Annotated in this window: 63 protein-coding genes, 2 pseudogenes and 1 other annotated feature (1 of these 66 cut by a window edge); of the genes and pseudogenes, 50 read left to right on the forward strand and 15 right to left on the reverse strand. The window is 37.2% G+C overall.

The genetic code is table 11. The features are described 5' to 3' along the window. Positions 1-1,093 precede the first annotated feature (1,093 nt). Positions 1,094-1,564, forward strand: a complete 471-nt coding sequence (locus WQ54_RS06405; RefSeq protein WP_046513747.1) for a hypothetical protein — start codon at positions 1,094-1,096, stop codon at positions 1,562-1,564. Positions 1,565-1,758: 194 nt separating this feature from the next. Further along, positions 1,759-3,210 (forward strand): spore germination protein, encoded by a 1,452-nt coding sequence (locus WQ54_RS06410; RefSeq protein WP_046513750.1) that lies wholly within the window; start codon positions 1,759-1,761, stop codon positions 3,208-3,210. A 358-nt stretch (positions 3,211-3,568) separates the two neighbouring features. Here WQ54_RS06410 and aspS read toward each other — a convergent pair whose 3' ends face one another. Continuing rightward, positions 3,569-4,864, reverse strand: coding sequence for an aspartate--tRNA(Asn) ligase (gene aspS, locus WQ54_RS06415; protein WP_046513754.1), 1,296 nt, complete (start codon positions 4,862-4,864; stop codon positions 3,569-3,571). A 52-nt stretch (positions 4,865-4,916) separates the two neighbouring features. Beyond that, positions 4,917-5,124: a binding site (T-box leader), on the reverse strand. A gap of 224 nt (positions 5,125-5,348) precedes the next feature. On the opposite strand from aspS, the gene WQ54_RS06420 reads away from it, so the two are divergent. Continuing rightward, positions 5,349-6,128, forward strand: a complete 780-nt coding sequence (locus WQ54_RS06420) for an alpha/beta fold hydrolase (protein ID WP_046513757.1) — start codon at positions 5,349-5,351, stop codon at positions 6,126-6,128. Between the two features lie 175 nt (positions 6,129-6,303). Here WQ54_RS06420 and WQ54_RS06425 read toward each other — a convergent pair whose 3' ends face one another. The 3 genes from WQ54_RS06425 to WQ54_RS06435 all read right to left on the reverse strand — a co-directional run bounded on the left by WQ54_RS06425 (position 6,304) and on the right by WQ54_RS06435 (position 8,166). Next, positions 6,304-7,053 carry an HAD family hydrolase gene (locus WQ54_RS06425; RefSeq protein WP_046513760.1) on the reverse strand — a complete coding sequence of 250 codons (750 nt, stop codon included), beginning with the start codon at positions 7,051-7,053 and terminating at the stop codon, positions 6,304-6,306. Between the two features lie 243 nt (positions 7,054-7,296). Next, a complete protein-coding gene (locus WQ54_RS06430; protein WP_046513763.1) occupies positions 7,297-7,710 on the reverse strand; it encodes a DUF3021 domain-containing protein in 414 nt (137 codons plus the stop codon). A 12-nt stretch (positions 7,711-7,722) separates the two neighbouring features. Then, the gene (locus WQ54_RS06435; protein WP_331435077.1) at positions 7,723-8,166 is read right to left on the reverse strand and encodes a LytTR family DNA-binding domain-containing protein; all 444 of its coding nucleotides are present in this window, start codon (positions 8,164-8,166) and stop codon (positions 7,723-7,725) included. Between the two features lie 230 nt (positions 8,167-8,396). Between WQ54_RS06435 and WQ54_RS06440 the strand changes: the two genes are divergently transcribed. The 4 genes from WQ54_RS06440 (at position 8,397) to WQ54_RS35215 (ending at position 10,216) form a co-directional block, all read left to right on the forward strand. Further along, positions 8,397-8,846 (forward strand): HIT family protein, encoded by a 450-nt coding sequence (locus tag WQ54_RS06440; RefSeq protein WP_046513766.1) that lies wholly within the window; start codon positions 8,397-8,399, stop codon positions 8,844-8,846. Positions 8,847-9,012: 166 nt separating this feature from the next. After that, complete coding sequence (locus WQ54_RS06445) at positions 9,013-9,519, forward strand: hypothetical protein (RefSeq protein ID WP_197089557.1); 507 nt, start codon at positions 9,013-9,015, stop codon at positions 9,517-9,519. Positions 9,520-9,801: 282 nt separating this feature from the next. Next, positions 9,802-9,966, forward strand: a complete 165-nt coding sequence (locus WQ54_RS35590; protein ID WP_084821868.1) for an aminotransferase class I/II-fold pyridoxal phosphate-dependent enzyme — start codon at positions 9,802-9,804, stop codon at positions 9,964-9,966. 16 nt (positions 9,967-9,982) lie between these two features. After that, a complete protein-coding gene (locus WQ54_RS35215; protein ID WP_052737689.1) occupies positions 9,983-10,216 on the forward strand; it encodes an aminotransferase class I/II-fold pyridoxal phosphate-dependent enzyme in 234 nt (77 codons plus the stop codon). A gap of 68 nt (positions 10,217-10,284) precedes the next feature. Here the strand turns inward: WQ54_RS35215 and WQ54_RS06455 are convergent, their stop codons facing one another. Continuing rightward, on the reverse strand, positions 10,285-11,196 hold the full coding sequence (locus tag WQ54_RS06455) for a class I SAM-dependent methyltransferase (protein ID WP_046513769.1): 912 nt from the start codon (positions 11,194-11,196) through the stop codon (positions 10,285-10,287). Positions 11,197-11,477: 281 nt separating this feature from the next. On the opposite strand from WQ54_RS06455, the gene WQ54_RS06460 reads away from it, so the two are divergent. Beyond that, positions 11,478-11,804 (forward strand): antibiotic biosynthesis monooxygenase, encoded by a 327-nt coding sequence (locus tag WQ54_RS06460; RefSeq protein ID WP_046513772.1) that lies wholly within the window; start codon positions 11,478-11,480, stop codon positions 11,802-11,804. A gap of 164 nt (positions 11,805-11,968) precedes the next feature. On the opposite strand, the gene WQ54_RS06465 is transcribed toward WQ54_RS06460, so the two are convergent. Further along, positions 11,969-12,664, reverse strand: coding sequence for an N-acetylmuramoyl-L-alanine amidase (locus WQ54_RS06465; protein ID WP_046513775.1), 696 nt, complete (start codon positions 12,662-12,664; stop codon positions 11,969-11,971). A 352-nt stretch (positions 12,665-13,016) separates the two neighbouring features. Here WQ54_RS06465 and hprK point away from each other — a divergent pair, with 352 nt between their 5' ends. The 13 genes from hprK to hisIE all read left to right on the forward strand — a co-directional run bounded on the left by hprK (position 13,017) and on the right by hisIE (position 23,864). Next, positions 13,017-13,952 (forward strand): HPr(Ser) kinase/phosphatase, encoded by a 936-nt coding sequence (gene hprK, locus WQ54_RS06470; RefSeq protein WP_046513778.1) that lies wholly within the window; start codon positions 13,017-13,019, stop codon positions 13,950-13,952. 105 nt (positions 13,953-14,057) lie between these two features. Then, positions 14,058-14,876 carry a prolipoprotein diacylglyceryl transferase gene (gene lgt / locus WQ54_RS06475; RefSeq protein ID WP_046513781.1) on the forward strand — a complete coding sequence of 273 codons (819 nt, stop codon included), beginning with the start codon at positions 14,058-14,060 and terminating at the stop codon, positions 14,874-14,876. 36 nt (positions 14,877-14,912) lie between these two features. Beyond that, positions 14,913-15,860: a nucleoside recognition domain-containing protein gene (locus tag WQ54_RS06480; protein WP_046513784.1), complete on the forward strand. Its 948-nt coding sequence runs from the start codon at positions 14,913-14,915 to the stop codon at positions 15,858-15,860. Further along, positions 15,850-16,491, forward strand: coding sequence for a pyrophosphatase PpaX (ppaX, locus tag WQ54_RS06485; protein ID WP_046513787.1), 642 nt, complete (start codon positions 15,850-15,852; stop codon positions 16,489-16,491). Before WQ54_RS06480 ends, ppaX begins: the two co-directional genes overlap by 11 nt. Before the next feature lies 1 nt (position 16,492). Continuing rightward, positions 16,493-17,020: a DapH/DapD/GlmU-related protein gene (locus WQ54_RS06490; protein ID WP_046513789.1), complete on the forward strand. Its 528-nt coding sequence runs from the start codon at positions 16,493-16,495 to the stop codon at positions 17,018-17,020. A 421-nt stretch (positions 17,021-17,441) separates the two neighbouring features. Then, complete coding sequence (locus tag WQ54_RS06495; RefSeq protein ID WP_046513792.1) at positions 17,442-18,608, forward strand: ATP phosphoribosyltransferase regulatory subunit; 1,167 nt, start codon at positions 17,442-17,444, stop codon at positions 18,606-18,608. Beyond that, positions 18,609-19,238: an ATP phosphoribosyltransferase gene (gene hisG / locus WQ54_RS06500; protein ID WP_084821864.1), complete on the forward strand. Its 630-nt coding sequence runs from the start codon at positions 18,609-18,611 to the stop codon at positions 19,236-19,238. 4 nt (positions 19,239-19,242) lie between these two features. Next, a complete protein-coding gene (gene hisD, locus WQ54_RS06505) occupies positions 19,243-20,511 on the forward strand; it encodes a histidinol dehydrogenase (protein ID WP_046513797.1) in 1,269 nt (422 codons plus the stop codon). A 13-nt stretch (positions 20,512-20,524) separates the two neighbouring features. Next, a complete protein-coding gene (gene hisB / locus WQ54_RS06510) occupies positions 20,525-21,115 on the forward strand; it encodes an imidazoleglycerol-phosphate dehydratase HisB (protein WP_046513800.1) in 591 nt (196 codons plus the stop codon). 1 nt (position 21,116) lies between these two features. Next, complete coding sequence (gene hisH, locus WQ54_RS06515) at positions 21,117-21,740, forward strand: imidazole glycerol phosphate synthase subunit HisH (protein WP_046513803.1); 624 nt, start codon at positions 21,117-21,119, stop codon at positions 21,738-21,740. Positions 21,741-21,742: 2 nt separating this feature from the next. Further along, complete coding sequence (hisA, locus tag WQ54_RS06520) at positions 21,743-22,480, forward strand: 1-(5-phosphoribosyl)-5-[(5-phosphoribosylamino)methylideneamino]imidazole-4-carboxamide isomerase (protein WP_046513807.1); 738 nt, start codon at positions 21,743-21,745, stop codon at positions 22,478-22,480. Then, entirely contained in the window at positions 22,477-23,235 is a 759-nt protein-coding gene (gene hisF, locus WQ54_RS06525; RefSeq protein ID WP_046513810.1) for an imidazole glycerol phosphate synthase subunit HisF, read from the forward strand. The genes hisA and hisF overlap by 4 nt, the downstream gene beginning before the upstream one ends. Then, positions 23,232-23,864, forward strand: a complete 633-nt coding sequence (gene hisIE / locus WQ54_RS06530; RefSeq protein WP_046513814.1) for a bifunctional phosphoribosyl-AMP cyclohydrolase/phosphoribosyl-ATP diphosphatase HisIE — start codon at positions 23,232-23,234, stop codon at positions 23,862-23,864. The genes hisF and hisIE overlap by 4 nt, the downstream gene beginning before the upstream one ends. A 164-nt stretch (positions 23,865-24,028) precedes the next feature. Here the strand turns inward: hisIE and WQ54_RS06535 are convergent, their stop codons facing one another. Beyond that, positions 24,029-24,967, reverse strand: coding sequence for a helix-turn-helix transcriptional regulator (locus WQ54_RS06535; protein ID WP_046513817.1), 939 nt, complete (start codon positions 24,965-24,967; stop codon positions 24,029-24,031). A 160-nt stretch (positions 24,968-25,127) separates the two neighbouring features. Here WQ54_RS06535 and modA point away from each other — a divergent pair, with 160 nt between their 5' ends. From modA to WQ54_RS06555, 4 genes are all read left to right on the forward strand, one after another. Continuing rightward, on the forward strand, positions 25,128-25,931 hold the full coding sequence (gene modA / locus WQ54_RS06540; RefSeq protein ID WP_046513820.1) for a molybdate ABC transporter substrate-binding protein: 804 nt from the start codon (positions 25,128-25,130) through the stop codon (positions 25,929-25,931). Continuing rightward, positions 25,928-26,596, forward strand: coding sequence for a molybdate ABC transporter permease subunit (modB, locus tag WQ54_RS06545; protein ID WP_046513822.1), 669 nt, complete (start codon positions 25,928-25,930; stop codon positions 26,594-26,596). The genes modA and modB overlap by 4 nt, the downstream gene beginning before the upstream one ends. Before the next feature lie 255 nt (positions 26,597-26,851). Then, positions 26,852-27,679 (forward strand): helix-turn-helix domain-containing protein, encoded by an 828-nt coding sequence (locus WQ54_RS06550; RefSeq protein ID WP_046513825.1) that lies wholly within the window; start codon positions 26,852-26,854, stop codon positions 27,677-27,679. Positions 27,680-27,729: 50 nt separating this feature from the next. Further along, the gene (locus WQ54_RS06555; RefSeq protein WP_046513828.1) at positions 27,730-28,092 is read left to right on the forward strand and encodes a VOC family protein; all 363 of its coding nucleotides are present in this window, start codon (positions 27,730-27,732) and stop codon (positions 28,090-28,092) included. 154 nt (positions 28,093-28,246) lie between these two features. On the opposite strand, the gene WQ54_RS06560 is transcribed toward WQ54_RS06555, so the two are convergent. Further along, on the reverse strand, positions 28,247-28,870 hold the full coding sequence (locus WQ54_RS06560) for a GntR family transcriptional regulator (RefSeq protein WP_046514139.1): 624 nt from the start codon (positions 28,868-28,870) through the stop codon (positions 28,247-28,249). Between the two features lie 294 nt (positions 28,871-29,164). Between WQ54_RS06560 and garR the strand changes: the two genes are divergently transcribed. From garR to WQ54_RS06575, 3 genes are all read left to right on the forward strand, one after another. Next, complete coding sequence (gene garR / locus WQ54_RS06565) at positions 29,165-30,067, forward strand: 2-hydroxy-3-oxopropionate reductase (protein WP_046513831.1); 903 nt, start codon at positions 29,165-29,167, stop codon at positions 30,065-30,067. Then, on the forward strand, positions 30,064-31,494 hold the full coding sequence (locus WQ54_RS06570; RefSeq protein WP_046513833.1) for a four-carbon acid sugar kinase family protein: 1,431 nt from the start codon (positions 30,064-30,066) through the stop codon (positions 31,492-31,494). Before garR ends, WQ54_RS06570 begins: the two co-directional genes overlap by 4 nt. Positions 31,495-31,734: 240 nt before the next feature. Continuing rightward, complete coding sequence (locus WQ54_RS06575; RefSeq protein ID WP_046513836.1) at positions 31,735-33,054, forward strand: gluconate:H+ symporter; 1,320 nt, start codon at positions 31,735-31,737, stop codon at positions 33,052-33,054. A gap of 348 nt (positions 33,055-33,402) precedes the next feature. Here the strand turns inward: WQ54_RS06575 and WQ54_RS06580 are convergent, their stop codons facing one another. Further along, the gene (locus WQ54_RS06580) at positions 33,403-33,834 is read right to left on the reverse strand and encodes a MarR family winged helix-turn-helix transcriptional regulator (RefSeq protein WP_046513839.1); all 432 of its coding nucleotides are present in this window, start codon (positions 33,832-33,834) and stop codon (positions 33,403-33,405) included. A 431-nt stretch (positions 33,835-34,265) separates the two neighbouring features. Between WQ54_RS06580 and WQ54_RS06585 the strand changes: the two genes are divergently transcribed. The 4 genes from WQ54_RS06585 to WQ54_RS06600 all read left to right on the forward strand — a co-directional run bounded on the left by WQ54_RS06585 (position 34,266) and on the right by WQ54_RS06600 (position 37,723). Then, positions 34,266-35,510: an MFS transporter gene (locus WQ54_RS06585; protein WP_046513841.1), complete on the forward strand. Its 1,245-nt coding sequence runs from the start codon at positions 34,266-34,268 to the stop codon at positions 35,508-35,510. A gap of 289 nt (positions 35,511-35,799) precedes the next feature. Continuing rightward, positions 35,800-36,579, forward strand: coding sequence for an alpha/beta fold hydrolase (locus WQ54_RS06590; RefSeq protein WP_046514141.1), 780 nt, complete (start codon positions 35,800-35,802; stop codon positions 36,577-36,579). Beyond that, complete coding sequence (locus WQ54_RS06595) at positions 36,563-37,147, forward strand: TetR/AcrR family transcriptional regulator (protein WP_046513847.1); 585 nt, start codon at positions 36,563-36,565, stop codon at positions 37,145-37,147. Before WQ54_RS06590 ends, WQ54_RS06595 begins: the two co-directional genes overlap by 17 nt. Positions 37,148-37,219: 72 nt before the next feature. Next, positions 37,220-37,723 (forward strand): DinB family protein, encoded by a 504-nt coding sequence (locus tag WQ54_RS06600; protein ID WP_046513850.1) that lies wholly within the window; start codon positions 37,220-37,222, stop codon positions 37,721-37,723. Positions 37,724-37,846: 123 nt separating this feature from the next. Here WQ54_RS06600 and WQ54_RS06605 read toward each other — a convergent pair. Beyond that, positions 37,847-38,125, reverse strand: a pseudogene (locus WQ54_RS06605) (hypothetical protein). A 1,102-nt stretch (positions 38,126-39,227) separates the two neighbouring features. On the opposite strand from WQ54_RS06605, the gene WQ54_RS06610 reads away from it, so the two are divergent. Both WQ54_RS06610 and WQ54_RS06615 read left to right on the forward strand, forming a co-directional pair. Further along, the gene (locus tag WQ54_RS06610) at positions 39,228-39,491 is read left to right on the forward strand and encodes a hypothetical protein (RefSeq protein WP_052737690.1); all 264 of its coding nucleotides are present in this window, start codon (positions 39,228-39,230) and stop codon (positions 39,489-39,491) included. 90 nt (positions 39,492-39,581) lie between these two features. Then, entirely contained in the window at positions 39,582-40,187 is a 606-nt protein-coding gene (locus WQ54_RS06615) for a pyridoxamine 5'-phosphate oxidase family protein (protein ID WP_046513853.1), read from the forward strand. A 162-nt stretch (positions 40,188-40,349) separates the two neighbouring features. Here the strand turns inward: WQ54_RS06615 and WQ54_RS06620 are convergent, their stop codons facing one another. Together WQ54_RS06620 and WQ54_RS06625 are read right to left on the reverse strand one after the other, a co-directional pair. After that, positions 40,350-40,958: a DedA family protein gene (locus tag WQ54_RS06620; protein ID WP_046513855.1), complete on the reverse strand. Its 609-nt coding sequence runs from the start codon at positions 40,956-40,958 to the stop codon at positions 40,350-40,352. Between the two features lie 220 nt (positions 40,959-41,178). After that, entirely contained in the window at positions 41,179-42,579 is a 1,401-nt protein-coding gene (locus WQ54_RS06625) for an FMN-binding glutamate synthase family protein (RefSeq protein ID WP_046513858.1), read from the reverse strand. 205 nt (positions 42,580-42,784) lie between these two features. On the opposite strand from WQ54_RS06625, the gene WQ54_RS06630 reads away from it, so the two are divergent. From WQ54_RS06630 to WQ54_RS06655, 6 genes and pseudogenes are all read left to right on the forward strand, one after another. Then, positions 42,785-43,531: a YqjF family protein gene (locus tag WQ54_RS06630; protein ID WP_046513861.1), complete on the forward strand. Its 747-nt coding sequence runs from the start codon at positions 42,785-42,787 to the stop codon at positions 43,529-43,531. A gap of 91 nt (positions 43,532-43,622) precedes the next feature. Then, the gene (locus WQ54_RS06635; protein WP_046513864.1) at positions 43,623-44,129 is read left to right on the forward strand and encodes a hypothetical protein; all 507 of its coding nucleotides are present in this window, start codon (positions 43,623-43,625) and stop codon (positions 44,127-44,129) included. A 225-nt stretch (positions 44,130-44,354) separates the two neighbouring features. Beyond that, positions 44,355-44,870 (forward strand): TetR/AcrR family transcriptional regulator, encoded by a 516-nt coding sequence (locus WQ54_RS06640; RefSeq protein WP_084821869.1) that lies wholly within the window; start codon positions 44,355-44,357, stop codon positions 44,868-44,870. Between the two features lie 200 nt (positions 44,871-45,070). Next, positions 45,071-46,027, forward strand: a complete 957-nt coding sequence (locus tag WQ54_RS06645; RefSeq protein WP_046513869.1) for an SDR family NAD(P)-dependent oxidoreductase — start codon at positions 45,071-45,073, stop codon at positions 46,025-46,027. Positions 46,028-46,223: 196 nt separating this feature from the next. Further along, positions 46,224-46,553 carry a four-helix bundle copper-binding protein gene (locus WQ54_RS06650; protein ID WP_156177781.1) on the forward strand — a complete coding sequence of 110 codons (330 nt, stop codon included), beginning with the start codon at positions 46,224-46,226 and terminating at the stop codon, positions 46,551-46,553. 354 nt (positions 46,554-46,907) lie between these two features. Then, a pseudogene (locus WQ54_RS06655) lies at positions 46,908-47,554 on the forward strand (DUF2837 family protein). A 40-nt stretch (positions 47,555-47,594) separates the two neighbouring features. On the opposite strand, the gene WQ54_RS06660 reads toward WQ54_RS06655, so the two are convergent. After that, entirely contained in the window at positions 47,595-48,368 is a 774-nt protein-coding gene (locus WQ54_RS06660; RefSeq protein ID WP_046513872.1) for a YqjF family protein, read from the reverse strand. Positions 48,369-48,466: 98 nt separating this feature from the next. Further along, positions 48,467-49,102, reverse strand: coding sequence for a pentapeptide repeat-containing protein (locus WQ54_RS06665; protein ID WP_046513875.1), 636 nt, complete (start codon positions 49,100-49,102; stop codon positions 48,467-48,469). Positions 49,103-49,336: 234 nt separating this feature from the next. Here WQ54_RS06665 and WQ54_RS06670 point away from each other — a divergent pair, with 234 nt between their 5' ends. The 8 genes from WQ54_RS06670 (at position 49,337) to WQ54_RS06700 (ending at position 54,826) form a co-directional block, all read left to right on the forward strand. Then, a complete protein-coding gene (locus WQ54_RS06670; protein ID WP_046513877.1) occupies positions 49,337-50,065 on the forward strand; it encodes an MOSC domain-containing protein in 729 nt (242 codons plus the stop codon). A gap of 420 nt (positions 50,066-50,485) precedes the next feature. After that, on the forward strand, positions 50,486-51,022 hold the full coding sequence (locus tag WQ54_RS06675; RefSeq protein WP_046513879.1) for a GrpB family protein: 537 nt from the start codon (positions 50,486-50,488) through the stop codon (positions 51,020-51,022). Positions 51,023-51,056: 34 nt separating this feature from the next. After that, entirely contained in the window at positions 51,057-51,530 is a 474-nt protein-coding gene (locus WQ54_RS06680) for a GNAT family N-acetyltransferase (protein ID WP_046513881.1), read from the forward strand. A gap of 127 nt (positions 51,531-51,657) precedes the next feature. Further along, a complete protein-coding gene (locus WQ54_RS06685; RefSeq protein ID WP_046513883.1) occupies positions 51,658-52,140 on the forward strand; it encodes a GyrI-like domain-containing protein in 483 nt (160 codons plus the stop codon). A gap of 147 nt (positions 52,141-52,287) precedes the next feature. After that, positions 52,288-52,974, forward strand: coding sequence for an MBL fold metallo-hydrolase (locus WQ54_RS06690; RefSeq protein WP_046513885.1), 687 nt, complete (start codon positions 52,288-52,290; stop codon positions 52,972-52,974). A gap of 14 nt (positions 52,975-52,988) precedes the next feature. Then, positions 52,989-53,156 (forward strand): VOC family protein, encoded by a 168-nt coding sequence (locus WQ54_RS32460; protein WP_084821865.1) that lies wholly within the window; start codon positions 52,989-52,991, stop codon positions 53,154-53,156. 340 nt (positions 53,157-53,496) lie between these two features. Next, complete coding sequence (locus tag WQ54_RS06695; RefSeq protein ID WP_046514149.1) at positions 53,497-53,943, forward strand: NUDIX hydrolase; 447 nt, start codon at positions 53,497-53,499, stop codon at positions 53,941-53,943. A 340-nt stretch (positions 53,944-54,283) separates the two neighbouring features. Further along, positions 54,284-54,826, forward strand: coding sequence for a GNAT family N-acetyltransferase (locus tag WQ54_RS06700; RefSeq protein ID WP_046513888.1), 543 nt, complete (start codon positions 54,284-54,286; stop codon positions 54,824-54,826). A gap of 75 nt (positions 54,827-54,901) precedes the next feature. Here WQ54_RS06700 and WQ54_RS06705 read toward each other — a convergent pair whose 3' ends face one another. After that, positions 54,902-55,390: a membrane protein gene (locus WQ54_RS06705; RefSeq protein ID WP_046513892.1), complete on the reverse strand. Its 489-nt coding sequence runs from the start codon at positions 55,388-55,390 to the stop codon at positions 54,902-54,904. Between the two features lie 301 nt (positions 55,391-55,691). Between WQ54_RS06705 and bacA the strand changes: the two genes are divergently transcribed. Continuing rightward, a complete protein-coding gene (gene bacA, locus WQ54_RS06710; RefSeq protein ID WP_046513897.1) occupies positions 55,692-56,495 on the forward strand; it encodes an undecaprenyl-diphosphate phosphatase in 804 nt (267 codons plus the stop codon). 42 nt (positions 56,496-56,537) lie between these two features. Beyond that, a protein-coding gene (locus WQ54_RS06715) for an NUDIX domain-containing protein (RefSeq protein WP_046513899.1) crosses the window boundary here: on the forward strand, positions 56,538-57,157 show its 5' portion. 10 nt of this gene lie beyond the right edge of the window; only the first 620 of its 630 coding nucleotides appear in the window; it begins with the start codon at positions 56,538-56,540; the stop codon falls past the right edge of the window.

Raw genomic sequence — 57,157 nt, forward strand, 5'->3', positions numbered from 1 at the left:
GTGTATATCACCTAATGTGAGGTTAGCAGTGGATGAGTAAGAATGACAATTATGAAAGTCCATGATGTGTTACAGGCATAAGAACGGCTAACAGGCTTACAGGAAGCACCTAAGTTCATTCTATAATAGATATAATTCAACGTTGTAAGCTGATAACGTGGAGGACTTACTTTCTATGAAGCGTTGATAAGGAAAGCAATAATGAGAATAGTTATTGTATAACTTAACTTTATATCAGTGAAAGTGGTGGCACAGTACCGATGAAAGGTCTAATCAACCCGAAGGGATAGCCACTAGACTAATGAAGATTCAATTAATCATGCAAGGCAAATCTTTATCGGTTAATAAGGTTCTCGTAAGACTAAAAGAGGTTTACCTCCCATGGGAGGCACCGACTTATTGAAACGGAAGAATTGAGACACGGAAGACGTTACGATTTCAGAAGTGTTGATGACTAAATCGAATTGGATTAGTTGGAACGCCGTATGAGGTGAAAGTCTCATGTACGGTGTGGACGGGGGGAAAAGGGAGCGATAACTTCAAACCCTTACCTATCTGTATGAGTAACTCATTTTCAAAGCAAAGGATATGAATAGTTATAAAAGAGATTCTAAAAAAAGTCTTCAAACGAACGAGGCAGATTTGTTTCATTAAACAAGCAGTGAAAAAAGGCTTCGTTTAAATAACCTTCTATATCATATCTAAATAGATCTACGATCTTATTTTACTTTGGATAATTTGATCCCTAAACTTAAAATAAAAATTCCGATAAACGAAAATATCAAATTATATAAAAGTTGTGATACATCATTAAATAGAAATACTGAAAGTGCAACAATAGTTACGCCAATACCTGAAAAAAAGTCACTTATTTTAATAATGGAAAACACCCCCATCAAAAATATATGACTGTTGATATGCAAAAAGATCTTTGATTTGAAAATCCTCTTATTATTGCAATAAGACCGATTATGTTGATTTCATACATCTTATCTAATCTTCAAGTAACGGAGGTAGTTTAACAGGAAAAAATAATAAAAAGATTTAATTAGAGGAATGTTATAAATAACATATCAGAGAGAAGTTGATTTATATGGTTAATAAAAAGACATTCGCCTTAGCAATGATAATCGTTCCTTGGCTAACTGCTCCATTTATAGGGGAAAAATCATTTTTTAGGTTTTTACCTGTAGCAAGCTTTGTTAATTTATTCCTTAGTGTGTTAAGTATGATTGCTAATAAGAAACAATGGTGGGTAACTAAAAACCCTTTATCTCCCGGTCTTGTAGATTTTACATATATATTAGGTCCTTTTTTTGTAACTACACTTTGGGTATTTAAACTTACATACGGCAATTTTCTGAAATATTTGCTTATAAATATAGCAGTAGATGCTATTTGTGCTTATCCTTTTGCTCAATTATGGGAAAAGGCAGGTGTATTTAAATTTAAAAAGTTGAATCATACTATTTGGTTTTTTATCTGTGTATCATTAGCAATTATTATTTATGGGTATCAGTTTATAGTGGAAAAATCGATTACTAAAAATCAGGACCCGGTTTAAGAAATACTTTAGAGTGATACAACAGTGTTTAGTTTGTAAAAATATACATATAAAGTAGCAGATGGCAGAGTTTAAGATCCAACGGTAAGTTCAGGTGGATCTTTTCTTATTGATCTAACGGATTCAGTTGAAGAAGGATAAAGTTTTAGATATTCCACAAACTAAAGGGAATAACACTTTAAGGGTGAAAGAGAATGATAAAAAAAGAATTGCATGAATGCCTTCAAGATAATATTAGCAATATCAAGAATACGTTTCATCATACATCAGACCTTATCGTAAGAAAAATAAAAACAGGCTTCCCAAATTCTTTTGAGATCAACATTGTCTATTTGGATGGCATTATTGATACAGACCGCATACAAGAATATGTTGTCAAACCATTATTAGAACCTTTCAAAACTTTGGAGTTTAAGGAATCACTTATTGATGAAATAATTGAAAGAATTTTTGAAACGGCTGATGTGAAAACTACGAATCAGTACAAAGGCTTAATAGATGCTATCGTACAAGGAAATACCATTATTTTGATTAATGGATATCAGAAAGGGATTATCATTCCATCCGCAAAGTGGAAGGAAAGAAGCCTTGAAGAATCACAGGGAGAACGGTCACCAAAGGGACCAGTTATTGGGCTAACGGAACAAATGAAAACAAATATTAATTTGATAAGAAGTACGATAAAAACTCCAGATTTATGTGTAGAAGCAATGGAATTTGGAACAATCTCCAAAACAGCTGTTTCAATATTATTTATAGCAGGTACTGTTGATAAAGGAATTTTAATGGAAGTGCGAAAAAGGTTAAAAAGCCTAAAAATAAAGTATTTACTAAATTCAAAAGTTGTGGAATATGTATTGGAAGGAAAACCAAGAACTATTTTTAATTTAGCAAGAACTACAGGACGTATTGATGGAGTAGTATCCTCATTGTATGAAGGCAGAGTAGCAATAATAGTAGATGGTTTTCCTCATGCTATCATTACACCCACACTTTTTATGGATATGTTTCAGGCACCAGATGAATACCACGTAAAAATGGGATGGTTTACAAATCGAATCATAAGAATGATTTGCTTTATCTTAGCTGTATACTCACCTGGTGTATATGTTGCGATAGCAAATTTTCATAAAGATGATTTACCTAACAAAGTTTCAAAAGCAATAATAACTAAAGATGAGTTATTACCAACCTTTTGGGAACTTGCTATTCTTTTATTTTTCATAAGAGTGCTATTAGATGCTTCATTTCGTATTCCTAAAAGTGCAGTGATTTTGCTTTCCTTGATCGGAACAATTGTAGTAGGCGAAACAGCTGTTACGGCAAAACTAATACATCCAGTTAGTCTTATAATAGTAGGTATAACAGCTATTTCTAGTTATCTACTCGCTAACAGAGGAACGCTTGCTGCTGAAAATACTTTAAGACTTCTTTTTTTAATTATTGCTCATTTTTTTGGATTCAACGGATTAATTATCGCTTCAACAATTCTAATCATTTATATGGTAAGCCTTAAATCTTTAGGAGTTCCCTATCTTTCCCCTTTGATTCCGTTTAGGATACAGGAATTGAAAGATACATTCTATAGGGGAGATTTACAGACCCTTATTAATAGCAAACATACATATACTGAGGATAATGATTAGTTTTTTTGATTAAATGCTAAGATTATTAAATCATTTATTCCAATAGTCAACATATTTTAATGTTGGCTTTTTGTTGAAACTTGTATTGGTTCAAAAACTTTTTTCTGTCTGGTCTCTTGTTTAACGAACTGATGCATTACTTCAATAAAGATCCTCAGTGCTCTTTTCTTTATGTTTAGTGCCAATTTGTAGAACAAAGCAGCCCTTTGACATACCATATATCTAATATGTAAGGGCTCAATTTATCGAATTTTTCAATTTTAGTCTTATTAATACGGTTCCCGATAAGTTTTCATTGTTATCCAAGAAAACCGGTTTACGAACTTGGCTTATATACCTTGCAATAAGTCAAATCCATTCAAGGTGTTAATCTATTAATGTCTCGCGGAAAAGCACTTGCTTCACGAACATTCGTTAATCCGAGAAGCTTTGCAGTTAATCGTTCCAATCCAATCGCAAAACCGCCATGAGGGGGAACACCATAGTTAAATAGATCAACATAACTAGAAAAGTTTTCTATTGATAACCCCTTTTCTTTGAAGGAATGAATTAGCATTTCTTTATTATGGATTCTCTGTCCTCCAGAAGTTATTTCAAGCCCTTTGTATAGCAGGTCAAATGAGTTGGTAAGTGCCGGATTTTCACTGCATGGCATTGTGTACATAGGTCGATTTTCTTTAGGATATTTTGTAATAAAAACGAACTCTGATTGGTGATTTTTTTCAATATACTGTCCAATTAATTTTTCTCCTTCGGTATCCAAATCACCTGGAGGGGATTCCTTTTTATATTCTTTTAACAAAATTTCTTGAGCTTCCTTTAAAGTTAGTTTCGGTATATCGGTAAATTGAGTAACTTTCACTTCCAGCAGTTCCAGTTCTTCTTTACATTGCTCTTGAATAAAGGAAAACATATAATTCAATAACTTTATTTCCAACTGCATCAACTCATCCATGTTTTCAATGAAGGCAGTTTCTAGATCCAAAGAAATGTATTCATTCAAATGCCTTGAAGAGTTATGTTCCTCCGCCCTGTAAACTGGGGCAACTTCAAATACTCTTTCTAATCCTGCTGCCATCATACTTTGTTTATAAAATTGAGGTGATTGAGCTAAAAATGCTTCCTTGCCAAAATAGTCCAGATTGAATACATCTGCACCGCCCTCTGCACCTTGTGCAACAATTTTCGGAGTGAATATTTGCGTAAAACCATGATTCCGCAAAAAATCGCTAAATGATTTTACCAATTCTGATTTTATTTTGAAAATGCTTCTGGTTCGATTATTTCTCAAAGATACCATACGGTTATTTAAAATAATTTCTAAACCAGCATTGATTTCTTTTTTGTTTACTTCAAAAGGCAATCTAGCAGAGGGACTTAAAAGATCTATTTCTTTTATAAGAATCTCCATTCTGTTTTTTTGTTTAGAGGTTTCTTGAACAATTCCTTTAATTTGAACCGCTGATTCATTTTCAACCTTGTAACCGGCAAGCTGTTGTTCTAGGACGCACTGAATCTCACCGCTTCGATCTTTTAAAAGAAGGAAACTAATATTTCCTAAATGTCGTACTCTGTGAACCCACCCTTTTAATGTAACCGTTTGTTTCAAATAACTTTTACACTCGCTTATTAAAATTCTCTTTTTACCATCCATGAAGAATCCCTCCTTTAATATTAAAGTTAAAAACAAAAACCGCCCCTATAAAAATAGGGACGGTTTAAAACCGCGGTACCACCCAGATTGTCTTGTGACCACCTTAATCCTGATAACGGCAGGTTCCGTTTATTCCTACTAGCAGTTCAGAATAACACTCACAGGTGTCTTTCCATCATTCTTTAACGCAATCTTTTCAGCTGCCGATTGCTCTCTTTTGTTAAAGTAAATGACTTACTTTTCCTGATCATCGTTTTATAAATATTGTAGATACTATTATATTGATGTTTATTACATTTTCAACCATTTTTTAAAAATTATTCAAAATAGTATATGTTTTGTTTTTCTTTTGGTGTAGGGGTTGTGAGAGATTGTCCTTAAACGAAAAGATCGTTTATCTAAGCTGCAAATGCCATATCTATCATTTATATGTACCAAAACGAATATCTTATGTTGAAACCATATTAAATTCGGAGGAATCAGCATGGGATACTTTGTTACTGTTGAGCCAGGTGTAAATTTATATGTGGAGGATATTAACCCGGGAGGCAGCAAGACGATCGTGTTTATACATGGTTGGCCATTAAGCCATAAACAGTTTGAATATCAGTTTGATGTTCTTCCTGCATTGGGTTACCGCTGCATCGGCATAGACTGGAGGGGGTTTGGTCAGTCGGATAAACCGATGAGCGGCTACACTTTTAACAGATTGGCAGATGATATTCGCACTGTAGTTGGGGCACTTCAATTAGACAATTTTACACTCGCTGGCCACTCTACGGGTGGAGCAATTGCAATTCGATATATGTCTCGATACAATGGTTACGGTGTATCCAAACTTGTCCTTATTGACGCTGCAGCTCCCACAGGCTTTTCAACAGAAACTGCTAATAAACTTCTTAAGGAAACATTAAATGACCGGCCTAAGATGATGCAGGGTGTAACAGACAGTTTCTTCTTTCAGTATGTAACCCGCCCTTTTGCGGACTGGTTTTTTCAAATGGGATTACAGGCTGCGGGATGGTCGACTGCAGCAGTCATTGTTTTATTAAGAGATGAGAAGTTGCATGATGATCTTCCAAAAATAGTTGCCCCCACTTTAATTGTTCATGGCATTCATGACAAAGTTATTCCATTCTCACAAGCTCAGGAACTGCATCAAAAAATAAGAAATTCCCAGCTAGTCCCGTTTCAATATAGTGGTCATGGCCCTTTCTGGGAAGAACGTGACAAGTTTAATCAGCTATTAACACAATTTATATAGTTAATTAAATGACTCAAAAAACAAAGGAAAGGATTGCAGTGTCCTTTTTTGGGTAGTTAAATTTTTGCTCAAATTAGCAGGCTCGATTGATTGTTCGCCTAAAAGACGGCGTTAGCGATGGTAGGATGAAAAGCGCCAACATGATTGGCGCTTAAGCAGATTTATCCATTTCGTTTTATCTATAAGTTGTCATAGTTTGCTCATTGATCTGTTCAGAAATGACATCAGGTACTTCTTGAAGTGAATTTACTGTCAAATAAGCACTGCTATGATCAACGTTCACATCAACAACGTTATATTGCCATTCTGATTCAGCTGGAATATATATTGCATGGATATTCATTTCAAGTGCTGGGACAATATCTGTTCTTAATGAATTTCCAACCATCCAGGTTACTTTAGGGTTGGCTTTAATTGTTTTTAAAATATCCGAGAGAGCTGTCGTATCTTTATGTTCCGAAATAAAAATTCGATGTTCAAAATATGTGGTGAGTTCTAACTGGGCAATTTTTCTGCGTTGATTAGCCTCATCCCCGCCTGTGTGTAAATATAATTCATGTCCCTCTTCTTTTAAACGTTGCAGTGTCTCACTCATAAATGGAATTGGTTCAACAGGAATTTGAAATACTTTAAACCCCAGCTCTCTTAAATAGTGAATTTCATCTTTTTTCTTTACCTTCCCTGTGATGTCGCAAAAATGGTTATAGGTACCAACAAATGACTCGGGAAATCGTTCTGACTTTAGACCATGCTGACTAATTGCAGCAATATCAATTTGAAGTTGTTTCTGCTTTATTTCTTCCTTATTTACGGACTCAAACCATGTGGTCATTAATTCAGCGAACTCATCTATTACCTGGCTAAAATATCTATTGCAGAATGATAAAGTATCATCAAGGTTGAATAAGATGTTTTGTTTCACCATTTTTTACTCCATTCCAAATAATTTATCCTGTCATTATTATCCCGCTTTCGTTCAATTTCTATTACTTGAAGTTTAGCTTAAGCAGTTTGTTGATATAAAGTTTCACATTGGCAGTAGTTGGAATAAGGGGCTTAATTTAGCTTGGATAATCGCAATTCTTCATCAAAGCGAATAGTTCTTTCTCGTAAAGGGGCCAGCCCCAAAATGCTAACAAATTAGCGTAAGGAGGCTGGTATCGGTTATTTAACAAATCTTGTTTAGGTCATCATTTAATTTTCGTGCTTGATGTTTAAAGAAAAGGTAAAAAGCAGTCCAGCTTATGGCATAAACGACAATGGCAATGATAAATAATAACAGAAAATGCTTCAACGTGAATGGGACCCATCCGATCGAAAAGGCTAAGAGGGGATACAGAACCATAATGGTAAGAAAATGAAGAATGGTTTGCTGGTGCAGCTTTAATGTTCTAACTTCAAAGTACATTGGACTTACTGTAAAAAACCAGCCGGAGAATATGCTGCCAAGGGAATTTTTCAAGAATAAGCTTCCATCAATCATTTCAAGATGACCAAAATAGATCAATAGATTGGTGTATAACACCGCGATAAAACCCCCGAAGAAAATACCGATGAAACTACGCAAAATAAATGTTTTCATTCTTCTTACCTCCTATTTAATTTCAATGCTTCCTTTATAGCAGGGACATAGGTACCGAGACACATATTCTTTTGCCCCAGATTTGAAATAAACGCATAGTGTTCCATTGAATGACGCTTCAAAACGGCTCAATTCATATAAGTTGGCAATGACCGATTTAGAAAGGCGGATAAACTTTGATGAAGGGAGCGTAGCCTCAAGCTCATATAACTTCTCTCTTAAACGATATGAATCCGTTTTTGTTACGGCAATGACCTGCTCGTTCTCAGTATGAAAATAATGAATCTCAGAGGGTTTAAGAATATATTGCATGTCTCCCTTTCTGCCGACAAGAAATTCCTTCTTCATCCCATGAATAAAATCAATAAGCTCCTGAACATTGTCATCCAATTCAGGACCCTCAATCATAACCTTCGTTTCCTTAAAAGCGCTATCAATATTTAAAAGTAATTTCAATTTTCAGACACCTCTTTTCATTTAAAGTATAATGGTTCACTCCTTGGATGTCTGCAAATAACGCTCCCTTTTAAGCTCCTCCTTTCGCAGCCTTTCTAATCAGATTGTATGTAAAAGAACCCTTCAGATCCTTGGATTTTCAGTAAGGAGCAGGAATTACAGGGTATATGGTGGAAAATGGATAGTGACTTACATGGCGAGTATGAAGTATGTAGTAAGAGGTGATAAAGATGAATGGGAAAATAAAATGCTTAGGCTGCAGCTTAGCAAATAAAATGGAATCTGTACATGTCATCTACGAGAATGATCTGGTTTGTTGTATCTTAGATCATGACCCCTTTAATGAAGGACATGTTTTAATACTACCTAAACAGCATGCTGAAGATTTGGATGATCTTAATGAGGAAACCGCAAACATGGTCATCCAAACGGCAAGGTTTATTTCTAAAGCTCTAAAGTCACTCTACAAACCTGATGGTATAACCATATGCCAAAACGGAGGAATATTTAGCGAACTAACGCACTTTCACATGCACGTCGTACCACGATATAATCATCAATCGTTTGCTGACTTTTATTTGGAAATGCCATTAAATAATGAAAAAAGCAAAAAGAAATTGCTGGAGACAAGGGAGGAATTAGCAGGAGCGATTAATAAAATCATTGAAGGATCACGGTGATTGAACCAAATTCGATCGGTTCACAAATCGTAGAATATGTAAAACGTACTTTTATTGAACCGTAAAGTTGATAATTGAATCACAGCCGCGCATGGTACCGGTGAAAATAACCGAATTCGGTCAGTGAAGATAGGGCAAACTATCTCCATATTTGGGGGTGGAAAAATTGAAACATATTATAAAAAATTTAGTGTTTATTCTCTTCCTTATTTTCCTTCTTCCGGGAACAATTCATGCCCAAACGACGACAGTTATATCCTATCCATGCAGCCTGGTTCTTTATCCAGTAAAGGATACTTCAAATGCACTAGGGACTGCTTTGATTGCAAAAGTGAAAAAGCCTTTCACCAATACACCGCAAAGTCCTGTCAGAGAACGTCAGAGTGTCGGTATTTATGCAGACTGGCTTCCGTTACCCTCTTCATATGGAGATTACGACCAATATGAAGGATTCGCCCAAGTTCCTGATGTCATCAGCTGGCGATTTAAGCTAGTTCCGGTGAAGGAGGCAGCCCCAAGCTGGTTCGGCGGAACTCCCTGGGTTGGCAAATTTGACGAGATTTCGTTAGAAATTCCTGTGAATACGCGTGTAGAAGTGCGTCTTTCTAATTCGAAAAGAGATAAGTTAGGTCCTGTTGTTTTGCAAAATAGCTTGCAAGGGTGCGGAAAATAGGGAACTTAACTAAGGCTTGCAATTTTTAAGGCATCGTCATAAACTTTTTGGAGACGAGAAAAGGTAGTGAAAAGACGCAACGGCACGCAGAGAAACCATTTGTTAAAAGCTGCAAAATTTAATAGCTTTTCTATTGATCAATGATTGACTATAAAAAAGATGCGTGCTACAAAAAGGTGATCGTTCTTCTATTCACATTTCGCTAATAACGAAGATTACACAAAAAGAATTGAATATGTAAAAAATAGATTGCAACTGATTGTCATTTAGACGTTCTCGAAAATTTATGGTTTAGCCGGTCTTCGTATTGGTTACGGTATTTCATCAACTGAAATTGTTCATTGTATTCATAAAGTTAGAGAGCCTTTTAATGTAAATGCTTTGGCTCAGATCGCTGTAGAAGCAGTATTAAAGGATCGTGACCAAGTAAAAAATCACAAAGGCTGATTGAAGAAGGGTGTCAATGGATATATCGCAATTTGAACAATTAGGTATTTCTTATATTGAAAGTATGAGCAATTTCGTTCTCGGGGAAATTGAAAGTGAAGCGCAATCCGTTTATGAAAAGCTATTGCAGAAGGGGATTATTGTCCGGCAAGGCAACGCCTGGGGATTGCCCAATCATTTACGAATCACTGTAGGAAATGATTCAGAAAATCATGCCCTTCTTTCAGCACTTTCGGATTTGATTGGTTAAGGTGAATGAAAGATGACCAACCTCTCGATCATGAGATTGAGAGGTTAGTTGTTTAACTGCCTAAAAGATTACTTTTTTACAGCATGAAGATAATGAATCGATTCAAAAGCGGTTAAATAATCTGTACGATTTTGAAAAAAATAATCATTAATCACAGCAGGTGATAAGTGTTCATAGATAAGGAGTCCCAAGTCTTCTAACAAATTTTCCAGTTCTGTGTAGGAAAAACAAGATTTCATTGGTTCACCGCTGGCAACGGCCATTTTTATTGTGTTTTCTACCCTGTTAGAGAGGCCTTTTTCGTGAAATAATGTTTCGTCTCCATAATCAAATACAATGGAGCTGCCTGAGGGTACTTTTGTAAATAAGTTCTTTAGTAAGTTTTTCATTTCGTTTTTTGTTAAGTAATAAGTAACACCCAAAAGGCTAAAGAACGTTTTTTGCTTTTTAAATCCCTTGTTAACCAGCTTTTCCTCAGAAAAAGTTTTTGTGAAATCCATCGATACGAAGTGTAAGTTCTTTGGAATTTCAAGTTGTGCATTAGCTAATCGCTTCTTTTTAAAATCCTGTGTTGCTGGATGGTCAACTTCAAGTATTTCTAAACTTCCTCGTAATTCAGGATGGCGAAAACAAAACGTGTCCAGGCCGGCGCCAAGAATAACAAATTGTTTTAGACCAAGCTTGAGTTCGTTTAATACGACCTTTTCACAGTACGCAGCCCGTGCTAAAGGAGTAGGAGAAAACTGAACCTGTGTAATCCATTTTAACATTTCATCATCATCATGAAACCGCTGAGCAAGACCATTAAAGAAAAAGGGTGTTCCTTGAATCAAGTTCTTCCTTATGTCCGCAAATTCTTCCTGGGAAATTAGATCGATTGCAACATGATCATCGAATACTTTTGGTGTGTCATACAGACTGTGATATGCTCGACCAAAAGCTGATAGTAAAGAAGTTATACTAGCTTCATTCTGCTTCATGCTTTACCTCCCGCATAATCGAAAATAAGATTCCCCTGGCCAGGAGAATCTTAGTATAAAACAGAAAAGTTAAACTGTAAATTATAGCATAAATAATTTTTTTGTCAAGCTTCTATCTCTTTTATTAATGGAGACTTATCGTAAACCGCCATCGATTTACCTATTGTTTTTTACTCTTAATAAACAATAAACTTAAAGAAAGTCCGTCATGACATTCTGTATCATTATAAGTAACTGAGTTTCAAAGTTTTTAAGAGTTAATGAAAAAGGAGGAGCTAGCCATGGGCAAAATGGCAAACACACCTGAACCGCCTTATTATGCGGTAATCTTTACTTCAGAGCGAACGGAAGGTGAGAGAGGCTACGGGAGAATGGCAGAAAAAATGGTAGAGCTAGCATCCCAACAAAATGGGTTTTTAGGAGTAGAAAGCGCCCGCGACAATGAATTAGGCATTACCGTTTCATACTGGGATTCTTTAGATGCCATTAAAAAGTGGAAGGAAAATGCAGCTCATAAAGCAGCACAAGAACGCGGGAAAAAAGAATGGTACAAATGCTTTGCATTGCGAGTTTGCAAGGTTGAGAGAGATTCATTTTTTGAGATGTAGGATAAGGGGTATACAAGCATAGTTGATGTGAAGAGATGTTTTTAGAAAATAAGATAAAGATGAGCGAGGAGACGATCTTGTGAAGAGGCTCCTAAATGAAAAAAACTCGCCTGTAAAGCGAGTTTTCATTCAATGACTGAAATCATTTGTTTTCCAGTTCCATTTTAATTTCTTTTCGCTGATACAATCATTGCATCATATCCCTTTTTTTCTAACTCAACTGCCAGCTGGAGTGCATTTTCCTTTTCTGCAAAGGCACCGGTTTGAACCTTGTACAGGACTTTGTCAGAGGGATCTATTGTTTTTTTCTTTAGATTGTAGGTTGTTACTATCCCAGTTACAATAGCTCGGGCACATGTTAATCGGTAGGCGGCTGAACGCAGCAGGCTTGCTTCAGTTTTGTTTGTCATAAATCCGCATTCAACAAGAATCGCTGTCATTTTTGTTTCCTTCAGCACATGGAAATTTGCAGTCTTTACTCCGCGGTCCTTGCGATAAGTGTGCTTCACAAGACAAGCCTGTACATTTTTGGCTAATTGATAGGCGGTCCTAGGTTTGGATAAATAAACATAGGTTTCAATCCCGGCTGCTGATGTCCACTCTCTCCCATTCCAATGTGCGTTGGCATGAATCGAAACAAATAAGTTAACATGTTCCCGATTTGCCTTCGCAGTTCTTTCACTTAGCGGTACATCTCGTCTGTCAGAGTGTGAATAAAGCACAGATACCCCCTCATAAAGTGCTAATTGATCCTTCATTTCCTCCGCAACCGCCCGATTAAATTCATACTCCCGCATCCCATCAACGCTCCTCTTCCCGGGTGTTTCATACCCATGCCCTGCATCAATCATCATTTTCATAGACTTGTCCTCCTTTTAAACGATTTTTCATCTGTAATATAGGGGTTTATTGGTAAAAAAGTAGCGGGTTGGCGGAAAAAAGTGAATAAAATGGGGGTGGTTCTATAAATCCACTAAGCGGTTCGAAAAATAGGGGAAGAGACGCAATTCTGGGGATGCGCGGTTCTAAAAGTAAAATAGGTGGTTCAATCCCCATTCATGGACCACCGCCTCCCCAGTTCACTTCAATTTCCAAAAATAAAATTATATTTTGGAATGTCCGATACTAATGCTAAAATAATAAAAGGGTCTTACTTACATTAAAAGGATGACAATGGTATTAGTTAGTTTTCATCATAAAGGAGGATAAGCCGTGCCAAAAGTTCGCACAAAGGATCTTATTGATAAATTTAATTTTGAAGTGATTAGCGGTGAGGAAGGAATTAATCGGCCGATTGTAACGAGTGATTTGTCTCGTCCTGGGATTGAGATGGCGGGATTTTTTACATATTATCCAAAGGAACGGGTTCAGCTGCTCGGGAAAACAGAACTTTCATTTTTTCTTCAGTTGTCAGATCGGGAGCGGAAGCATCGGATGGACGAGCTCTGTACAGATGTGACGCCGGCGATTATTGTGACAAGGGAGATGGATGCTCCGCCTGAATTGATTGAGGCTTCTAATCGCGAGGGTGTCCCTGTGTTACGTTCTCCGATGAAAACGACGAGGTTATCCAGTCATTTGACGAATTTCCTTGAAACAAAGCTTGCTCCAACTACAGCGGTTCATGGCGTATTGGTTGATATTTATGGTGTCGGCGTATTAATTATTGGAAAAAGCGGTGTAGGTAAAAGTGAAACGGCTCTTGAGCTTGTTAAGCGCGGGCATCGTTTAGTGGCCGACGATTGTGTTGAAATCCGTCAAGAGGACCAGGATACTTTAGTAGGAAGTGCTCCTGAACTGATCGAGCATCTTCTAGAGATTCGCGGTCTGGGAATCATCAATGTGATGACCTTATTTGGTGCAGGTGCTGTTCGCAGCTTTAAGCGAATTACGCTTGTGGTCAATCTGGAACTTTGGGATCAAAATAAACAATATGACCGCCTTGGTCTTGAAGAAGAAAAAATGCGGATTATTGATACGGATGTAACAAAACTGACGGTTCCAGTTCGACCTGGACGAAACTTATCAGTTATTATTGAGGTAGCCGCGATGAATTACCGTCTAAAACGGATGGGGGTAAATGCTGCAGAACAGTTTACCAATAAGCTTGCGGGTGTTATTGAAGAAGGAGATCATGAGGAAGAATAAGACCTTCCTCATAAAAGGGTCAGACCCAGCCGGAAAAAAGCTGCGGGTCCCCCTGACATACATATAGAGATGGATTATATAATAGGATAGCAGGGAGTTGAAGAAATGGAAGAAAATATACAGCCTCTTGATCCCATTTTTCTTGAATTAGGTCCAATTCAGATCCATTGGTATGGACTGATTATTGGTGTGGGAGCCTTGCTTGGACTTTTGATTGCAGTCCGAGAAAGCGAGAGAAGAGGGCTTCATAAGGACACATTTGTTGATCTGGTATTATTTGCGATCCCGATTGCCATTTTAGGGGCAAGGGCATATTATGTCATTTTCCAATGGGACTATTATTCTCAAAATCCTGGGGACATTATTAAAATATGGAACGGCGGCCTTGCGATCCACGGCGGCCTCATTGCAGCGGTTCTGACCGGAGTTGTGTTTGCAAGGGTCAAAGGACTTTCATTCTGGAAGCTTGCTGATATCGCGGCGCCAAGTATTATCCTTGGTCAAGCGATTGGACGCTGGGGAAATTTTATGAACCAGGAGGCCTTTGGCGGACCGGTTTCGAGGGGATTTTTAGAAGGGCTGATGCTGCCTGATTTTATCATCAACCAAATGTATATCAATGGTGAATATCATCATCCAACCTTCTTATATGAATCATTATGGAACTTTGTTGGATTTATTGGATTGATGCTGTTAAGAAAAGCGAATTTTAGACGCGGAGAGCTGTTTTTAACCTATGTCATTTGGTACTCAATTGGCCGGTTCTTTATTGAAGGAATGCGTACAGACAGCTTGATGCTGACAGATACGCTAAGAATTGCGCAGGTTATTTCGATCGTCTTAATTGCAGTGGCGGTAGGCATCATGATCTTCCGCCGAATCAAAGGCTATTCAAAGGTGAGGTACTTAGATTCTAGTCAATAAGGCAGATTTTAAAAAATACATCAAGGAGGGTTGGCTGTGGGGAATAGCTTAAAAAAAGGATTTCAGGCTGGATTCCAGACAACCTGGACATTAGGGAAGGTTATTTTTCCAATCACAATACTTGTTAGTGTGCTGCAATACACGCCTGTCCTCGACTGGCTGGCTGTTCTTATTGCCCCGTTAATGGGCGTCTTCGGCTTGTCAGGAGAGGCAGCGATCCCTTTGGTTATTGGGAATTTCCTTAATCTTTATGCAGGGATCGGGGCGATTTTATCACTCGAATTAACCGTTAAAGAGGTTTTTATCTTAGCAGTTATGCTGTCATTTTCTCATAATTTGCTTATTGAGTCGTCTGTTGCGGCTAAGGTAGGGTTAAAAATGTGGATTATTCTGCTAGTAAGAATTGGTCTGGCATTTATTTCAGCAATAGTGGTGAACCTTGTATGGCATGGAGGCGGTGAAACGGCTCAATACGGATTTGTTGGCAATACTCAAGCGGAACCAAATGGCTGGCTCGAGATCATTCTTTTGGCGGTCCAAAAAGCTGGATTAGGCGTGATCCAACTTGCCTTAATTGTCATCCCATTGATGATTGCGATCCAATTTTTAAAGGATTTAGGGATGCTAAATGTATTTACAAAATGGATGGCACCTGTGACAAGAATGCTGGGTATGAAGGAAAACACCTCGATGACATTAGTAGCAGGGCTGACGATTGGTTTAGCCTATGGTGCCGGCGTGATGATCCAAGCGGTAAAAGAGGATAATGTCAGCTACAGAGATTTAACGTTAGCATTTATTTTCCTTGTTGCCTGCCATGCAGTTGTAGAGGATACGTTGATCTTTATCCCATTGGGCATTCCTGTTTTACCATTGCTTATTATCAGGTTATCTGTTGCCATCTTACTAACGATCACGATCGCTGCCATTTGGCGGAAGGTTGAAGCAGCACCGAGCAGAAAGGAAGCGACTTATGAAAATTAACACATTATTATTTGATTTAGATGGAACCTTAATTAACACAAATGAGCTGATTATAGAATCATTTCTTCATACATTAAACTCCTATTATCCGGGACAATATAAACGTGAGACTGTCCTCCCATTCATTGGTCCGACGCTTTATGATACATTTGGAAGCATTGATCAGGATCGGATGGAGGAAATGGTTAAGGCGTACCGAAAATTTAATCATGAGCAGCATGATTTGCTCGTAACTGAGTATGATACGGTTTTTGAAACGATCAAAACCCTTAAGGAAAATGGTTTTAAGTTAGGGATTGTGACAACAAAAATTCGTGATACCGTGAATATGGGACTAAAACTTACAAAGCTGGATCAATTTTTTGATGTTGTGGTAACACTAGATGATGTAGAAAATGCGAAGCCGCATCCAGAGCCAGTCTTAAAGGCGTTAGCACAGCTTGGCTCTTCTCCTGAGGAAGCCATCATGGTTGGTGATAACCATCATGATGTAGAGGCAGGAAAGAATGCCGGAACAAAGACAGCGGGAGTAGCTTGGAGCATTAAAGGCAGAGAGTATATCTCAAGCTATAATCCTGATTATTTATTAGAAAAAATGAGTGATATATTGCCGATCGTCGGAGTGGAATGATGTGAGAAGGACGACTAGATATCCCGTCTCAGGTGCTAATTCCTTATGGCATATCTATCAAACAGTGCCATTTTGGAAGGTTGTTCGAAACTTTATTGTCATTCAGCTTGCAAGGTATACGCCATGGTTAGCAGTGAAAAATTGGCTATACCGTACGTTTCTTCACATGAAAATCGGCAAGCAAACATCTTTTGCCTTAATGGTGATGCCAGATATTATGTTTCCAGAAAAAATTTCCGTTGGCAACAACTCGGTCATTGGCTATAATACAACGATTCTGGCACATGAGTATTTGATAAAGGAATATCGGTTAGGTGATGTCGTGATCGGCGATGAGGTCTTAATTGGCGCCAATTCCACGATTCTCCCAGGGGTCGTCATCGGCGACGGTGCGATCATATCAGCGGGAACGCTTGTACATAAAGATGTTCCAGCTGGAGCGTTTGTCGGCGGAAATCCCATGACAACCATTTACACAAAAGAGGAACTGGCAAAAAGGGAAGGTCAGGAGGCTGCTAGTGAGAACTAGTGGCCTTTTTTCTTAGTATCATTTGTTGTGAATGAGACAAATGAGTGAATGGTATAATGAATGATCTTCTTACGCCAAATCAATCTTAATTAAACGTTTGTTTAATCATCTTTTAAAAAATCTGAATAAACAAACAACTTAAAAACGGATAACAAAGGAAATAGGATCTTCTTCTTGAAAAAATATCTTCACTTTGGTAATATATTAGCATATTAGCGAAGTAAAGCATTCTGAAAATTCCCCATCTTAACGGGCAGTAATAAACCTGCCAATTAATTTTATTTTCAAAAGAAGCTGAAAGAAGATTAGGGTAAACTGCCCGTAAAGATCCGGTAAGTTTCGCTACCATTCAGTGGGAAAAACCTCCACTGAATGAAGTCTCACTTTATAAATCGAAATTCATTGACGGGGGTACAGACACATGTTTATGTTTGAAAAACCGCTTGGTATGGTTGATACATTACCAGCTTTATATGAAATAAAAAAGAAGACTCGGCAAGCGATGACAAATGTCATTGAACAATGGGGATTTCAGTTTATTGAAACACCAACACTTGAATACTATGAAACCGTTGGCGTTCAATCGGCCATTCTGGATCAGCAGCTTTTTAAATTATTAGATCAGCAAGGACATACATTGGTGCTTAGACCGGATATGACAGCACCGATTGCCCGTGTTGCAGCATCTAAATTATATAATAATCTTTATCCATTACGTTTGGCGTACTCGGCAAATGTGTTTCGCGCCCAGCAGCGTGAAGGCGGACGCCCTGCCGAGTTTGAGCAGGTCGGCGTGGAATTAATCGGGGACGGCACAACAAGCGCAGATGCAGAAGTGATTGCCTTAATGGTTGCTTCACTAAAGGAAGCCGGACTTGAGAATTTTAAAATCGCAATTGGACATATTGGCTATGCAAATGCCTTGTTTAAAGAAGTATTAGGCAATCAGGAACGTGCTGATGTGTTAAGACGCTTCTTATATGAAAAAAATTATGTCGGCTATAAAGAGCATGTAAAGGGACTGCCGCTTTCATCAATTGATAAAGAGCGCTTATTCACCTTGCTGACACTTCGCGGCGGCATTGATAAAGCGAGCGAAGCAAGAGATCTTATTTCATCTGAAGAGGGCCGTGACTCGCTTGAGGAAATCAGTCAGCTTTGGTCAACACTTGAAGCATTTAATGTGACGGATTATTTAAAGCTTGATTTAAATATTGTCAGTCATATGAGCTATTATACGGGGATTTTATTTGAGGTATATGCAGATAATGTCGGCTTCCCGATTGGAAATGGCGGCAGATATGATCATCTGTTTGAAAAATTCAATCGTGCAGCACCGGCGACAGGCTTCGGCTTAAGACTTGACCGGTTAATCGAAGCACTAAAAACAACGGAAGAGCAAAAGCTGCAATGTGTGATCTATAGTCAGGAACGCCGTGCAGAAGCGATTGCCTATGCAGCAGAGCTCCGTATGAGCAAGAAGCGGGTCGTGATGCAGGATATTAGCGGAATTAAGGATGTAGATGCTTTTACAAAGCAATTTATTGAGGTTGACTATTTTATCGGTTCAAGAAAGGAGGAGCTGTAGGTGACAAATGTATTAACCATTGCGATGCCAAAAGGGAGAATTTTTGAGGAAGCAGTCGAAATGCTTCGCAAAGCCGAATACCAGCTCCCGCCTGAATTTGACGAATCAAGAAAACTCATTATCGATGTGCTAAACGAAAACATCCGGTTTATTTTAGCAAAACCAATGGATGTTGTAACCTATGTTGAGCATGGCGTGGCTGATGTCGGAATCGCCGGCAAGGATGTTATGCTTGAAGAGGAAGGCGATGTTTATGAGGTTTTGGATTTAAACATCAGTGAATGCTATTTAGCTGTTGCCGGGCTGCCAAATGCAAAGCTTGACGATGTCGCTCCTAAAGTAGCAACAAAATATCCAAAGGTGGCGTCAAGCTATTTTCGTGAGCAAGGGGAGCAAGTCGAAATCATTAAGTTAAATGGTTCGATTGAGCTTGCTCCATTAATTGGTTTAGCGGACCGCATTGTTGATATTGTCTCAACAGGCAGAACATTAAAGGAAAACGGGTTAATTGAGCTTGAGCGGATTTGTGATATTACATCCCGCCTCATTGTCAATCCTGTCAGCTACCGTATGAAGGATGAGCAAATTGATGAGCTTGTCGAGCGGTTATCGAAAGTAATTGGGGGGTAAAGGGATGAAAATTACTCGGATTACGGATGAAAAAGTATCATTAAGACGGTCGATTGATACTGGGACGGAAGAACAGCGTAAGGTCGTGCAATTCATAATATCTGCTGTTCGCGAACAAGGAGACAAGGCGCTTTTTTCTTATACGGAAACCTTTGATAAGGTTGCCTTATCCAGCCTAAAGGTGACGGAAGATGAATTTGCAGCTGCTTATCATGAGCTTGATCAAGAATTAGTTGAGATTATCCGTGAAGCAGCTGCAAACATTCGCTCCTTTCATGAAAAGCAAAAACGGGAGTCGTGGTTCAGCTACAATGATGAAGGGACGATGCTTGGGCAAAAGATTACGCCATTGGATGCGGTTGGTGTCTATGTACCGGGCGGAACAGCTGCCTACCCTTCGTCTGTGCTCATGAATGTCATTCCGGCCCAGGTTGCAGGTGTAAAACGGATAGTCCTGGTATCACCGCCAAACCAACAAGGCACGCTGCCTGCAGGTGTACTGGTTGCGGCAAAAGAGCTGGGCATTACAGAACTCTATAAAGTAGGCGGAGCGCAGGCGATTGCAGCCCTTGCTTATGGAACAGAGACGATTGCAGCGGTTGATAAAATCATGGGCCCGGGGAACATCTATGTGGCCTTAGCAAAACGCGAGGTATTCGGAATTGTTGATATCGATATGATTGCCGGACCTAGTGAAATCGTTGTATTAAGTGATGAAACAGCGCGGGCAAATGAAATTGCAGCTGATTTATTGTCTCAAGCAGAGCATGACAAAAACTCATCAAGCATTCTTGTCACAACCTCAATGGAACAAGCAGAGGCAGTGAAAGCTGAGGTAGAAAAACAGGCAGCTGCCCTGCCGCGTAAGGAAATTGCCGAGGCGTCCATTAAAACGTTCGGACATATTTATGTTGCAGAAAATCTGGAAACGGCGATTGCGGTTGTCAATGAACTGGCACCAGAGCATCTTGAAGTGTTAACCGAAAATCCTTTCGCGATCCTGAATGACTTGAAGCACGCAGGGGCAATATTCCTTGGCCGCTATAGCTCTGAGCCTGTCGGCGATTACTTCGCAGGTCCTAACCATGTACTGCCGACAAATGGAACAGCACGCTTTTCAAGTCCGTTAAATGTTGATGATTTCGTGAAAAAATCAAGCATTATCTCATACAGTGAAAAAGCGTTTTATAACAATTATGCAAAAATCGCAAAGCTAGCGAGATTAGAGGGATTAGAAGCCCACGCCCGCGCGCTTGAGGCACGATTAAAATAAGGGGGAATCACTGATGACAAGAACGGCATCAATAGAACGAAACACGAAAGAAACGCAAATTTCCTTAGCCTTTAATGTGGACGGTACAGGACAGTCTTCACTTAAAACATCTGTCCCGTTTATGGATCATATGCTGGATCTTTTTACAAAGCACGGCCAATTTGATTTAACAGTAGAAGCAAACGGAGATATTGAAATAGATGACCACCATACAACAGAGGACATTGGCATTTGTTTAGGTCAAGCCCTTCGTGAAGCATTAGGTGATAAGCGCGGTATAAAACGCTACGGCAATGCATTTGTGCCAATGGATGAGGCGCTTGCCCAGGTTGTGGTTGATTTAAGCAACCGCCCGCATTTTGAATTAAAAGGAGATTTTCCAAGCAAGAGAGTCGGAACATTTGATACGGAAAATGTCCATGAGTTTTTATGGAAATTTGCCCTTGAAGCACGAATCAACCTCCATGTCATCATTCACTATGGACAAAACACACACCATATGATCGAGGGGATTTTTAAAGCATTGGCAAGAGCTTTAGATGAAGCGACAATGATGGATCCACGTATTGAGGGGGTTCTTCCTTCAACGAAAGGAATGTTATAAGATGATTGCCATTATCGATTATGGAATGGGAAATTTATATAGTGTCTCAAAAGCGCTGGAACGGATGAATGTTGACTATATTCTTTCACCTGACCAAGCTGAGCTTGAAAAAGCGGATGGCTATATTCTACCAGGTGTAGGCGCCTTTAAAGATGCGATGTCGATTTTAAATGAAACAGGCTTAACGGATTTTATTCAAAAAAGCGTTGCCGACGGCAAGCCGCTGTTAGGCATCTGCCTTGGGATGCAGCTGCTTTTTGAAGAAAGTGAAGAAAATGGACTTTCAGAGGGATTAGCCCTTTTACAAGGTAAGGTTGTTAGGATCCCTGAAACGGTTGGGGGAACAACCCTTAAGGTTCCGCACATGGGCTGGAATGAATTGCAGATACAAAACGACAGCCCGTTGCTTCAGGATTTGTCAGGCGGTCATGCCTATTTTGTTCACTCCTATTATGTTGACACCGAAGAGAAGGATGCGCTGTTAGCGACTGCAGACTATGGCGTCGATGTTCCCGCAGTAGTTGGGAAAGGCAATGTTTATGGCACCCAATTTCACCCTGAAAAAAGCAGTGAGCTAGGGCTGGCCATTCTGAAAAATTATATTAAGCTCGTGGAGGGAGAATGAAGATGAGTCAATTTATCATTTATCCTGCAATCGATATGCGGGGCGGCAAATGCGTACGCCTGCTTCAAGGCGACTATAACAAAGAGACGGTCTATGGCGATTCTCCTTTTGACATGGCCAAGCAATTTGATGACCAAGGTGCCAGCTGGATCCATATGGTGGATTTAGATGGAGCGAAAGAAGGAAAGCTTGTCAATCACCAGCATGTGATTGATGCGGCACAGAAGCTTTCCGCAAAGATTCAAATCGGCGGCGGCATTCGCACCGAGGAAGATGTGGAATTCTATTTATCAAATGGTGTGGATCGCGTTATTTTAGGAAGTGCAGCCATCTCCAATCCAGATTTTGTGAAAAAAATGCTCAGCAAATATGGGGAAAAGATTGCGATTGGCATTGATGCGAAGGATGGTTATGTGTCAACAGAGGGCTGGTTAAATACGTCCAATGTAAAAGCAACAGATCTTGGCAAAGAGCTTGCGAACGCTGGTGCGGAAGTGTTTATTTTTACAGATATTGCGACTGATGGCATGCTGTCAGGACCGAATGTTGAGGCGATTGTTGAAATGGCTAAGGCAACAAATAAGCAAGTGATTGCTTCTGGCGGTGTCAGCTCTTTAAAGGATTTAGAAACCCTTTCTGAATACGAACAAGCAGGTGTATCAGGTGCGATTGTCGGCAAAGCGCTCTATACAAATCAATTTAGTCTGTCTGAGGCATTGAAGGTAGGAAAACAATCGTGATTACAAAGCGCATTATTCCATGCTTAGATGTAAAAGAAGGACGAGTGGTAAAAGGGATTCAATTCCTAGGATTAAGGGATGCCGGTGACCCGGTCGAATTGGCGAAATTTTATGATGAAGAAGGCGCAGATGAGCTTGTGTTCCTTGATATCTCTGCTTCACATGAAGGACGGAAAACCATGGTTGACGTTGTTGAGCAGGTAGCTGCCCAGCTTGCCATCCCATTTACCGTCGGCGGCGGGATCAATTCTCTTGAAGACATGAAACGAATTCTTCGAGCAGGGGCAGATAAAGTATCGTTAAATACAGCTGCCTTGCTGAATCCAGATCTGATCACAGAAGGTGCCAGCTTTTTCGGTTCTCAATGTATTGTTGTAGCTATTGACGCAAAATATGATGAACAATTAGGCAGCTGGCGCGTGTACACACATGGCGGCAGAAATGCAACCGAATGGGAAGTAGTTAAGTGGGCACAGGAGGCAGTAAAACGCGGTGCCGGTGAAATCCTGTTAACAAGCATGGACAGTGACGGTGAGAAAAACGGCTTTAATCTTGCTTTAAACAAAGCTGTAAGTGAAGCAGTATCTGTTCCGGTTATTGCCTCAGGCGGCGCCGGGAATGCTGAACACTTTTTGCATGCATTCCAAGAAGGAAAAGCAGATGCAGCGTTAGCAGCGTCGATTTTCCATTATAAAGAAACATCTGTAAAGGAAGTTAAAGCTCATTTAGAAAACCAGGGGGTGAATGTACGATGATCGAATCGATTAAATTTGACCAGAACGGACTAGTTCCAGCAATCGTACAAGATGCGGCAAGCAAAGAAGTACTAACATTGGCTTATATGAATGAGGACTCGTTAAAAAAGACAATTGAAACAAAGGAAACATGGTTTTACAGCCGTTCCCGACAAGAGCTGTGGCATAAAGGCGGCACATCAGGAAACATCCAAAAGGTCGTGGAAATGAGATACGATTGCGACCAGGATGCCATCTTGATTCTTGTACAGCCAGCGGGCCCTGCCTGCCATACAGGGGCATATACATGCTTTAGCGAAACGATCGATAAACAGGAAGTCGTAGGCGTAACACAAGACCGTTTCCAAATTCTCAATACCCTGGAAAAGCTTATTGCTGAACGTGAAAACGAGCTTCCAGAAGGTTCATATACTACCTATCTATTTACCGAAGGTGTCGATAAGATTCTTAAAAAGGTAGGCGAAGAAGCAGCAGAAGTAATCATCGCTTCTAAAAATAGAGACCATGAGGAACTCAAATGGGAAGTTGCCGATTTACTGTTCCATTTGATGGTCCTATTAAGAGAGCAGAAGCTTCCGTTAGATGAAGTGTTGAAGGTGTTAGAGAAGCGGCATGTTACAAAAGAATAGAAATAGTGAGAAAAGGCTCAGGTTACATTGGGCCTTTTTTTGCGGCCATATCCTTAAATAGAGAAGGGAAACAAGATTATTTTATAGCAATGAACTTTATTGAATAAAGTGGCGCTTTTTTTCAAAGGGAGTCAAGCTAAGGGGGAGTACTATACATGCAGACTTTAGCTTGACTTATATACTACTTGTCCTGTTTGGGAAACATCGTAATCTCCCAGAGCTTGAATTTCCTCCTTTAAAGAAGCTGTACGTAAGATACCTTCTACTATTTCAATGATTTCCTGATTTTGTTGATTATTGATCATAACTAAGTCATATCTTTCGGTAATTAAAGGGATAAAATCAAGACCTACCATTTTTGCAACTTTTTCAATTCCTATTCCTACATCTGCTTTTCCGGAAACAATAGAGGACGCGACACTTAAATGACTTGTTTCTATATTTTCATACCCTAAAATCTCCGAATGTGGTATGTGATTGATTCTTAATTGTTCCTCAAGCAGTATTCTTGCTCCAGAACCTATTTCACGATTCATTAAACGAATATTCTTCTTTTTTAAATCATTCCACGTAGTGATGTGTTGCGGATTTCCTTTTTGTACCATGAAGCCTGCTTTTCGAGACACTAAATTAAGAATAGTATATTGAAAACCAATTAAAATCTTTCTAACAAAAGGAACATTATACTCTCCTGTATCACCATCAAACATATGTAAACTTACAATATCACACTCGCCTTTATACATTGACAGGAGACTGTTTAAACTTCCCTCATAAGTTCTTAATGCCTTATAATTTCCCTTCTTTTCTATATGTTTCCCCAGTATATCTAATACCATATCTTGGCCGCTTATTAATATATGTTGGTTGTTTTCTTTTTGATGTTTTTGTTTATTATTAGTAGAAGAAGGGTGTCGTCCGGCAAGATGCACTGCTTGTTTTCCGCTTATAAATGAATCTAAATCTTTTGCATTGACTCTCATTTGCCTGCCGACTTTAAATGAAGGAATTTTCCCTTTTTTTATCAAGTCATAAACAGTTAATTTAGATACTTTTAATAAGGTAGCTACTTCTTCAACGGTATATGAAATTTCATTGTTCATAATAAACCTCCTTTTGATTTATTGTAACGATAACTTCTTGATAAGAAAACAAGTATAAAACGTATGTGAAAAAATCTGACAATAATATATTATAATTAGTTATAATTAATTATATTTAGTTATATCTAATTATACTGTTTGTAGAGAGAAAGGGATATTAATGAAAAGATTATATTTTTTGATGCCCATATTCATCTTACTGCTGTTTGTAACTGCCTGTAACGCTGCTGGACAAGTAATAGAAGAAACACAAGAAAACAAACATGAGCAAACTGAAATAACCGTCTCTGCAGCAGCGAGTTTAACCGATGCTTTAAATAAAATTAAAATGGCTTTTGAAAAAGAGCATCCTAACATTGAAGTTACCTATAACTTTGGGAGTTCTGGAACACTGCAACAACAGATTATGCAGGGTGCACCAGCGGATCTATTTTTCTCAGCTGCAGAGGATAAGTTTGATGAACTAGTGAATAAAGGGTACATTGACCGAGAAAATGGGGTTGATTTAGTTGGAAATAAAATCGTTTTAGTAACCCCTAAAGAAAGTAAGAAGGGGATTGAATCATTTAGTGATTTAAATGATAAAGCGCAAAAAATAGCGATCGGGACCCCAGAAACAGTACCAGCTGGAAAATATGCAAAAGAAATGCTGGAAAACATTGATGAGTGGGAAAATGTTAAGAATAAAATGGTCTTTGCTAAGGATGTAAGGCAAGTATTGACATATGTAGAAACAGGGAATGTAGATGCAGGTATTGTGTATAATACCGATGCACTGATTTCTTCAAAAATAAATGTTCTGGCATCGGCAGAAGAAGGTACACACACACCAATTATTTATCCATTAGGTATGATTAATGAGAGTAAAAACCTAGAAGAAGCAAAAGAATTCTTTGAATATATGCAATCTGATGCAGCTTTAACCATTCTAAAGGAATATGGATTTTCAAACCTCTTAAAATGACATTTAATGATAACTTTTGGTCTCCAATTCAACTTTCTTTAGAAATTGCTTCTTTCTCACTCTTAATTGTATTAATAGTTGGTGTGCTAACTGCAAGAATATTGGCTAATAGAACCTTTAAAGGAAAATCGATGATAGATACCGTTTTGCTTTTACCATTAGTTTTACCTCCTTCAGTGGTGGGATTTTTATTAATTGTGATATTTGGTAAGCAATCATTTGTAGGTCAATGGATTGAAACTCTATTTAATCAACCTCTTATCTTTACATTTTGGGCTGCTGTCATCTCTGCGGTTGTTGTTGCTTTTCCATTAATGTATCAGTCGGCAATAACTGGATTTGAAACGATCGATAAAGAAATTGAAGATGCTTCAAGAGTTGATGGGGCTAACGAGATGAAGGTCTTTATGTTTATTTCTCTTCCGTTAGCTTCAAAAGCAATTATAACTGGAACGATTTTAAGCTTCGCAAGGGGACTTGGTGAATTCGGAGCTACTCTCATGTTTGCAGGAAATATACCTGGGGTAACCCAAACGATACCGACTGCCATCTATGTAGCTATGGACTCGGGAAATATGGCTTTAGCTTGGTCTTGGGTAGTTGTCATTTTAATCATCTCTTTTACGATGTTATTTTTAATGAATGTTATCAAAAAACGTTACTAAACAAGCAGGTGCTAATTAAAAAAGAGAGATGTATGACAGCTCTCTTTTTTAGTTTAATCTATAGATGATAAATGGGATTAGATTATCCGGATAAAACATCCTATTTAGTTCTTTTCAAAATTAATTGATTAAAGCCATAAATGAAGCAGATTGTGAAATGAGTTTTAAGTAATCGATTTAGATGGGTGTTGGTTATAATAATTGGTATGAATGTATGTTGAAGAAAAAAATATGATCCATATTGGAGTATAACAAATGAGATATGAAGAAAAGAAACCGTCAGTTGAATTAGATCCGTATATTAAATGCTTTTGGTATTTAGATAGGGAATATACTGAATACGATAACGGTGAAGTACTTTGGCCAGATGGATGCTATGAAATCCTTTTTCATTTTGGTTCCAGGTACAAAGTTCATAATCAGTCAATGGATACGTCATTTTTAATAGGGTCATTGACTCATTATCATCGTTTAACTGCGAACGGCAACATTCGTTTATTTGGTGCTCGTTTAAAACCTTGGGGATTAAAGTTTTTGCTTGATGCGGATTTAAAAGAACTTAAGGACAAATTTGTGCCTCTTAACACTCTATTTAATAAACGTAAGATTGAAACGATAGAGAACGAATTAAGGGATCTTGAATTAGAGGAAGGGATAATTCTTCTTCAAAAGTTTTTGTTGGAGTCATTCAGCCAAAGCCAACATTTGAATAAAGATTTTATTCAGGTTTTAACTGAACTGTATGAATCCCCTGTCCAACGTGACATACAAACTTTTGTTTCGATGAGTAACTATTCGCAAAGGCAATTTGAAAGAAAAGTAATAGAGTTAACAGGGCTTTCTCCAAAAAAGTTAAGCAAAGTAGCAAGGTTTAATCAAGTTCGGCTAAAAATGTTTTTTAATCCAGAAATAGATCTTTATGATTGTATGGAAGAGTTCGGTTATTATGACTATGCTCATTTTTCAAAAGACTTTAAAGAATGTATAGGTCTTACACCTAATGAATATAAAAACTGGATGCTGGAAAAAAGGAGCCGGGGACAAAATGAGCAAAAGAATGTCGTTTTTTTACAAGAAGAATAAAAACGGTTTTGCTACGATAAAAATCGAAAATATTGAAGGAGGAACATCTGATGATTACGAATATAGGAACTGTTGCAGTATATGTTGAAGATCAACAAAAAGCAAAGGAATTTTGGGTAAACAAAGCAGGCTTTGAGGTAATAGCCGACCACCCAATGGGGCCAAACGCAATATGGCTTGAAGTCGCCCCTCAAAATGCCCAATCTCGTTTAGTTATTTATCCAAAGTCCATGATGAAAGGCTTTGAAAATATGAGAGCATCCATTGTATTTGAATGTGATCATGTTTTAGAGACATATGAAAAGATGAAGGCAAATGGAATAGAATTTAAAGAAGAGCCAAAAGAAATGCAATGGGGCACTTTTGCACAATTCAGTGATGAAGACGGTAATGAATTTATTCTTAAAGGATAAACAAAAGACAGGCGAGTTCTAATAAAGGAACTGCCTGTCTTTTTAACATCATCAATTGGTTGCCGTAATTAAAAGGGAGCGGTATAAGCCATTTGAGTTTCTAAAAAGGCAGCATTTCTGCATTGTTGAAAAAGATGAGCTGGAGCAGAAATTCCTACTCATTGCTCATGAGATGCAGATAAAAGCTTAAGTCATTTTCCAAGTGTTTTTTCATTAGAATTTCAGCCTTTTCCCCGTCTCTTGACTTAATTGCTTCATAAATTTCCTCATGTTCATCAATTAGATGCGGTCGATTATAAATCACTACTGTTTTTCGAAATAGGTAAATGATTGCCTGCATCCGGTCAATGATATCAATCATCACTGGATTATTGCTGGCTTTCACAATATCATTATGAAAACTTTCATTGGCAGACATGATTTCTTCTTTATTGCCTTTTCTCCCAATTTCAACATATTCGTACAGTTTTTCAATTTCTTTATCTTTAAGAAAGTTTGCAGCACATCTAGCAGAGTATCCTTCTAACAGGATTCGGACACTAAACATGTTTCGTAAATCCTTTTCCGTTGGTTTAACTACTTTCTTTTTAACAATTAGTCCTTCATTTTCTAATTTCCGTATTGATTCTCTTACCGGTGTTCTGCTAAAGCCAAGTTCAGCAGCAATTTTTTCTTCCACTACTTTGGTTCCGCCAGAAATTTCCCCATTTAAGATTTTATCACGGAGAATTTCATAACACTGATGATACGCAGGCCGTGAGTTATTACTTTCAAGCACTAATTTTTCACCCCAGTATTCATTTCCTATTAATAACCATAGTACCAAATTATTTTTAAAAATCCTACTAGAGAAAATACAAAAAGTATACGCTTATTATAAAATGTATACAAAAATTATAAAAATGTATACAAAATTATTTTATTAGTATACAATCAAAACATAAGGATTTATGAAAGCGATTGCTTGTGAGTTTTTTCATTTTTAGGTAGATAACAGAATCGAACGAGTAAATGGAAACGGCTCCATTCGTTATCTGCTCTTCATCATAAAATTCATTAGGAGGAATACAGCATGACAAAAAGAATAGGCTTTATCGGATTAGGCATAATGGGAAAACCTATGGCTTTAAACCTGATTAAAGCAGGACATACGTTAACAGTTAATGATCTTAATCAAGATGCAGTACAAACATTATTGAAAGCGGGTGCAACTGCAGCCGGATCAGCAAGGGAAGCAGCAGAAAACAGTGAAATCATTATCACCATGCTTCCAGCGTCTAAACATGTAAAAGCTGTTGTATTAGGTGACAATGGAATCTTAGCAGGAGCAAAGGAAGGCTCCATTATTATTGATATGAGTTCCATTACGCCTGATGTTTCAAAGGAACTTGCGGCAGAGGCAGCAAAAAGAGGAGTCGGCTTTCTGGATGCACCAGTCAGCGGCGGTGAACCAAAAGCAATTGACGGGACATTAGCCATCATGGTTGGCGGGAAGGAAGAAGTATTTGAAGCTGCTAAACCTGTTCTATTGGACATGGGAAAGGATGTCACATTAGTTGGAGACAGCGGATGCGGGGTTACAGCAAAACTGGCTAACCAAATCATTGTAAACCTTAACATTGCTGCGATGTCTGAAGCGCTAATATTAGCAGCAAAGGCAGGCATTGATATTGAAAAAATGTATAAAGCGATCAGAAGCGGATTAGCAGGCAGTGCTGTACTCGATGCAAAGGTTCCATTAATTCTGGAAAGAAATTTTGCTCCTGGCGGTACAATTGCCATCAATATGAAGGATATTACAAATGTAATGGATACAGCTCATGAAATTGGTGTACCGCTTCCGTTATCAAGCCAGCTATTAGAAATCTTTCATGCATTAAAGGTTGATGGCAAGCTAATGGATGACCACGGCGGTATCGTTAAATATTATGAAAAGCTTGCAAATGTAGAAGTAAGGGGTGGTTCTAATCAATGAGTAAAAATAAAAGATTAGCAGAAGAAGTTTTTAACAGAATACCATCTGTTGATACCGCCATCGTGAATGAAATGATAGAAAAGGAACTTAAAAGCTTAAATAAAAAAATAATCGTACTTGATGATGATCCAACTGGTGTTCAAACCGTACATGGGATTTCGGTTTATACAGATTGGACGTTGAACAGCATCGAAGAAGGATTTAGAGAAGAAAACTCCATGTTTTTTATTCTAACGAACTCACGCGGATTTACAGCTGCAGAAACAGATCAAGTTCATCAAGAAATAGCAGCTAATATTGTCCAAGCAGCAAAGAAGTTCAATCGTGAATTTATCATAATCAGCCGAGGTGACTCTACATTAAGAGGCCATTATCCGTTAGAAACGAAAGTATTACAAGAAACGGTTGAAGCAAATTCTGATTGTAAGTTTGACGGTGAAGTCATCCTGCCGTTTTTTAAAGAAGGAGGACGCTTCACAATTGATAATATCCACTATGTTCAATATGATGAACAGTTAGTCCCGGCAGGCGAAACTGAATTTGCGAAAGACCGTACATTTGGTTATACAAAATCACATTTAGGTGAATGGGCAGAGGAAAAATCTCAAGGTGAATACAAAGCTGAGAAAATGACCTATATTTCCCTTGAAAGTCTTCGTTCTCTTGATATTGAAACGATTGAACAGCAACTGATGAACATGAAAAATTTTAATAAAGTCATTGTCAATGCAGTTGATTATGTGGATGTAAAAGTATTTGCCATTGCATTAATTAGAGCTATCAATAAAGGGAAAAACTTTCTATTTAGAAGTGCGGCCGCTCTGACAAAAGTAATTGGAGGTATTAGTGACAAATCTTTACTTTCCCGCGAGGAACTGATGAGTGATGAGACAGCAAATGGCGGACTTGTCATTATTGGTTCGCATGTTAAGAAGACAACAGAACAGTTTGAAGAATTAAAGAAAGCGGATGCAGTTGAGTTTATTGAATTTAATGTTCACCTTGTATTAGAACCTGAAAAATTTGAAAAAGAACTTGATCGGGTTGTTGAAACGACAAATCAATTAATCTCGAAGGGGAAAAATGTCGCCGTTTATACAAGAAGGGAAAGGCTTGATCTTGGTGAGGGAAAAAAAGAAGAGGAGTTAAAGCTATCTGTAAAAATATCCGATGCTGTAACAAGTATCGTGAAAAGATTAGAAGCAAGACCTTCTTTCATTATTGCTAAAGGCGGAATCACATCAAGTGATATTGGAACAAAAGGTCTTGAAGTCAAAAGAGCGACGGTAGCAGGACAAATTAGACCTGGAATTCCAGTTTGGACAACAGGCAGTGAAAGCAAGTTCCCCGGGATTTCGTATGTTATCTTCCCTGGAAACGTAGGGACAAAGACTGATCTGAGAGAAGTTGTTGAACAGCTAAGCTAATAAAAAATTTGAACGTAGTAAGACAATCCTAGAGGTGTTAGTGTCCAAGCCTCTAGGGGCTTAATCAGAAATGGGACAATAATCAAAAAAGTTTTGTATGTACGTATTTCTAAAAAGGTTGATTTAAGTAAGGAGTCTGCACTTTCAGCACTGAATTTTGAGTCAGTAAGAAAAAAGGATTTAATGTAGACGCCTTATAATGTTTAACCTCTTTTATTATCCAAATAGGAGGAATGAAAAATGCCGATTATTTCAGTTACGATAGGGGTAGCTTTATTATTACTATTAATGATGACGTTTAAATTAAACGCTTTCGTAGCATTGCTTCTTGTTTCCCTCGTTGTAGGAATTCTTGAAGGAATGACTCCGATAGAGGCAGTAGAATCGATTGAAGCCGGATTAGGCGGAACACTTGGACATCTTACGATGATTATTATCTTTGGAGGTATCCTTGGAAAGTTAATGACCGATTCTGGTGGTGCACAGCAAATAGCGACAACCATGATTAATGCATTCGGTGAAAAGAAAATTCAACTTGCAGCTGTCATAACTGCGGCTGTTGTTGGAATCGCTTTATTCTTTGAAACTGGGGTTGTTGTTCTCATTCCGTTAGTGTTTACAATTGCAGCAGCAGCAGGAGTGCCTGTCCTTTATATTGGGATGCCGGTTATTGCTGCATTAATTACAATGCATGGATTTGTCCCTCCACACCCAGGGCCAACTGCGATAGCAAACGTGTTTGGGGCGAATATTGGTTTAACGTTAATCCTGGGAATAATCATTGCAATCCCTGCTTTTATTCTTGCAGGTCCGGTTTATGTTAAATTCTTTAAGAAAGAATCATTAGAAATCGATATTCCAAAAGGATTATTTAACCCTAAGGAATTTAAAGAAGAAGAACTACCTAGCTTTGGGATTAGTATTTTTACAGCACTTTTACCTGTTATTCTTATTGCTTTACAAGCATGTGTACAAATTTTCGCACCAAATTCAGCGATTGCACCGGTAACTGACTTTATAGGAAATGCCAATATTGCCCTTTTCATTTCTGTCATTGTTGCATTCTTTACGTTTGGTCTAAACTTAGGTAAAAAAATGCCAGAAATTATGCAGTCTCTTACTGATTCTGTCAGCGGAATCGCGATGATCTTATTAATCATTGCTGCAGGCGGAGCATTCAAACAGGTACTTGTAGACAGCCACATTGACAAATATATTTCTGATATCATGGCAGGCTCTACTCTTTCGCCGCTGCTTTTAACTTGGCTAATCGCTGCCATTCTCAGGGTAGCAGTAGGTTCTGCAACAGTAGCTGGTATGACCGCAGCTGGAATTGCCGCACCTCTTGTCGCTGCAACTGGGGCAAGCCCAGAGTTGATGGTATTAGCTGCAGGTGCTGGAAGTGTTACCTTCTCACACGTAAATGATGCAGGCTTCTGGATTTATAAAGAATACTTTAACCTTTCCATTGGCCAGACAATTAAAACTTGGTCTGTTATGGTAACCATTATTTCTTTAGTTGGACTTGCCGGTGTCATAATCCTTGATATGTTTATTTAGAGTAAGAAACCTGAGGAGTTCACTTTTTTGAAGCTTCGTTTACGAGGCCAATGAAAAGAAGGTAAAATGGCTGTCCGCGGTATCACTAATTTTCTTTCATAAAGAGGCGCTTTCCTTTTAAAGGGAAGCGCCTTATTTTTTCACCACTATGTATTTATTGCAGGATCGGCTGGATTCTGACATATTAGGAGTAAAATATGGAATGATAGGTATATGGGTAAAAATTAGCATATGCTATCCCTTCGAAATCAGTTTCTTACACTACTAAAATAAAAAGAAAAGTATCATATATGATACTCTTCCTGAAAATCCGTTCTTTTCTAATCCTTTTTACATGTACTTTATTTCTTATTTTCTCATTGACGATTCGTTAAATTTTTTTAACAGCTCCCCGAACCATTTACATTCCTCATCAGACCATTCGCTTAGAACTTCTGTTAACCTGCCCAATCGAGCCTGCTTATTTTCGAATAATATCTTTGTTCCCGAATCTGTAATCTGGTAAAAATAAGCTCTTCCATCTGTTGGATCAGGTACTTTGCTCACATATCCCTTTTGCTCAAGTGCTGCAGCTTGTCTGCTGACTGTGGAGATATCCAGTTGAAATTCATTGGCCAAAGCTTTAACTCCAGAAGAACCATCTACGTATAATTGATGTAATAAAAGATAAGCAGAGCGGTCTACAAGCCAATTTCGTTTATCTGATGTAATCGATGTGAGACGGCGAACCATTACAGCAATTTCAAGCTCAATTGTTTCCAGTGAATGTTGATTATTCATTTCTTTACCACCTTAAAAATGCTCTATAGTTAAATGATAACCTACTGCAGTGGATTGTCAATTTTAGCTAAGATTCTTATTGGGAAGGAGCAGTATTTTACAACTATATAGTTGTATGGTACAATTATTTAGTTGTATCATACAACTAAATGAATATTTTTTTGAATAAGTAAACTTAAGTGTTCAACTTTTACCGCCTTTAGGAGGTGAACTGTATAAGCCCGCGATAGTATGAGCAGCTATTCTATAAAGAGATAAAGTGCAGGATACTGTAAGGTCGTCATGATCATATTAGCGGCTTCCTTTGGGAGTAATGAAAAAATGAAATCAATGCTTATATAAGTTATGAAGACAAATTATGTAATTGCAATCATTGTTAACATCGAGCACTTGATTTCTCTGAGAAAAGGAAATAGGAAGGAGAGAAATAGATGGCATCTACTACTCAAAATGCTTCAACTCTAAATAGCAACACAAATCCATTAATTCCTGAAGAGGGGAGTCTTCTTCAGCAGCCTAAGGCTGTCTGGGCAGTTTTTTTCGCTTGCATTATTGCTTTTATGGGTCTGGGTCTTGTTGACCCAATTTTGCCTGCCATTGCTGAGCAATTAGATGCAACTCATAGTCAAGTAACCTTACTTTTCACAAGCTACAATGCTGTCATGGCGGTAGCTATGCTAATTACCGGCATGATTTCATCAAGGGTTGGAATAAAATGGACATTGCTTGCTGGTATTGTCATTATTGCGATATTTTCAGCACTTGGTGGATTTTCAAGCGACATCTGGGCACTTGTTGGACTGCGGGGTGGATGGGGCCTAGGAAACGCATTGTTTGTTGCTACAGCTTTGGCAGCTATTGTCTCTCTGTCAAATAGCGGAACCGCCAAAGCAATTATTTTGTATGAGGCAGCAATCGGACTGGGAATTTCAGTTGGACCATTGCTTGGCGGCTGGTTGGGAGCAATGTCCTGGAGGGGCCCGTTTCTCGGTGTTGCGGCACTAATGGTTATTGCCTTTATTGGGCTTTCTATTTTAATGCCTAAATCCCATTCAAAAAATACTGCAAAATCGAAAACATCTTTAATGGATCCGTTCAGAGCTTTGAAACACCGTTCTCTTTTGGTTTTTGGTATTGCAGCAGCTTTATATAACTTTGGATTTTTTACTTTATTGGCTTATGCTCCTTTTGTTATGGGATTAGATGAGCATGGCTTAGGCCTTGTGTTCCTTGGATGGGGAATTTTACTTGCTGTAACATCTGTTTTCATGGCACCAAAGCTAGGCGAATGGTTTGGAACAATAAAATCGATGAGTATCATGTTGATCTTATTTGCATTGCTTTTAGGTGCAATGGGGATATGGACATCGACACAATGGGTAGTTATTGCATCCGTTATTCTTGCTGGTGCATTATTGGGGAATAACAACACATTAATTACGACTGCGGTTATGAATGCTGCACCTGTCGAACGATCCACGGCATCTGCCGCATACAGCTTCCTTCGCTTTATTGGAGGAGCTATTGCTCCATTTATGGCAGGCAAACTTGCGGAAATATACAACCCAAGTGTACCTTTCATTGTTGGCGCAGTGTTCGTCCTTATTTCAGTCGTATTTATTTGGTTCAATTATAAGCATGTAAATCATGTTGATTCTGTTGAATCAGCTCATTAAATAAAAAGGAGGGTCTGCCAACTGGCAGATCCTCTTGTTTTTCAGGAAAAATGATAAGGAAGCAGGTAATAAGACTTTTCAAAAAATCCAGAGATATCCTTGAGTATCTAATCACTGGGAGGCGGTAGCTTTACACGATCGTTAAAAACAGCAAATGTGTTTTTCCAGATACTCTGACTTTGTTCTAAAAATAGTAAATAGTGGGTATTTTTTATTGACTAAACGTTCATTCAATAGTAAGATGAAATTGTTAATGAAAGGAAATTCAGAAATAAAAGGAGGAATTGTCTTGGATTTATATTACGAGATTCATGGTGAAGGCCATCCCGTTGTGCTTATTCATAGCGGTGGTGCCGATTTGCGGCAATGGTCGATTTTAGCCCCTCTCCTAGCAGAGAATTATAAAGTCATTAGCTATGATGGACGCGGTGCAGGTAAGTCCCCATCCCCAAATGAATATGCAGACTATATAGAAGATTTACGATCTTTAATGGATGATCTTAACCTCAATAAAGCTACGTTGATTGGCCATAATATAGGCGGCCAGATTGCAACTGATTTTGCCCTTGTTTACCCGGAAAGAGTTACACAACTTGTATTAATCACCCCTTCTTTAACAGGTTTCCGCTATTCGCAAGAGGCTGAGCAATATATCAAAAATGTTATAGATGCAGCTCCTCAAATAGATAAAATGATCGATGTTTTTCTAAATACTCCAGCCTATCAAGCCGTTTCGGACAGTCCGCAAAGAGAACTCATAATTGAAATGCTCAGACACCATATGCAGCGAATGTTAAAATGGCCGGTTTTTAAAACAATTTGGCCTGAACCTCCTTCGATTGATCGTTTACAAGATTTAAAACCCAAAACATTATATATCATAGGGCTTAATGAGGAATTAGCTGACCATTTTGTTATTGCAGATTATTTTAAAAAGGTTCCGAATATCCAATTCATTGAAATAGAAGACGCCAATCATATAATGATAGCTCTCACACATCCTGAACAGTTACATCAGGAAATAACTGCTTTTATGGAGGAATGCAAGCAAAATGCCAAGAACACCTGAAGAGAATGATCGTATTCGCCAACTTTCAAAGAAAAAAATTCGTCATGCTGCAATGGAGCTGTTTATCAAAAAGGGATATTATGCGACTTCTATTCAGGAGATTGCAAAACAAGCAGGTATCTCTAAAGGCTTACTCTACAATTATTATAAGGGTAAAGAAGAACTGCTCTCTGAAATGGTTCATACAAGAATCATGGAAGTAATTGAAGTAATGGAGGGGGCCTCCGCTTTTGAGACACCGGGTGAACAGCTTGAACATATTATCAAAGGGGCGATAGATAATATTCATCAAAATCCGGATGTGCATCGCTTCTACCTGCACTTACAAACCCAGCCCCTCGATGACAAAGAACTGATTAAATATAGTAAACTGATTATCCAAGAAAATGCCCGAATGTTCGAAGTACAATGTGAAATCTTTGAAAAGCTCGGATTAAAGGATCCTAGGCAGCGCTCTTTATATTTTTCATCGGTGCTGCAGGGTATTATGCTAATGCTATCTACTTATCCGGCGATATTTCCAGTAGAAGAAATAAAGAAACAAATGATTAGCGAGTTTTGTCGTTAATGGCCTGAATGTTTGCAGAACAAGCAAAATTGTCCCATCGACATAGATGAGGAATATAGGGAGATGAATAAAATGTTTCAGACCTTAGATCAATTTAGTGACATTTGGAATGCCGAAAGTGCTTCTACACAAAGTCTTATGATTAACCTCACTGATGATTCTTTAGCTCAAGAAGTGTTACCCGGCCACTGGACATTAGGAAGGATAGCTTGGCATATTGTAACAGCAATTGGCGTAATAGCATCGAGAACCGGCCTTTCAGTCGACATACCTGATCAAGATTTTCCTGTCCCTGCTTCTTCAGCCTTTATTTCTGCCAGTTATCAACAAGCAAGCAATGCTATCGTTCAAGCGATAAAATTGCAATGGAACAATAAATCTCTTTATGAAGTCCATACTATTTTTGGGCAAACCATGTCAAAGGGGGACTTATTGACCTTCTTAGTCGCACATCAAATACATCATCGTGGACAAATGACGATCCTAATGCGTCAAGCAGGATTAACCGTTCCAGGTCTTTATGGGCCGGCAAAGGAAGAATGGGCGAATATGGGGATGGAAGCTCCTAAAATGTAAATTTATCAAAGTCAGTTAAAAGAAAAGTGAACTTTTCATTTAGCATTTATTATATGAGAGAATTCAAATCAATTAAATAAAGAAAAAAATTCAATGAAGGACAATGGGTGCACGTTTGTCATTTTATTCTTTTTGATTCCTGAAAGATAAAATCGTTGTTTTCAATGCAGCGTAAGAACCAATAGCAGCATATCCATAAAACCAGCCCATAAAAAGACCTGCGAATAAAGTCGTGGCGATGGCTGATAAAAATTGAAATGCATAAACCTATAATAAGAGCAATGGTTGGAACGTATTTTTCTTTACTTTAAAGAATCGTTTTATCAGTTGAGTTATGACCATGACTAATGGAACGGCAATTACAGCATCCCAAAAATTTGTTTGGATTGTAGGGAAGTCCAAGTCGAACACACCTTTTAAATTTTATTATGCACAATAGAATAAGAGTGTATAACTTCTGTTTTTAACCTTGCTATAATTGAAAAAATGAAGTGCCGGATTTGATAATGGAGAAAAGTTTTTATTTGACGATTTGGGAAATAATCTGGGGGAATATCAGCAAACGCAGGCAATTCACTAATTCTTATCCAGTTTTTTCATAAGCTGTATCAAAAAAAGCCAACCTCTAAAAGGCTGGCCTTATTTTAATCTATATATTAAGTCTTTCAATCTAACTAAAATAATACTTTTTTCCTCACTTTGGATTTCAAATAAATTATTTTCGTGTTCAAAAAACACGAAATGGATCCGGCTTTTATAAATTACTTTCTGGCCAAATTTAATGGTAATCATCCTTATTTTATGATTTAAAATCCAACTTTCAAACTATTCATGATGGTAATTGGGTTAACTATAACACAAATTAGTTGTATATGAAAGCGATTAATCCAAAGGCAATTCACTGTTATTATAGTAGGGCTTTTTCAAAATAAGGATGTGTGTGTATGAACCATGCCTCACATCCTTATCCGTATATAAAGCCTTATAGTCGTTAAAATTCGTTGAGTAAGAACATATTTAATACACATAATGTGAGATAAAATCAAATGTCATTATCTTTAAAAGGAAGGTCACTAAGAAATAGTGCTTCACTTAAGAGTTTAATATCACTATAAATTTGTTCTTTAATTTTATGATTCTTACATTTGTAATAATCATCTGTCATTCGTTTGAGTTCGTGACAAAGAAGCTCGATTGGAATCATGATAACTATCCTTTCAAGGTATTTTATTAACCACTAAACAATTATGCAACAATGCATGATGAAATGAAAGGATTTTGATTTGCAAAAAATGTCAAGATTAATAGCAGCATAAAGTAAAGACTATAAGAATTGAAGAATTAAGAACTGATTTTGAGTCTTTTTTTTTGTTATTAATCAATTAAATAAAAGTTTACTTTACAATAAAATGGTATAATTTAGAAAAGATGTTAGTGGTGAATGGATAGGTTTCTTTATCCTCATTATTAGCATTGTTTGATTTACCAAATTGAGAAATCAAATTTGAACAATTATGAACAAAATGACACGGCACGAAAAGCCAACTATTGGACAGCCATCCTTTGGGTTCCGTATTTTGTGCTTTTTATCTATCTAATCGCATATCAATTCCCGATAACATATGAAGGGGACTCTCTAACTCCTGTAACAGTCTTATTAGTAATAGGAGCATTGATTGGATTTCCTCTTTATATTCTGGTTATCAATTTCTTTGGTTTCGTAAGTGATGACAAACCGCATTCTCAAAAGGAAAATGAGGATGTATGAGGCATCGAATTTTGTGAACCTCAAATAAAAACTTAGGTGAAAAAGGTATCCCACAATATTTCGTGATGAAAATCTTAGGAGGGATTAATTATGGCAAAGTACTTTTCGAAAATGTTATCTGAGCATCAAAAATTTATAAAGGAACAGCATATGTTTTTTGTTGCAACAGCACCTTTGGATGCGGAGGGGCATGTGAACCTTTCTCCAAAAGGATATGATACTTTTCGCATCTTATCATCAACAGAAGTTGCATATTTAGACCTTACTGGGAGCGGCAACGAAACAAGCGGACATATTACTGAAAATGCCCGGATCACATTTATGTTTTGTGCATTTGAAGGACCGCCATTGATCTTGCGCTTATATGGTTCAGGAAAAGTGATTCTGCCTGACACTGAAGAATGGGAGCAGCTGAACGGTCATTTTACATTGATGCCCGGGGCGAGACAAATCATATTAGCAAAAATTCATAAAGTCCAAACCTCTTGCGGTTATAGTATCCCCTACATGACTTACTCCAGTGAACGCGAGACATTGAATCGGTCTAATATGAAGAAAGAAGATAAAGCGGAACTAGAACAGTACATACGTGAGAAAAATTCCTCCACCATTGATGGCATTGTAACACCATTAGGGAAAAAATTATCAAATACGCAAAAAACACCCAAAAATACAGGAGAGTTTAATGAAAAGTAAATTAATAGTCATTTTAATAATTGTAATCGCACTGACAGGTATTTATCTTATATTTAATCCAATGGGTGTCTTTGATTTGATCATAAAATAAAAGAACATAATAGAGGCATACTTGGTGACTTTTAGGTAAGTCCGCAGGGCAGCCATTACTCCGATTCCCCATCATGAATCCGATCGTTTTCTAAACCGACTTCGCCATTTAAAAACAAGGAAAATAGTTACTGTACAGCACAAGATAATTAAGATGAATTTCAAAAAATGCCCTATTAAATTAATAACATACTGCCATTGATTACCGAACACATAACCGATACCGATAAATGTGGAAACCCATAAGAATGCTCCTAGATAGGCATATAAAGCAAAGGTCCGATATGGAACATGTATGATGCCCGCAAAATAGCTGTTAAACTGTCTGACACCAGGCAAGAAGAAACCAAAAAGGAGTATTTTGTTCCCGAATTTTTCATAAGCTTTTCTTGTTTTCTTCAAATGCACCGGCTTTAAAAACAGCCATTTTCCGTACTTTTCGATTAATGGTAAACCCAACTTGTTTCCGATCCAATAAGTAATTGTTATTCCCAGCACCGATCCGGAATATGCGGCAGCAAGTGCTGGCAAAAGATCGAGAACTTTTTTGTAGGATAAATAGCCGGTATAGGCAAGTGTCGAGTTTCCAGGAGGTATCGGTGAAGCAATTAATTCCATTGGCAGACCAATCAATAACACGAAATATCCATATTGAGCAAACAAATGTTCAACTATTTCCATAAATTCTCACATTCCCGCCTGCTTTATTTACGGTCTGGGTCTAATAGAAGGATTACTCATATCTCAAATTAGGTCCAATACTATTATTGTTCGTTCATTATCAGACTTTATACAAGAAAGGTAATCAGGCATAAAGTATTCGGTTTCAATAATCGGCCCCTCAAATTGTGGATGGTTAAGAAACGTAGAGTGATAACTAACTTTCATTGTTATTCTTTATTTACATGTCTTCCCAAGGTTCAAAAGAAAATGGAATGCCGATCATCTTAGCAGTTACCTCGTCGTAAGAAACTAAATCTTTTTTTGACAGCTCTTTTAAAGAGCGTTTTCCCATCGCTCTTAATGCCATTTTCATTTCTTCCGTACTTGAAGTTAAGAATTTCTCAGTTGATTTAACGCCATCTTCCAGTTTAAATTGATCCTTAAATTTCCCTTGATTCCAAACAACTTGCGTAGGCGGTTCAAAAGGCAGTGCTTTAAGACTTTGAGTATGTGAAACTGTAAATAAGATGGCTGAACCTACACATACAGCATCAGCACCTAGTGCGAGGACTTTTAAAAAGTGCCCAGGTATTAAAAGCCCTCCTGAGACAATCAAACTAATTTGCCCCTTCATCTTTCTCTTTTCTAAATGATTAACAGCCCGGACAACCGCATGTAAGGTCGGAATTCCCATATCATCAGCTAAAATAGGCGGAGCACCAAGTGTAGCTGCTTGACCACCGTCAATCGTAATAAAGTCTACGCCTAGGGATAGTAAATGATCAAGATCTTCTTCAATCTTTCCTCCTGCCCCTATTTTTACACCAATAGGAACACCGCCAGTAAAGCCTCGAAGTTCTTCAACAAGCGCCTTTATATCTTCTAATGTTTGATTTTCAATGAAATTATCGTAAATCACGGCTTCTTCATTTTCCTTAAGTCCCATAATCTCTCTTGCACGGCCTGTTAAATTTTTCGGTGAAATTCTCGCGCCAACCCCGAATAGTGCACCTTGCCCTAATTTAATTTCAATCATGTCTGCACGTTTAATAATTTCTTCTTCTTTGGACCAATCTGTTTTAGCAAACTGTAAAATATATTTTCCTGCTTTGTCCAATTCTTCTGGTAAAACTCCGCCTTCACCAGAGTTAATGGCAGTTCCTGCTTTTTTAGCTGCTTCTGCTAATGAAAGCCTCACTTCCTCACTTAGTGCGATTCCAAAGGCCATCCCGCTGATCATGATTGGAATTTTTATTTCCATTGGTTTTTTAGCTTTTGGTCCAATCGTTACCTTCACATCTACATCTTGGTCACCATCAATTGGAAATGGTGTCGTCTGTGCGGGGATAAATGTAATGGGATCCAAATGAGGCCACTTTTTTGAAGAGCCAAGCGGGCGATGAAGAAGGTCGCCTGTTTCAGCACGCAAGCTGTTTTCAAGCATATTTTGAATACCCATATGCCGTAATCCTGGCAGTAGTTCTATAAGGTTTTCTTGGTAACTATCGGTTAATAGAATCTTTCCCATTTGTTTAACCATTCGTTTCATTATCCAACGCCAGCCAACAAGTATGAATAACATAAGGACTATTAAGAGTGCGATCATCGCAAAAGACACATAATATAGGAAGTTCGTCATCATCATTTCTCCACTAATGTTTTTACCATTATTGCCCAAAGGGAAGAAATAATTATCATTTGCTATGAAATTACTCTTTCCGTTACATCGAGGAAAGGTGTCTAAAAGAATAGGTTTAAAATGTTAATCAACGGAAAAACTACAAAAGATCTCTAAGTTGAATCACTTTACTTTGTTACTTTCTTGTAAGGAGGAGGTCAATTATATGAACTTATTAAATGACATCATTCACCGTCCTTTTCCATTACCTTCAAAAAAGTATATAATGCGACAAACTTGGAGAAATCTATTGTTTTTGCATTGGCCGATTCCAATTGAAAAACTGCGACCGCATATTCCTTCTGCATTACAAATTGATACCTTTAATGGCTCCGCATGGTTAGGCATCATTTTATTTGTGATAGATGGAATCTTTCCTTTTGGAGTATCATCCCTTTCCCTAACTCCTAGATTTCCAGAAATCAATGTTAGGACTTATGTTAAATGTAACGGCAAACCCGGTATTTATTTTATGTCTATTGATGTTGGGAACTGGGCATCCTTAAAGATAGCAAAGAAATGGTATCGATTACCTTATCATTCGGCGGAAATCTCTTTTCGGAAAGAAGGACAAACCTTTCATTGCCAGAGCAGACGTAAAGGATACGAACATACACCAATTGTATTTAAAAGCAAATATGTTCCTATATCAGGAGTTTATTTTCCAAAGGAAGGAACGTTGGATCATTGGCTCACCGAACGATATTGTCTTTTTAGTTCTCATAACGGAATCAACATTTATTGCGGTGAAATACACCATCGGCCTTGGCCATTACAAAAAGCAGAAATTGAATTAGGCATTAATACCCTTTTTACACCTTATCAATTTGATCTGTCTGGAGTAAATCCGATCGCTCATTTCTCGACAGGTGTTGATTCGCTGATGTGGAATATAAAGAAAATACAGATCTAGTAAAGCTGGGTCTCAGAATGTAGTTATTCAAAAATCATTTGTTCATTTGAAGAGGTTTAAAAATAATATGATCTTTTTAAGGAGGAGCTTAATGGTTAAGTATAAGAGTAAAGTTGCATTCTCTTTAGCAACAATAATTATTCCTTGGCTTACCGTCCCTTTTATGGGGAAAAGGAATATTATAAGATTTTTACCTGTTGCAAGTTTTGTCAATTTATTTTTAAGTGTATTCAGTCTAATCTGTTATCGGAAAAAATGGTGGAAAACGAATAATCCCTTATCGCCTGGACCTGTAGATTTTACATATATATTAGGACCTTATTTTGTCGCAACACTATGGATCTTTAAATTAACCTATGGGAATTTCCCCAAGTACTTAATAACAAACGCGGTATTGGATTTAATTAATGCATATCCAATGCCTTACATTGGAAATAGATTTGGCATTGTTAAATTTATAAAGATGAAACACACTGTTTGGTATTTTATAAATGTATCCTTGGCAATTATTATCTATGGCTTTCAGTACGTTGTAGAACAATCAATTAGGAAGGCATCTGGTGATAAAAGCATAAAGTTATCAAGTAATAAAAATTAAGATGAGGTTTTTTAAAAAAAGGCCGATTTTACCTATAGTAAGAGGTGAGATCGGACTTTTTATGGTCGAAAAACACTTAACACCTTAGTTCTAAAAATAAAAAAAATTAAACGAATTCATAATCATCTTGCGTAAATTCTTTTTTTGTATTATTATGTGATTGATCAATCACTAACTAATTGGTTTGAATATCTAATTATTGTTAAAGCAGGTGTTTCGTCAGTGTTGAGCCCTAAAAAAGAAAAACGTTTGGAAGAACTACTTGAAGCAGGTTTAGAAGTATTTGCTGAGAAAGGATATTATAATACAACGACTGCACATATTGCAGAAAAGGCTGGAATATCACAACCGTATGTGTTTAAATTTTTTAAAACAAAAGAGGAATTGTTTGTTGCAGCTCTTGAGCGAGCATATGATAGAATCCTCCAAACTTTTAAAAATGTAGATGCAGAACCAGAGCTATTGGTTAGGAAAATGATTGAAGCTTATGAAGAGTTATCTTTATCACATCCTAATGAAATTGCGCTGCAAGTCATTGGACTTTCAATATCAGAAAAAACAATAAGGGAGTCAGCAAAATTAGGTCTTTCTACGATTAGAAATTACATTTTTGAAAGATTTCTTTTAGCGGGTATCCGTAATCCCGAAATGGAAGTAACAACTTTTTTAGCAAGAGGAATACTTTGTAATATATCTTATTATCTCGACTTTCCTGAACTTATTAATGGTAAAGATAAATAACCGAAGTCTCGGTTTTTTATTTAACAAAATAAGTTAGTGATTGATCAATAACTTATTTTGATATGACAGAAATAAAGGGAACGTTTTGTAAATTAAGGAGATGAGAATCTAAAAGTTTCAAATGAGTAAAGACCTTTTTAGTAGTTTTTTTTACCCAAAAGAGTTATTGATCAATCACTAAATAAATGGAGGTTAAAAAGATGAAAAAAGCAATCGTATTAGGAGCAACTGGCGGGACAGGTCAAGTAATGGTATCAGAACTATTATCAAGAGGGATCGAAGTGATTGCATTTGGACGTTCAGAAAATAAATTAAAGGAATTGATCAAAGAACATCATTCTACACCGCAGTTAGCATACAAACTTGGAGATATCTTTGATTATAACACTATTGTAGAAGCAGCCTTTGATGCAGATGTGATTTTTCAATGTGCAAATGTTCAATATCACGAAATGGCCAAAAAACTTCATTTGCTTGGGGAAAGTGTCATGACAGCAGCAAATATTTTAGGCAAAAAAATTGTCATTGTTGATGGCATTTATGTTTATGGACGTCAAACTGGGAAAGGAAATGAAAATCACTTAAAACAGCCTCACACGAAAAAGGGGAAAATTAGGGTGGAATTTGAACATTTGATTTTTGATAAGAAATGGAAGAATGCAAAAGCATTAATAGTAAGGTTGCCTGATTATTATGGGATTACATCGCAAAATTCGTATTTACATCCTACATTAACAGGACTAGCTGCGGATAAACTTTCTATTTTTATAGGGAATTTAAAAACACCGAGGGAATATGTTTATTTACCAGATGCAGCAAAGATGATCGTGGAAATTGCAAGTAGAGATGATTCTTATGGTGAGAATTGGAATATTCCTGGGGCAGGTGTCATTACAGGAAAAGAAATCATAAAAATGGCACGTGAAATAACGAAAAATCGAAAATTAGTGATTCCATTAAACAAACATGCAATACGATTATTGGGCTTGTTTGATCCAATTATGAAAGAAGTAGTGGAAATCATGTATTTAACAGAGGAAGGATTTATTCTGGATGGAGAAAAATATAAAAATCGAATAGGTAAAATTGTCGCAACACCTTATAAGGAAGGACTAGAAAAAACGTTAAAGCTATTAATGAAAAAAAGTAAATCATAAAGGACGATATGATTGTATCTTATCAAAATTTGACGCTTTTCCGAAATAGGTAAAGCGTCTTTATGTTTCTATAGGGATTTTTAAGTCCAGGAGAATATGCATTACTCAAAACCAGGTTAGTTGCGCAGTAATTATACGTTTAACCCCCAAAAAGTTAGGTTATTGTACATTGAGAAATAGTTTAGGAGGTAATCTAGTGCCACAAGAACAATACCAATCCATTATTGAAGCACTGCATGAATGTATGGCTGCATGTAACCACTGTTATAATGCTTGTCTAAGGGAGGAAGATGTCAAGATGATGGCAGAATGTATTCGCTTAGACAGAGAATGTGCAGATATTTGTGCTTATTTGGAACAAGCGATCGCCAGAGGAACACCTTTTATGACTGAATTAGGAAAAGTATGCGCTACAATCTGTGAAGCATGCGGAAATGAGTGCCAAAAACATAAACATGAACATTGCAAGAAATGTGCGGAGGCTTGCTTTACATGTGCAGAAGCTTGCAGAAATCTAGCTGCTTAATGCGGTTATGAGTAAAGTTAAACACATTAAAAGGAAGAGTTCTACAATAGTCAGGAGTAAATATGATCCTGACTTTTTTTGTGAGCAAACAGTATGTTTAAGGGACACTTACCATTTTTTTCGCTTGAAAAATGTTGAGAAAATGGCACATGTCTGTTTTTTATGTGCTTTTTCATAGGATATAGGTACTTCAAATTATTTCAAAAGCAAATATAAATATAATAGTATATATACAATAACGATCTATTTAGGAGTTTTAAGATGGAACTAATTACAGGGAAACTACTCATAATATCTTTATGGACAGCAATATCTTTGTTTAGCACGTTAGTAATTGTTTCAAGATTTTCTACAATGATACAGCAGCCTCTGACAGCGAAACTTATTGCGGATGCACCTGATTTAAACAAGCTGCATTTTATTGAGGAGCAGTATAGAATTTTAATTGGAGTAACATCTATTGGCGTATTGTGCGGAATCCTGCTCTTTCCTACTTTCATCAATATTTTTTCGAGGGCTATAGTCCAATTATCAAATCAACGCGGTTCAGTAATAGCACTCTTTTTAGTTCATTTCATTTAAAGGGCATTAAAAAAGTCATTAGATGTATAAGGATGCCAAGACTAACCTATTTAAAAGGCATTTCTTTAAAGACAATTCCAAAACGCCTTTTTGTTATGAATGTTATTGTTTCTGCTGTATTTACAGTAGGGGTACTTTCTTCTATCTATGCATCAATGTTAGTACCTAAAGATTATGCTCAAGCTGAATTAATGTCTTCAGGAATTATTAATGGTATTGCTACCATTTTATTAACATTGTTTATTGACCCAAAAGCTTCTGTATTGGCTGATCGGGTCATGAAAAAACAATGTGATTATATTTACTTAAAGAGTTACTCACTGACCATGATTAGTTCAAAGTTTTTAGGTACGATTCTAGCACAGCTTTTATTTATCCCAGCTGCTTATTATGTTGCTTGGTTTGCAGAATGGATTTAGTTTTGTGTTCCCATTCGTTTATATACGTTATCCCATTCGTTTAATCCTCTATAAACGGGAACATCAAAACTTTTTTTGATTCACAATACTGGAGCAGAGGGTTCCCTGACAGCGGGACGGGGCTCATCGTATTCATAACCATTTTGGCGGAGGCTTCTGAAACATTCCAAGGCAGATGATGGATATCGCCTCGCAGCACTTTGCCATCTCTGGTTGTAAAAAGACAGTACCTTTCAACCAGCCAATGTTCAAGTGTACCTGGTTCGTAAAGATACGGTTTGGACAAAGGCTTATACACTGCATCAAACTTGCCAAACCCGCCTTCCTCTGAAATCCTGCTATTTGTAAACCGGAATGGTCCGACAGCAGCAAAGACTTTGCCGGAAGCTTTAATTTCGTCAAAATCATTCTCACCTTCAAATGACATCTTTGCATATTTATAAGGCAGTGCAAGCAACCCGTTTGCTGCCAGTACAGCTGGTGCAAGGTTTGCATCAAGCGAAAAGAAGTAAATCCCGTTTCTTCCATTCCTTTTTACATATGTTCGGACATTGAGCTCCAAGTATGTATTAAGGAACGGAATTTCCGGCAGGGCCCGAAATCGTTGGTGTTTAACCTGAAACGGAGAGATGGTAACCCATGCCTGTCCATCCCTGGTATCAAGCTCAAGCTCTGGCGTTACATACTTACGGACGACTTCGGGATCAACAGGCCAATGCATGAACAACAAGTTCTCCCAGGTTTGAGTCATTAACCAGGGAGCGTCTGGAATCGGATAGGGGCGATGTGCGGTCTGCTTAAGTAAATCCTCCATACTAAATACCTCCATACACACTTGCTTACCCTTCTTTTTCCTCTTTTATTCATGGAATCTTTTCAGCGGTTATTTCCCTTTTGCATTTGCTTCAATAGCTAATCTTTAATGATCAGTCCCATTAAAGTTGCAAATTGAATGGCTTGATAGGAAGATACTTTGCACCCTTTTAAATCTTCCATAGAGACAATTAATTCTGCAAACGTCGAGGAACTAATATCTATTCCCTTTAATGATGTTTTTTCAAAATTTGTTCCATCCAGATTACATAATTGAAACTCAACCTTTTTAAATAGGCAATCATAAAAATCTGAACTTTTTAATGAAGTATCTTGAAAAATGACTTTTTCCAGCTTTGAATGTCCAAATGCCGCCATGTTTAAGATGGAATGAAGAAACTGTACATTTCCAAAACGAGATTCTGTAAAATCTACTCCTAATAACTTACAATTTTTAAATACTACTCTGTGAATGGATGACTTATTTAATTTAGCATTAGATAGATCACAATTTTCAAAGCACACATCTGTCAAATCGAGTTTGTTAAAGTCGGTATTAGTGAACCTGCAATTTTTTATCACCATATTAGATAATCGTACTCGATCCAAAACTTCATTTTCAAAAATAGAGTCAATAATTTTACACATTTCTAATTCCGGATCTTCTTCGTAAAAAATATCATGTAAGTTCCTTAGCGGTAGTTCTTCATCAATTCTTGGCGAATCAATTTTCATGCACATCCCTCTCTCTTTAAATAGGATAGTTAGGAGATTCCTAATAGTTTAATAAAAATATAGTGTTAACTATATGAAATAATCGATGATAAAAAAAGACTATTTTTTAAAAGAAACTTATGTACAATGTGGAGTTAGATTATTTATAGAGGTCCTGTTTTATAGCGAACTTCTGTTGCTTCTTTGGTATACTTTACTAGTACCAGGGAATATTTGGTGGAAGGAGTGAGTAACATGTTAATCGGGCATATTAAGGAAATTGTTCGCCATCCTGTGAAGTCTTTTTCCGGAGAGAGTGTGAAGAAAGCAACGATAATGGAATATGGTTTATATGGTGACCGCAGCCATGCCTTTCTAGATGAAACTAGGCAAGGTAAGTTTTTGACGATCACACAATTTCCAGAGATGGTTACATATAAAGCTAGGTTTTCAGATGAGGAATCTATTGAACATTACCCCCAGGTGGAGGTCATAACACCTGAAGGAAAGGTGATGAATTGGGAAGAGGATGAACTGCGTAAAGAAATCGAAGGAAAATCAAAACGAAACATTTCGCTTATTACCTATACTCCTGACCATGTACCTTTAGGGGCAATTGAAGAAGAACATCTTCAATTGGTAACCGATGCTTCATTATTGAAATTAAAGGAAATATGGGGAAAAAGCGATGTCGATTTTAGGCGGTTCCGTCCTAATTTACTCATTTCCTTACAGGAAAAAATTCCGTTTATAGAGGAAGAATGGTTCGGTAAACATATCAGAATCGGGAGTGAAGTAGAAATTCAATTAAAAAGACATTGTGAAAGGTGCATGATTATTACTGTAGATCCTGAAAATGGAGAACGAGATGCTTCCTTGCTTAAAACGGTTGTTAAGGAAAGAAAAAATCATTTTGGCGTTTATGCCTCCGTTATAAAAACCGGTCAAATTCATGTGGGAGATGAAGTGGTTTTGCTTGGATGACGCGTTTAATTAGAAACGCGTCTTTTATTTTGGCTGTTTTCGCAAACTTTGTTGCTATTATTAAGTAGCGGAGTGGTTGATTTCCGCTCCAGATGCTCGCTTTCCGCTGGGCGTACGGTGAGCCTCCTCGGCGTAAATGCCTGTGGGATCTCATCTGTCCCGCTGCTCCCGCAGGAGTCTCGCACTTACGCTCCAATCAACCTTAAATAGTTTCCAGAAAGAACCTATTAAAAGACAACAATCTCATAGAAAATGGTCTTAGATAAATATGTATTCTATGAAAAAAATGTAAAAGCTCAATTCCAGAATTCTTTTTAATAAAGAACCTTTCTCTTATTTTATTGTACCATTTCTAAAAAAGGAAAATCGGGTTTAATAATGAATGTAGATAAAGTAAAAAAGAAAAAAGGAGTTGGTTAGTTGAGAAAAACTGAAATTGTTCCCTGGTCAAAAGAATGGGCCGAATCATACGCTAGTGAAGAGAGGATCCTTAAAGAAGTATTTAGAGATGAATTAGTTGATATTTTTCATATTGGAAGTACCTCTATAAAATCGATAGGGTATGCAAAACCAATAATCGATATTTTACTAGTCGTTAGAAAGATTGAACATGTTGATTTATACAATGAAAAAATGAGATCTTTAGGATATAAACCAAGAGGCGAAAACGGAATATCTGGCAGAAGATACTTTCCTAAAGGGAAAGAGAAAAGAACCCATCATGTACATGTTTTTGAAGCAGATAACGAGAATATAGAAAAACATTTATGTTTTAAACATTTCTTGCTTACCCATCCAGAAGAGGCAAAAAAATATGGTGAATTGAAAATCTTACTGGCAAAACAGTTTCCAAATCATACGCATCAATACCAAAAGGGAAAAGAAGCATTTATGGATGAGCTTGTTGAAAAGTCTCTTAAATGGAGCCATTGTAATAAAAACAAAAAACTTTCTTAAACAATAGCAGGGAACAACCGAAAGGGGGTTCATGATGAAAATACGTTCAGTGCGAGGATCCGACTACTATGCCATTTCCCCGTTAATTAATGTGTGGTGGGGCGGGAGACAGATGTCTGATAAGTTACCGAAATTATTCTTTGACCATTTCACAAATACTAGTTTTGTTGCTGAAAAGGACGGGGAAATAATAGGTTTCCTGATCGGCTTTCTTTCTCAATCTCATCCTCATGAGGCATATATCCACTTTGTAGGAGTTCATCCCGATTATAGAAAACATCATATCGGAAAAACATTATACAACGAGTTTTTTAATGAAGTGAAACAAACCGGCCGGAAAATTGTCCGCTGTGTAACGTCTCCGGTCAACAAAGTGTCGATAGCCTATCATACCAAGATGGGATTTAAGATGGAAGCGGGAGATAAAACAATTGATGGTGTTCCCGTCTTTACTGATTATGATGGTCCAAATCAAGATAGAGTACTGTTTGTGAAGCAGCTGGTTTAATGAAAAATCTTGAATGTTCTTGATTAGGAATTCTTTTAGAAGGGCATTTTTCTTTTAAGAAGGGAATTTTAATTATAAAAGCGAAATCGGATAAAGGTCACTATTTACATTTTTTGGAGGTGTTGCCATGAACATTGCAATAAAGGAATTGCCTGAATGCGAGGTAGCTTTTATTAGGCGTGTTGGAAGTTATTTTGAACCATCAGAAAATCATTGGGGGAAATTGATAAATTGGTCGGTAAGGAATGGACTTTATCCGCCTAAACAAAGTTTCATCGGTATCTCATTAGATAACCCAGATCATGTAGAAGCCCATGATTGCCGTCACGATGCCTGTGTTACGATTCCTGAAGGTTTTGAGAAGGAAAAACATCACCATTCTGGGATTCAATTTAGAAAGCTGGATGGCGGACAGTATGCTTTATATCCATTTTATGATACTCCAGCAAAATTGAATCTGGCGTATCAATATATGTATGGAGAATGGATAGCGAACAGCGATTATCATGCCGATTACGATAGGTTTAATCTTGAATTTAATCTGAATAATCCTGCCGAGGATCCTGAAGGGAAATGCAGGGTTGATTTGTTTGTGCCTATTAAAAAATGAATATCCTAAACTGGCAAAGTGCTTTTGTCTAATAAGGCTTTGCACTAACATATGTAATGTTATTATTAACGGAGAGCGCCTTTACGGGAAAATGTGAGTAGAATGCCTCGTTTTGCAATTATTGAGTTGAACAAACGGGAGGTAAAGATGAAGATCATAGAATTACCAATTGAATTTGAATTTAATGGGCAAAAAAATTTCATTTATCCCAGCTTAATTATATGGAATGATGAACTGACCTTGGTTGATACTGGGTATGCAAATTTTTTACCGTTGATTGAAAAGGAAATTTTAAAAAATGGATATGAAATGAAGAAATTAAAGAATATCATCATTACTCACTATGACGATGATCATATAGGTTCTTTATATGAATTCAAAGAAAAGTATCCTTCGATTAGCATAATAGCCAGTGAAATTGAATCAAAATACATTGGAGGTGAAATGAAGTCAGAAAGATTGGTTCAAGCCGAAGAAATGCTGGAAAATATGCCAAGTGAAGAAATCGAATTTGGTAAATGGTTTATCAAGCAATTACAGAATTTGAAGCATGTTTTAATTGATGAAAAGCTACATGATGGGGATTTGATTTTGGGTAACAAATGTAGAGTAGTAGCAACACCAGGGCATACTTCAGGGCATATTTCCTTATATTTTCCTAGTCTAAAAAGTGTTATAACAGGTGATGCGGCTGTTAAGGAGAATGATCAATTAGTCATTGCTAATCCCCGCTTTTGTTTAAATCTTGAGAAAGCAAAAGAGTCTTTGGCAAAGATCAAACAACTTAAAGCTGAACATTACTATTGTTATCATGGTGGTAAATATTCTTTATGATGAGGAGACTTTAAATGGGACGTACTATTAGCCACGTGCAAATTCCAGTTAAGCACCTTGAGAAGGCAATTGAATGGTATGGAAGGTATTTAGATTGTGAGCTGCTAGCGAAGTTTGACGATTTCGCAATAGTTAGATTTAACGGTGATCACATAAACATTTTTCTGTGGGACATCCGATGATACACATGCGGCATTTACTGTTAACGGACAGGTTTTTCCCACAATTGGTTTCCAAGTGGAAGACATGAATTCTCTTTACAATCTTTTGGCTAAATCTGGAACTCAATTAGGAGATGTTGTTGAAGAGGATGGAAGGAAGTTCTTATAGTTTTTCGATTTATATGGAAATATGCTAGTGGCACATACAGCATAATAATAAATGAAACCGATAGGCTTGTTAAAGTAATTTTCATTGGGTGGATGTAATAAATCTATTTGAAGTTAAGAATGCTATTTTTAGCATTTTTCTATAAAGGGCAGGTAACTAAATTTGATTAATAATTTGAATTATATAAAAGAGATGAGAAAGTATATTGGTCAAGAAACACTTTTAACAGTAGGATGTGGTGTCATTATAGAAGATAACGGTATGATATTGTTACAGCATCGTACAGATGAAGATAATTGGTGTATCCCAGGTGGAATGATGGAAATAGGAGAAACATTCGAGGAAACTGCTAAGAGAGAAGTCTTTGAAGAAACAGGGCTCACAGTAAGTCATTTGGAATTGTTTGAGATCTATTCAGGTGAGCAATGTTTTGTTCAATATCCAAATGGTGACAAGGTATTTAGTGTGCAAGTTATCTTTATATCTAAACAATACAAAGGAAAGTTAAAACAAGTTGATATTGAAAGTAGTGAACACAGGTTTTTCGGGAAGGCTGATTTCCCTGTTCATATAAATCCACGACAAAAAGCGTTTATACATGACTGGGCAGAAGGTAAAGAATTACCAATCATAAAATAGCCTATAACACATTGGACTCTTCTTTACTAATGTCTGCTATGCTTCAATCACGAGGGATCGTTTTTTCTACTATAAGTAGTTTAGAAGGTAGTTCAATATAGAATGCATATCAGAGGAGAGGATGGATATTGAATAGACTAGATTTTATTATTGTCACTATTAAAAAAGACGATTAAGAAGCATGGCAACGATGATCCTTACTTTAGGTCTAGCTTGTTTAATTATTGTTTTATTGATAATGGGAAACCTATTTACATTTACATAAAACGATTATCAAAGTAAGGACTATTTTATATAGATCACTTCTTTTAAAGATGCTGTAGGAGTTGATAAATCAAATATGAACTTAATCATCAGACAAGAAAAAGCAGAAGATTACGAAATAGTTAAAAGTGTCGTAAAGCTTGCATTTGCTGCTGCAGAACACAGTGATAAGAAAGAACATAAGTTAGTATCCCGGATCAGAAAATCCATTGCATTTATTCCAGAATTATCATTAGTGGCATCAGATAAAGATCATAACAGAATTTTGGGACATATTCTTTTATCCAAGATAAACATTTGTAACGATGATCAAATAGTAGAATCACTTTCCCTTGCACCAGTCTCTGTCTTGCCGGAGTATCAAAATAAAGGGATAGGGAGGTTATTAATTACCGAAGCTTTGAAAAAAGCGAAAGAACTTGGTTACAGCTCGGTTGTGGTCTTGGGGCATCCAGAGTATTATCCAAAGTTTGGCTTTAAAAAAGCATCCATATGGGGGATTAAAGCACCCTTTGAAGTTCCGGATGAAGCTTTTATGGCAATAGAATTAAGTGATCATGCTCTTTTTAAGGCTTCAGGGGTAGTTGAATATCCAAGTGTGTTTTTTGAAAGTGACTAAATTTAATTATTAGAAAAGGCCCGTCATTCCGTTATGACGAGCTTTTTAACATCGATTTCTATTAATGATGGAAATTTAATTGATCGGATCTTTTTCAAAGCTCTTATTAAAAATGATGTTCAGCACTGCTTTACCATCATTTGGGCAGCCGCTTGTTAGGTCAGCGGGGAATAGAGAGAAAAACACAAAGTAAACAGAAAAATAAACAAACTGATACAGAAAAATATTAGGGTTAAGGATATTCTGAAGAATTAAGCTGTTAACGAGAATAATGGTGAGAATGTTAAAAATAGAACCGCCCAGATATACAAGAACCCACTTCACTCTGCCATTCCTCTTTTGATGTAATGCTTTATATTTACACCAACCATCAAAGAAATAAACCTTTCTTATATAAAATGGCCCTATTCGGCAAAGCAGATTTCCTGTACCAATATGGATATCCACGTTACAGCCAAAGAGCTTTGCAAAAAAGAGATGGCCAACTTGATGTATAATGGTCACTAGCGGAAATACAAAAAAAAGGGAAAGAAAGAATTTCCCCATGTCGTCAAATCCGAACACGTTAATCATCCTTTTGCATAATGGCCTTAAAATGTACCTTCCCACTATCATTAGAAATAAAACATATAAATAAGATAGATTTTGGATTCTAAACTAAAAGGGCAGCTCCAAATAAACACTGAGATTCTTGGATAATTAGAGAGAGATGGTATTCATATGCTAGTAAACTTGCATTCTTCTTATATATGAAGGTGCCTTTTTCCATTTGCACTAAATAAGTTCTATTAGAAAATTTTTATTTACATTTTCTGGATTGGTGTTATCATCTTTTTAAGAATATAAGAGCACAAGGAGATCATTAATGGATATTATTATTGGCATCATTCTGGGAATCGTTGAAGGATTAACAGAATTTGCTCCGGTATCTTCAACTGGGCATATGATCTTAGTAGGTCATTTATTGGGATTTGATGGAACAGTAAGAGCAACTACTTTTGAGGTAATTGTTCAATTAGGCTCTATTCTTGCCGTAGTTTTCGTTTTTTGGAAACGAATATTAAGTATTCTAGGTTTGTATAAAATGGAAGCCAAAGAACAGGGTGCAGGGAAGCTAAGATATACACATATTTTAATTGGAATTCTGCCGTTTTTTATATTTGGTGCAATCTTTTATGATTTTATAAAAGGTCTATTTTCCCCGCAAATCGTGGTTATTTCACTCATAGCAGGAGGGGTTCTCATGTTAGCTGCAGAGTTTTTACGAACCCCAAAACCGAATGCTATGACATTAGATCAAATTACATATAAACAAGCATTGGGTATGGGATTGTTTCAATGTTTTGCATTAATTCCTGGTTTCTCTAGAATGGGCGCCACCCTTTCTGGCGGGTTGTTAATCGGGATGAATCACAAAACTGCCTCTGAATTTAGCTTTATTATGGCTGTGCCGATCATGGTTGCTGCTTCTGGAAAAGATTTATTAGAGAACTGGAGCCATCTCAGTGTTAGTGATCTCCCATTATTTATTACAGGTTTCTTAACAGCATTTATTGTAGCGTTAATTGCTATTAAGTTTTTCTTAAACTTAATTAATAAGATAAAATTGGTGCCCTTTGCATTATATCGTTTTGTACTCGCAATTTTAGTTTGGATTTTTATTCTCTGAAGGTAATGAATCGAAAGAGTTCTTTGAAAAGGGGATAAATAGATGGAAATGGAACAATTAAAAATTTTTGACGATGACAGAATGCAAATCGGCGTTGCTTCCCGAAAGGATGTACATAGAGTCGGATATTGGCATGAAGCGTTTCATTGCTGGTTCATTACAAATGAAGAAGGAATCGATTCTATTTATTTACAACTGCGCAGCGAAACAAAAAAAGACTATCCCAATTTATTGGATATAACGGCTGCTGGACATTTACTCGCTGATGAAACGGTTAAGGATGGAGTAAGGGAAATAAAAGAAGAAATAGGAATTGATGTTGCTTTTGAAGAATTAGTACCATTAGGAATCATTGATTATTGTGTGATAAAAGATCATTTTATTGATAAGGAATTAGCTAACACTTTTCTATATAAAAGTGATCATACATTCGATGACTTTACACTTCATACTGAAGAAGTTTCAGGTATTATGAAAGCTAAATTCAAGGACTTTACTGATCTTTGGCAAGGTGAAAAAGAAATAATTGAAGTCAGGGGATTTGAAATCAATCATAAAGGCAAAAAGAATGTGCTTGAAGAATATGTAGGAAGGAATAAATTTGTTCCACATCCACCTTCATACTATCAAAAAATAATTGAAAAGATAAACGAACAGATTAA

The organism is Bacillus sp. SA1-12 (assembly GCF_000981385.1).
Taxonomy (GTDB): Bacteria; Bacillota; Bacilli; order Bacillales; family Bacillaceae; genus Metabacillus.

Bases quoted from the DNA above. Each gene is read 5' to 3' on its own strand.
- WQ54_RS06405 (WP_046513747.1), top strand. From the start codon at position 1,094: ATGGTTAATAAAAAGACATTCGCCTTAGCAATGATAATCGTTCCTTGG.
- WQ54_RS06410 (WP_046513750.1), top strand. From the start codon at position 1,759: ATGATAAAAAAAGAATTGCATGAATGCCTTCAAGATAATATTAGCAAT.
- aspS (WP_046513754.1), bottom strand. From the start codon at position 4,864: ATGGATGGTAAAAAGAGAATTTTAATAAGCGAGTGTAAAAGTTATTTG.
- WQ54_RS06420 (WP_046513757.1), top strand. From the start codon at position 5,349: ATGGGATACTTTGTTACTGTTGAGCCAGGTGTAAATTTATATGTGGAG.
- WQ54_RS06425 (WP_046513760.1), bottom strand. From the start codon at position 7,053: ATGGTGAAACAAAACATCTTATTCAACCTTGATGATACTTTATCATTC.
- WQ54_RS06430 (WP_046513763.1), bottom strand. From the start codon at position 7,710: ATGAAAACATTTATTTTGCGTAGTTTCATCGGTATTTTCTTCGGGGGT.
- WQ54_RS06440 (WP_046513766.1), top strand. From the start codon at position 8,397: ATGAATGGGAAAATAAAATGCTTAGGCTGCAGCTTAGCAAATAAAATG.
- WQ54_RS35215 (WP_052737689.1), top strand. From the start codon at position 9,983: ATGGATATATCGCAATTTGAACAATTAGGTATTTCTTATATTGAAAGT.
- WQ54_RS06455 (WP_046513769.1), bottom strand. From the start codon at position 11,196: ATGAAGCAGAATGAAGCTAGTATAACTTCTTTACTATCAGCTTTTGGT.
- WQ54_RS06460 (WP_046513772.1), top strand. From the start codon at position 11,478: ATGGGCAAAATGGCAAACACACCTGAACCGCCTTATTATGCGGTAATC.
- WQ54_RS06465 (WP_046513775.1), bottom strand. From the start codon at position 12,664: ATGAAAATGATGATTGATGCAGGGCATGGGTATGAAACACCCGGGAAG.
- lgt (WP_046513781.1), top strand. From the start codon at position 14,058: ATGGAAGAAAATATACAGCCTCTTGATCCCATTTTTCTTGAATTAGGT.
- ppaX (WP_046513787.1), top strand. From the start codon at position 15,850: ATGAAAATTAACACATTATTATTTGATTTAGATGGAACCTTAATTAAC.
- WQ54_RS06495 (WP_046513792.1), top strand. From the start codon at position 17,442: ATGTTTATGTTTGAAAAACCGCTTGGTATGGTTGATACATTACCAGCT.
- hisD (WP_046513797.1), top strand. From the start codon at position 19,243: ATGAAAATTACTCGGATTACGGATGAAAAAGTATCATTAAGACGGTCG.
- hisB (WP_046513800.1), top strand. From the start codon at position 20,525: ATGACAAGAACGGCATCAATAGAACGAAACACGAAAGAAACGCAAATT.
- hisH (WP_046513803.1), top strand. From the start codon at position 21,117: ATGATTGCCATTATCGATTATGGAATGGGAAATTTATATAGTGTCTCA.
- hisA (WP_046513807.1), top strand. From the start codon at position 21,743: ATGAGTCAATTTATCATTTATCCTGCAATCGATATGCGGGGCGGCAAA.
- hisIE (WP_046513814.1), top strand. From the start codon at position 23,232: ATGATCGAATCGATTAAATTTGACCAGAACGGACTAGTTCCAGCAATC.
- WQ54_RS06535 (WP_046513817.1), bottom strand. From the start codon at position 24,967: ATGAACAATGAAATTTCATATACCGTTGAAGAAGTAGCTACCTTATTA.
- modA (WP_046513820.1), top strand. From the start codon at position 25,128: ATGAAAAGATTATATTTTTTGATGCCCATATTCATCTTACTGCTGTTT.
- modB (WP_046513822.1), top strand. From the start codon at position 25,928: ATGACATTTAATGATAACTTTTGGTCTCCAATTCAACTTTCTTTAGAA.
- WQ54_RS06550 (WP_046513825.1), top strand. From the start codon at position 26,852: ATGAGATATGAAGAAAAGAAACCGTCAGTTGAATTAGATCCGTATATT.
- WQ54_RS06555 (WP_046513828.1), top strand. From the start codon at position 27,730: ATGATTACGAATATAGGAACTGTTGCAGTATATGTTGAAGATCAACAA.
- garR (WP_046513831.1), top strand. From the start codon at position 29,165: ATGACAAAAAGAATAGGCTTTATCGGATTAGGCATAATGGGAAAACCT.
- WQ54_RS06570 (WP_046513833.1), top strand. From the start codon at position 30,064: ATGAGTAAAAATAAAAGATTAGCAGAAGAAGTTTTTAACAGAATACCA.
- WQ54_RS06575 (WP_046513836.1), top strand. From the start codon at position 31,735: ATGCCGATTATTTCAGTTACGATAGGGGTAGCTTTATTATTACTATTA.
- WQ54_RS06580 (WP_046513839.1), bottom strand. From the start codon at position 33,834: ATGAATAATCAACATTCACTGGAAACAATTGAGCTTGAAATTGCTGTA.
- WQ54_RS06585 (WP_046513841.1), top strand. From the start codon at position 34,266: ATGGCATCTACTACTCAAAATGCTTCAACTCTAAATAGCAACACAAAT.
- WQ54_RS06595 (WP_046513847.1), top strand. From the start codon at position 36,563: ATGCCAAGAACACCTGAAGAGAATGATCGTATTCGCCAACTTTCAAAG.
- WQ54_RS06600 (WP_046513850.1), top strand. From the start codon at position 37,220: ATGTTTCAGACCTTAGATCAATTTAGTGACATTTGGAATGCCGAAAGT.
- WQ54_RS06615 (WP_046513853.1), top strand. From the start codon at position 39,582: ATGGCAAAGTACTTTTCGAAAATGTTATCTGAGCATCAAAAATTTATA.
- WQ54_RS06620 (WP_046513855.1), bottom strand. From the start codon at position 40,958: ATGGAAATAGTTGAACATTTGTTTGCTCAATATGGATATTTCGTGTTA.
- WQ54_RS06625 (WP_046513858.1), bottom strand. From the start codon at position 42,579: ATGACGAACTTCCTATATTATGTGTCTTTTGCGATGATCGCACTCTTA.
- WQ54_RS06630 (WP_046513861.1), top strand. From the start codon at position 42,785: ATGAACTTATTAAATGACATCATTCACCGTCCTTTTCCATTACCTTCA.
- WQ54_RS06635 (WP_046513864.1), top strand. From the start codon at position 43,623: ATGGTTAAGTATAAGAGTAAAGTTGCATTCTCTTTAGCAACAATAATT.
- WQ54_RS06645 (WP_046513869.1), top strand. From the start codon at position 45,071: ATGAAAAAAGCAATCGTATTAGGAGCAACTGGCGGGACAGGTCAAGTA.
- WQ54_RS06660 (WP_046513872.1), bottom strand. From the start codon at position 48,368: ATGGAGGATTTACTTAAGCAGACCGCACATCGCCCCTATCCGATTCCA.
- WQ54_RS06665 (WP_046513875.1), bottom strand. From the start codon at position 49,102: ATGAAAATTGATTCGCCAAGAATTGATGAAGAACTACCGCTAAGGAAC.
- WQ54_RS06670 (WP_046513877.1), top strand. From the start codon at position 49,337: ATGTTAATCGGGCATATTAAGGAAATTGTTCGCCATCCTGTGAAGTCT.
- WQ54_RS06680 (WP_046513881.1), top strand. From the start codon at position 51,057: ATGAAAATACGTTCAGTGCGAGGATCCGACTACTATGCCATTTCCCCG.
- WQ54_RS06685 (WP_046513883.1), top strand. From the start codon at position 51,658: ATGAACATTGCAATAAAGGAATTGCCTGAATGCGAGGTAGCTTTTATT.
- WQ54_RS06690 (WP_046513885.1), top strand. From the start codon at position 52,288: ATGAAGATCATAGAATTACCAATTGAATTTGAATTTAATGGGCAAAAA.
- WQ54_RS32460 (WP_084821865.1), top strand. From the start codon at position 52,989: ATGGGACGTACTATTAGCCACGTGCAAATTCCAGTTAAGCACCTTGAG.
- WQ54_RS06695 (WP_046514149.1), top strand. From the start codon at position 53,497: ATGAGAAAGTATATTGGTCAAGAAACACTTTTAACAGTAGGATGTGGT.
- WQ54_RS06700 (WP_046513888.1), top strand. From the start codon at position 54,284: ATGAACTTAATCATCAGACAAGAAAAAGCAGAAGATTACGAAATAGTT.
- bacA (WP_046513897.1), top strand. From the start codon at position 55,692: ATGGATATTATTATTGGCATCATTCTGGGAATCGTTGAAGGATTAACA.